General features: G+C 70.8%; 53 protein-coding genes and 1 tRNA gene (2 of these 54 running past the window's edge). 30 read left to right on the top strand and 24 right to left on the bottom strand.

Annotated elements, in window-relative coordinates; genetic code table 11:
• Both ACJ9NR_RS18370 and ACJ9NR_RS18365 read left to right on the top strand, forming a co-directional pair.
• Positions 1-84, top strand: the 3' portion of a protein-coding gene (locus tag ACJ9NR_RS18370) for an RsiG family protein (protein ID WP_412488659.1). 525 nt of this gene lie to the left of the window's left edge; 84 of the gene's 609 nt are visible here — the last part of the coding sequence; the start codon falls outside the window, past its left edge; it ends in the stop codon at positions 82-84.
• Between the two features lie 261 nt (positions 85-345).
• The gene (locus tag ACJ9NR_RS18365; protein WP_412488658.1) at positions 346-1,602 is read left to right on the top strand and encodes a GNAT family N-acetyltransferase; all 1,257 of its coding nucleotides are present in this window, start codon (positions 346-348) and stop codon (positions 1,600-1,602) included.
• Between the two features lie 237 nt (positions 1,603-1,839).
• On the opposite strand, the gene ACJ9NR_RS18360 is transcribed toward ACJ9NR_RS18365, so the two are convergent.
• Positions 1,840-2,025, bottom strand: a complete 186-nt coding sequence (locus ACJ9NR_RS18360) for a hypothetical protein (RefSeq protein ID WP_412488657.1) — start codon at positions 2,023-2,025, stop codon at positions 1,840-1,842.
• Between the two features lie 173 nt (positions 2,026-2,198).
• Between ACJ9NR_RS18360 and ACJ9NR_RS18355 the strand changes: the two genes are divergently transcribed.
• On the top strand, positions 2,199-3,122 hold the full coding sequence (locus ACJ9NR_RS18355; RefSeq protein WP_412488656.1) for a winged helix-turn-helix domain-containing protein: 924 nt from the start codon (positions 2,199-2,201) through the stop codon (positions 3,120-3,122).
• Positions 3,123-3,158: 36 nt separating this feature from the next.
• Here ACJ9NR_RS18355 and ACJ9NR_RS18350 read toward each other — a convergent pair whose 3' ends face one another.
• The gene (locus ACJ9NR_RS18350) at positions 3,159-3,347 is read right to left on the bottom strand and encodes a hypothetical protein (RefSeq protein ID WP_412488655.1); all 189 of its coding nucleotides are present in this window, start codon (positions 3,345-3,347) and stop codon (positions 3,159-3,161) included.
• Positions 3,348-3,584: 237 nt separating this feature from the next.
• Between ACJ9NR_RS18350 and ACJ9NR_RS18345 the strand changes: the two genes are divergently transcribed.
• Entirely contained in the window at positions 3,585-4,466 is an 882-nt protein-coding gene (locus ACJ9NR_RS18345; RefSeq protein WP_412488654.1) for a GntR family transcriptional regulator, read from the top strand.
• 29 nt (positions 4,467-4,495) lie between these two features.
• Positions 4,496-5,218, top strand: coding sequence for an HAD family hydrolase (locus ACJ9NR_RS18340; protein WP_412488653.1), 723 nt, complete (start codon positions 4,496-4,498; stop codon positions 5,216-5,218).
• Between the two features lie 60 nt (positions 5,219-5,278).
• Here the strand turns inward: ACJ9NR_RS18340 and ACJ9NR_RS18335 are convergent, their stop codons facing one another.
• The gene (locus ACJ9NR_RS18335; RefSeq protein ID WP_412488652.1) at positions 5,279-5,461 is read right to left on the bottom strand and encodes a hypothetical protein; all 183 of its coding nucleotides are present in this window, start codon (positions 5,459-5,461) and stop codon (positions 5,279-5,281) included.
• A 175-nt stretch (positions 5,462-5,636) separates the two neighbouring features.
• Here ACJ9NR_RS18335 and ACJ9NR_RS18330 point away from each other — a divergent pair, with 175 nt between their 5' ends.
• The gene (locus ACJ9NR_RS18330) at positions 5,637-6,539 is read left to right on the top strand and encodes a winged helix-turn-helix domain-containing protein (RefSeq protein ID WP_412488651.1); all 903 of its coding nucleotides are present in this window, start codon (positions 5,637-5,639) and stop codon (positions 6,537-6,539) included.
• Here ACJ9NR_RS18330 and ACJ9NR_RS18325 read toward each other — a convergent pair.
• On the bottom strand, positions 6,514-7,272 hold the full coding sequence (locus ACJ9NR_RS18325) for an HAD family hydrolase (protein ID WP_412488650.1): 759 nt from the start codon (positions 7,270-7,272) through the stop codon (positions 6,514-6,516). The genes ACJ9NR_RS18330 and ACJ9NR_RS18325 overlap by 26 nt on opposite strands.
• Positions 7,273-7,489: 217 nt before the next feature.
• On the opposite strand from ACJ9NR_RS18325, the gene ACJ9NR_RS18320 reads away from it, so the two are divergent.
• On the top strand, positions 7,490-8,614 hold the full coding sequence (locus ACJ9NR_RS18320) for a phosphotransferase (protein ID WP_412488649.1): 1,125 nt from the start codon (positions 7,490-7,492) through the stop codon (positions 8,612-8,614).
• 118 nt (positions 8,615-8,732) lie between these two features.
• On the opposite strand, the gene ACJ9NR_RS18315 is transcribed toward ACJ9NR_RS18320, so the two are convergent.
• Positions 8,733-9,695 carry a zinc-binding dehydrogenase gene (locus ACJ9NR_RS18315; protein WP_412488648.1) on the bottom strand — a complete coding sequence of 321 codons (963 nt, stop codon included), beginning with the start codon at positions 9,693-9,695 and terminating at the stop codon, positions 8,733-8,735.
• A 93-nt stretch (positions 9,696-9,788) separates the two neighbouring features.
• On the opposite strand from ACJ9NR_RS18315, the gene ACJ9NR_RS18310 reads away from it, so the two are divergent.
• The 9 genes from ACJ9NR_RS18310 (at position 9,789) to ACJ9NR_RS18270 (ending at position 18,524) form a co-directional block, all read left to right on the top strand.
• Entirely contained in the window at positions 9,789-10,394 is a 606-nt protein-coding gene (locus tag ACJ9NR_RS18310; RefSeq protein WP_412488647.1) for a TetR/AcrR family transcriptional regulator, read from the top strand.
• A gap of 90 nt (positions 10,395-10,484) precedes the next feature.
• On the top strand, positions 10,485-12,647 hold the full coding sequence (locus ACJ9NR_RS18305; protein ID WP_412488646.1) for a HelD family protein: 2,163 nt from the start codon (positions 10,485-10,487) through the stop codon (positions 12,645-12,647).
• 295 nt (positions 12,648-12,942) lie between these two features.
• A complete protein-coding gene (locus ACJ9NR_RS18300; protein WP_412488645.1) occupies positions 12,943-13,461 on the top strand; it encodes a hypothetical protein in 519 nt (172 codons plus the stop codon).
• A gap of 89 nt (positions 13,462-13,550) precedes the next feature.
• Complete coding sequence (locus ACJ9NR_RS18295; RefSeq protein WP_412488644.1) at positions 13,551-14,399, top strand: DUF4097 family beta strand repeat-containing protein; 849 nt, start codon at positions 13,551-13,553, stop codon at positions 14,397-14,399.
• Positions 14,400-14,650: 251 nt separating this feature from the next.
• Positions 14,651-15,682: an ATP-binding cassette domain-containing protein gene (locus ACJ9NR_RS18290; protein WP_412488643.1), complete on the top strand. Its 1,032-nt coding sequence runs from the start codon at positions 14,651-14,653 to the stop codon at positions 15,680-15,682.
• Positions 15,679-16,518 carry an ABC transporter permease gene (locus ACJ9NR_RS18285; RefSeq protein WP_412488642.1) on the top strand — a complete coding sequence of 280 codons (840 nt, stop codon included), beginning with the start codon at positions 15,679-15,681 and terminating at the stop codon, positions 16,516-16,518. Before ACJ9NR_RS18290 ends, ACJ9NR_RS18285 begins: the two co-directional genes overlap by 4 nt.
• A 128-nt stretch (positions 16,519-16,646) precedes the next feature.
• Positions 16,647-17,324 (top strand): helix-turn-helix domain-containing protein, encoded by a 678-nt coding sequence (locus tag ACJ9NR_RS18280; protein WP_412488641.1) that lies wholly within the window; start codon positions 16,647-16,649, stop codon positions 17,322-17,324.
• Between the two features lie 67 nt (positions 17,325-17,391).
• A complete protein-coding gene (locus tag ACJ9NR_RS18275; protein ID WP_412488640.1) occupies positions 17,392-18,060 on the top strand; it encodes a hypothetical protein in 669 nt (222 codons plus the stop codon).
• Between the two features lie 131 nt (positions 18,061-18,191).
• Positions 18,192-18,524, top strand: a complete 333-nt coding sequence (locus tag ACJ9NR_RS18270; protein WP_412488639.1) for a DUF2516 family protein — start codon at positions 18,192-18,194, stop codon at positions 18,522-18,524.
• A 123-nt stretch (positions 18,525-18,647) separates the two neighbouring features.
• Here the strand turns inward: ACJ9NR_RS18270 and ACJ9NR_RS18265 are convergent, their stop codons facing one another.
• From ACJ9NR_RS18265 to ACJ9NR_RS18255, 3 genes are all read right to left on the bottom strand, one after another.
• Entirely contained in the window at positions 18,648-19,952 is a 1,305-nt protein-coding gene (locus ACJ9NR_RS18265; protein ID WP_412488638.1) for a PP2C family protein-serine/threonine phosphatase, read from the bottom strand.
• 251 nt (positions 19,953-20,203) lie between these two features.
• Positions 20,204-21,277 carry a C40 family peptidase gene (locus ACJ9NR_RS18260; RefSeq protein WP_412488637.1) on the bottom strand — a complete coding sequence of 358 codons (1,074 nt, stop codon included), beginning with the start codon at positions 21,275-21,277 and terminating at the stop codon, positions 20,204-20,206.
• Between the two features lie 274 nt (positions 21,278-21,551).
• Positions 21,552-22,346, bottom strand: coding sequence for a class I SAM-dependent methyltransferase (locus ACJ9NR_RS18255; protein ID WP_412488636.1), 795 nt, complete (start codon positions 22,344-22,346; stop codon positions 21,552-21,554).
• Positions 22,347-22,796: 450 nt separating this feature from the next.
• Here ACJ9NR_RS18255 and mshA point away from each other — a divergent pair, with 450 nt between their 5' ends.
• Together mshA and ACJ9NR_RS18245 are read left to right on the top strand one after the other, a co-directional pair.
• Positions 22,797-24,134: a D-inositol-3-phosphate glycosyltransferase gene (gene mshA, locus ACJ9NR_RS18250; RefSeq protein ID WP_412488635.1), complete on the top strand. Its 1,338-nt coding sequence runs from the start codon at positions 22,797-22,799 to the stop codon at positions 24,132-24,134.
• On the top strand, positions 24,127-24,627 hold the full coding sequence (locus ACJ9NR_RS18245) for a type III secretion system chaperone family protein (protein ID WP_412488634.1): 501 nt from the start codon (positions 24,127-24,129) through the stop codon (positions 24,625-24,627). The genes mshA and ACJ9NR_RS18245 overlap by 8 nt, the downstream gene beginning before the upstream one ends.
• 16 nt (positions 24,628-24,643) lie before the next feature.
• On the opposite strand, the gene ACJ9NR_RS18240 is transcribed toward ACJ9NR_RS18245, so the two are convergent.
• Positions 24,644-25,444, bottom strand: a complete 801-nt coding sequence (locus ACJ9NR_RS18240) for a helix-turn-helix transcriptional regulator (protein ID WP_412488633.1) — start codon at positions 25,442-25,444, stop codon at positions 24,644-24,646.
• Positions 25,445-25,493: 49 nt separating this feature from the next.
• Between ACJ9NR_RS18240 and ACJ9NR_RS18235 the strand changes: the two genes are divergently transcribed.
• The gene (locus ACJ9NR_RS18235) at positions 25,494-25,922 is read left to right on the top strand and encodes a DUF2000 family protein (protein WP_412488632.1); all 429 of its coding nucleotides are present in this window, start codon (positions 25,494-25,496) and stop codon (positions 25,920-25,922) included.
• 370 nt (positions 25,923-26,292) lie between these two features.
• Here ACJ9NR_RS18235 and ACJ9NR_RS18230 read toward each other — a convergent pair whose 3' ends face one another.
• Positions 26,293-27,558, bottom strand: a complete 1,266-nt coding sequence (locus ACJ9NR_RS18230) for an MDR family MFS transporter (RefSeq protein WP_412488631.1) — start codon at positions 27,556-27,558, stop codon at positions 26,293-26,295.
• 165 nt (positions 27,559-27,723) lie between these two features.
• Between ACJ9NR_RS18230 and ACJ9NR_RS18225 the strand changes: the two genes are divergently transcribed.
• Positions 27,724-28,485 (top strand): phosphoglyceromutase, encoded by a 762-nt coding sequence (locus ACJ9NR_RS18225; RefSeq protein ID WP_412488630.1) that lies wholly within the window; start codon positions 27,724-27,726, stop codon positions 28,483-28,485.
• Positions 28,486-28,769: 284 nt separating this feature from the next.
• Positions 28,770-31,625, top strand: a complete 2,856-nt coding sequence (locus ACJ9NR_RS18220) for a PKD domain-containing protein (RefSeq protein ID WP_412488629.1) — start codon at positions 28,770-28,772, stop codon at positions 31,623-31,625.
• Between the two features lie 123 nt (positions 31,626-31,748).
• Here ACJ9NR_RS18220 and ACJ9NR_RS18215 read toward each other — a convergent pair whose 3' ends face one another.
• Entirely contained in the window at positions 31,749-31,901 is a 153-nt protein-coding gene (locus ACJ9NR_RS18215) for a hypothetical protein (protein WP_412488628.1), read from the bottom strand.
• A gap of 130 nt (positions 31,902-32,031) precedes the next feature.
• Positions 32,032-32,733 (bottom strand): phosphate signaling complex protein PhoU, encoded by a 702-nt coding sequence (gene phoU / locus ACJ9NR_RS18210; RefSeq protein ID WP_412488627.1) that lies wholly within the window; start codon positions 32,731-32,733, stop codon positions 32,032-32,034.
• 236 nt (positions 32,734-32,969) lie between these two features.
• Here phoU and phoR point away from each other — a divergent pair, with 236 nt between their 5' ends.
• Positions 32,970-34,286 carry a two-component system sensor histidine kinase PhoR gene (gene phoR, locus ACJ9NR_RS18205; RefSeq protein WP_412488626.1) on the top strand — a complete coding sequence of 439 codons (1,317 nt, stop codon included), beginning with the start codon at positions 32,970-32,972 and terminating at the stop codon, positions 34,284-34,286.
• 5 nt (positions 34,287-34,291) lie between these two features.
• Complete coding sequence (gene phoP / locus ACJ9NR_RS18200) at positions 34,292-34,963, top strand: two-component system response regulator PhoP (RefSeq protein ID WP_004000192.1); 672 nt, start codon at positions 34,292-34,294, stop codon at positions 34,961-34,963.
• A 162-nt stretch (positions 34,964-35,125) separates the two neighbouring features.
• Here the strand turns inward: phoP and ACJ9NR_RS18195 are convergent, their stop codons facing one another.
• Positions 35,126-35,806, bottom strand: coding sequence for a copper chaperone PCu(A)C domain-containing protein (locus tag ACJ9NR_RS18195; protein WP_412488625.1), 681 nt, complete (start codon positions 35,804-35,806; stop codon positions 35,126-35,128).
• Between the two features lie 642 nt (positions 35,807-36,448).
• On the opposite strand from ACJ9NR_RS18195, the gene ACJ9NR_RS18190 reads away from it, so the two are divergent.
• The 6 genes from ACJ9NR_RS18190 to ACJ9NR_RS18165 all read left to right on the top strand — a co-directional run bounded on the left by ACJ9NR_RS18190 (position 36,449) and on the right by ACJ9NR_RS18165 (position 43,071).
• Positions 36,449-36,931 carry a CarD family transcriptional regulator gene (locus ACJ9NR_RS18190; protein ID WP_003953493.1) on the top strand — a complete coding sequence of 161 codons (483 nt, stop codon included), beginning with the start codon at positions 36,449-36,451 and terminating at the stop codon, positions 36,929-36,931.
• Positions 36,932-37,245: 314 nt separating this feature from the next.
• On the top strand, positions 37,246-37,998 hold the full coding sequence (gene ispD, locus ACJ9NR_RS18185) for a 2-C-methyl-D-erythritol 4-phosphate cytidylyltransferase (RefSeq protein ID WP_412488624.1): 753 nt from the start codon (positions 37,246-37,248) through the stop codon (positions 37,996-37,998).
• On the top strand, positions 37,988-38,512 hold the full coding sequence (ispF, locus tag ACJ9NR_RS18180) for a 2-C-methyl-D-erythritol 2,4-cyclodiphosphate synthase (protein ID WP_412488623.1): 525 nt from the start codon (positions 37,988-37,990) through the stop codon (positions 38,510-38,512). Before ispD ends, ispF begins: the two co-directional genes overlap by 11 nt.
• A 202-nt stretch (positions 38,513-38,714) precedes the next feature.
• Positions 38,715-40,121, top strand: a complete 1,407-nt coding sequence (gene cysS / locus ACJ9NR_RS18175) for a cysteine--tRNA ligase (RefSeq protein WP_412488622.1) — start codon at positions 38,715-38,717, stop codon at positions 40,119-40,121.
• A 247-nt stretch (positions 40,122-40,368) separates the two neighbouring features.
• Positions 40,369-41,310: a 23S rRNA (guanosine(2251)-2'-O)-methyltransferase RlmB gene (gene rlmB, locus ACJ9NR_RS18170; RefSeq protein WP_412488621.1), complete on the top strand. Its 942-nt coding sequence runs from the start codon at positions 40,369-40,371 to the stop codon at positions 41,308-41,310.
• A gap of 120 nt (positions 41,311-41,430) precedes the next feature.
• Complete coding sequence (locus ACJ9NR_RS18165; RefSeq protein ID WP_412488620.1) at positions 41,431-43,071, top strand: DoxX family membrane protein; 1,641 nt, start codon at positions 41,431-41,433, stop codon at positions 43,069-43,071.
• A 184-nt stretch (positions 43,072-43,255) separates the two neighbouring features.
• Here the strand turns inward: ACJ9NR_RS18165 and ACJ9NR_RS18160 are convergent, their stop codons facing one another.
• The 3 genes from ACJ9NR_RS18160 to ACJ9NR_RS18150 all read right to left on the bottom strand — a co-directional run bounded on the left by ACJ9NR_RS18160 (position 43,256) and on the right by ACJ9NR_RS18150 (position 45,945).
• Positions 43,256-43,987, bottom strand: a complete 732-nt coding sequence (locus ACJ9NR_RS18160) for a nucleotidyltransferase family protein (RefSeq protein ID WP_412488619.1) — start codon at positions 43,985-43,987, stop codon at positions 43,256-43,258.
• A 122-nt stretch (positions 43,988-44,109) separates the two neighbouring features.
• The gene (locus ACJ9NR_RS18155; protein ID WP_412488618.1) at positions 44,110-44,565 is read right to left on the bottom strand and encodes a hypothetical protein; all 456 of its coding nucleotides are present in this window, start codon (positions 44,563-44,565) and stop codon (positions 44,110-44,112) included.
• A gap of 243 nt (positions 44,566-44,808) precedes the next feature.
• Positions 44,809-45,945, bottom strand: coding sequence for an ABC transporter ATP-binding protein (locus tag ACJ9NR_RS18150; protein ID WP_412488617.1), 1,137 nt, complete (start codon positions 45,943-45,945; stop codon positions 44,809-44,811).
• Between the two features lie 217 nt (positions 45,946-46,162).
• Here ACJ9NR_RS18150 and ACJ9NR_RS18145 point away from each other — a divergent pair.
• Positions 46,163-46,236 (top strand) — tRNA-Thr (locus ACJ9NR_RS18145).
• Between the two features lie 923 nt (positions 46,237-47,159).
• Here ACJ9NR_RS18145 and ACJ9NR_RS18140 read toward each other — a convergent pair.
• The 8 genes from ACJ9NR_RS18140 to ACJ9NR_RS18105 all read right to left on the bottom strand — a co-directional run.
• On the bottom strand, positions 47,160-48,308 hold the full coding sequence (locus ACJ9NR_RS18140; RefSeq protein WP_412488616.1) for a site-specific integrase: 1,149 nt from the start codon (positions 48,306-48,308) through the stop codon (positions 47,160-47,162).
• Positions 48,308-48,508 (bottom strand): helix-turn-helix domain-containing protein, encoded by a 201-nt coding sequence (locus ACJ9NR_RS18135; RefSeq protein WP_133045813.1) that lies wholly within the window; start codon positions 48,506-48,508, stop codon positions 48,308-48,310. The genes ACJ9NR_RS18140 and ACJ9NR_RS18135 overlap by 1 nt, the downstream gene beginning before the upstream one ends.
• Positions 48,509-49,027: 519 nt before the next feature.
• Positions 49,028-50,500, bottom strand: coding sequence for an AICE element replication initiation protein (locus ACJ9NR_RS18130; RefSeq protein WP_412488615.1), 1,473 nt, complete (start codon positions 50,498-50,500; stop codon positions 49,028-49,030).
• A 2-nt stretch (positions 50,501-50,502) separates the two neighbouring features.
• Complete coding sequence (locus ACJ9NR_RS18125) at positions 50,503-51,357, bottom strand: bifunctional DNA primase/polymerase (RefSeq protein ID WP_412488614.1); 855 nt, start codon at positions 51,355-51,357, stop codon at positions 50,503-50,505.
• A 103-nt stretch (positions 51,358-51,460) separates the two neighbouring features.
• On the bottom strand, positions 51,461-53,362 hold the full coding sequence (locus ACJ9NR_RS18120; RefSeq protein WP_412488613.1) for an FtsK/SpoIIIE domain-containing protein: 1,902 nt from the start codon (positions 53,360-53,362) through the stop codon (positions 51,461-51,463).
• A gap of 304 nt (positions 53,363-53,666) precedes the next feature.
• Positions 53,667-53,981, bottom strand: a complete 315-nt coding sequence (locus ACJ9NR_RS18115) for a hypothetical protein (RefSeq protein WP_412488612.1) — start codon at positions 53,979-53,981, stop codon at positions 53,667-53,669.
• A gap of 18 nt (positions 53,982-53,999) precedes the next feature.
• Positions 54,000-54,341, bottom strand: a complete 342-nt coding sequence (locus tag ACJ9NR_RS18110) for an RRQRL motif-containing zinc-binding protein (RefSeq protein ID WP_412488611.1) — start codon at positions 54,339-54,341, stop codon at positions 54,000-54,002.
• Positions 54,341-55,201 carry the 3' portion of a DUF2637 domain-containing protein gene (locus tag ACJ9NR_RS18105; RefSeq protein ID WP_412488610.1) on the bottom strand. The gene runs 117 nt beyond the window's last position, so the window shows 861 of its 978 coding nt (coding positions 118-978); its start codon lies off the right edge, out of view; it ends in the stop codon at positions 54,341-54,343. The genes ACJ9NR_RS18110 and ACJ9NR_RS18105 overlap by 1 nt, the downstream gene beginning before the upstream one ends.

Below are 55,201 nucleotides of genomic sequence, written 5' to 3'. Positions count from 1 at the left end.
CAGCGAACGGCGGACGACTGCAGCTCGGAGATCGCACGCCGGTACCGGGAGGGGGAGGCGCAGATCGACGATCTGCTGACGTGAGCATGAGGTGAGGGGGACGGTGCGGTCCGTGGCGGTGGGGTCCGTGGCGGTGCGGTCCGCGGCGGAGCGGTTCGTAGTTGTGCGGTTCGTGGTGGCGGGGTTCCTGGTTGTGGGACTCGTCGTTGTGGGATTCGTGGCGGTGGGGTTCTGGGTGGTGGGGTTCTGGGTGGTGGGGTTCGTGGTGGTGGGGCGCGGGGCAGTCGGGCGCGGCCGCCGGGAAATCCGGGCGACACTCCACCGCCGTACACCTACCGTGATCCCATGACCCGCGCGCATTCCGACATAGACGTCCGTCCGATCACCGAGGCCGAACTGCCCGAGTGGCTCCGCGCAGTGAACACCGGGTTCCTGCGCGCGACGACCGTCACCGAGAAGGAACTCGAGGCGCGACGCGAACGCTTCGAGGCGAGCCGTTACATCGGAGCGTTCGACGGGGGGCGCTGTGTGGCGACCTTCCGCTCGTTCGCGCAGGAGGTCACCGCGGTCGGCGGCACTCCGGTGGCCGCCGACGCCATCTCCGCCGTCACGGTCACCGCGACCCACCGCCGCCGCGGCCTGCTGACCCGGATGATGAGCCAGGACCTGGCGGCCGCCAAGGACCGGGGCGACACCGTGGCCACCCTGATCGCCGCCGAGTACCCGATCTACGGCCGCTACGGCTTCGGGCCCGCCACCTCCGCCACGGAGTGGACCGTCGACGTGCCGCGCACGGGCCTCGACCGCCACCGGGCCGGGCCGGACGGCGGCGGCCGTATCGACCTCGTGGACGCCGAGGAGGTGCGCAAGCTCGGCCCCGAACTGCACGACCGCGTCCGCGGCGCCGTGCCCGGCGTCGTCAGCCGCGGCGAGTGGTGGTGGCGGCTGAACACCGGCGCGGTGCGGGTGGACCCGAAGTGGACGGAACCGTTCTACGCCGTCTACCGCGCTGCGGACGGCGAGGTCGAGGGACTGGTCGTGTACGAGGTCGACGACAAGTGGGGCGACGCCAAGCAGCCGCAGGACACGGCGACCGTACGGGACCTGCTCGCGGCGACACCGGCCGCGGAGCGCGCCCTGTGGGGCTACCTCTGCTCCATCGACTGGGTCACCCGGGTCAAGAGCGGCCAGCGGGCCCCCGACGACCTGCTCCCGCTCCTGCTGCCGGACGCGAGGGCCGCCCGCATCACCTCGACCGCGGACTGGCTGTGGGTGCGGATCCTGGACGTCGTACGGGCGCTGGAGGTGCGCGCCTACGAGGGCGCGGGCTCCCTGGTGCTCCAGGTCGCGGACCGCGCCGGACTGGCGGGCGGCCGCTACCGGCTGGAGGCGTCGGAGCAGGGGGCGTCCTGCACGCCGACCACCGAGAGCGCCGAACTGGCCCTGGACGTCGGTGACCTGGCGCGGCTGTGGCTGGGCGACGAGTCCGTCGCGCGGCTGGTGGCGCTCGGCCGGGTGCGGGAAGAACGAGCGGGCGCCGCCCTGGTGGCCGACGCCCTGCTGCGTACGTCCAGGCGCCCTTGGTGCCCGGACATGTTCTGAACCCCCTTCCCGGTGACGGTCGATGACTCATCCGTAGCTGTTCGGTTGTGACCGTGCTGTTCGGTTGTGACCGTGCTGTTGAGTTGTGGCTGTGCTGTTGAGTTGTGGCTGTGCCGGTGGGGCTCTTCAGTTGTCGTTGTTCGGTTGTGGCTGTGCCGGTGCGGCTGGCGGAGCTCCCGGCTCCCCTCCGGAAGGGAGCCCGGCCAGCCGGTTCGTGGGCCGGCGAACCGGTCGGGCTCAGCCGGACTGGGCGAGCAGCATCACGAGGACGGCCGCGCCGAGGCCGCTGATCGCGGTGTTCCTGGCCTTGAGCCCCACGGAGAGCGCGACAAAGGCGATGATGCCCAGGGGCCCGTACTTCCACTGGATGAGCTGCTCGAATCCGATGGCGAGGGCGGCGGCGGCAAGGGCGACGAGCGGCATGACGGTCCCTCCTTCGAGACGGGGAGGCGGACCCTGTGGTTGCGGCCAACCCTCCTGAAGCTTGACCATGTTCATGAAGTTGGTGACCAACTTCACTGTACTTATCTCCGCTTGGAGTCGTCCTATAACCACCTGCCCAGGAACTGCCGGAAGATGGCGAGAAGTTGTAGGGTTTGGTCGTGGACCCGAAAAATGCCGCCGTCAACGGGCGGAAGAGGTCACAGCGGTCACCGACGTCACCGGCGTCCCATCTGGAGGTGGCCGACGCGCTGCGTGCCCGCATCAGGTCGGGTCAGCTGCGACCGGGGCAACGTATGCCCACACAGGCCACTCTGGCCGACGAGTTCGGCGTCGAGCGCGGCGCCGTCCGCCAGGCGCTGCGCATTCTGCAGTCGGAGCACCTGCTGACCAACGTATCCAAGGGAAGCCCGGCGACCGTGGCACCTGACCTGGGGCTCGGCAACGCGCTGAGTGGTCCGGGGGCGCCGCCGCTGCCGACGATGGTGGCTCTTGCCCCGCGCATAGCGGACGCCTTCGCGGCTCCGCACGTGGAGATAGACGCCCTCTGCCTGACCTCGGTCTCCCTGACGCTCGCCATCGGTGAGCCCCTGCGCCGCATCCACGAGGGGCGACTGAAACCGGCCAAGGTCGACGTCCGCGTGCTGCTGCCCAGCCGCGACATCGACCTCGCCTTCCCGACGCCGGTCGACTCCTCGGCGGACGGGCGGCTGCAGCGCCGGTGGCTGGCCCACCGCAACGCCCAGGGCCAGGTGCTGCGGCACAACCTGCAGGCCCTGCGCGCCACGCACGGCATCGACGTGAGCGTCGCCTTCCGCGCGCTGCCCTTCACCCCGCCCGTGAAGCTGTACCTGCTCAACGGCGTCGAGGCGCTGTTCGCGTACTACACCCTCACGCGGCGCGAGGAGGAGATCGACCACGAACACCTGGAGATGTACGACGCCGAGGGCACCCGGTCGATGCTGTTCGCCTTCGCGCAGGGCGCCGGCCTGCGCGACACCACCTTCGTCGAGCAGTCCCACCTGTGGTTCAACGCACTGTGGGAGACGATCAGTTCGGAGCTGGTGCTCACGAGCTGACGTCTCCCACAGAGACTGACGGGGCCGGCCTCACGCTCACAGGGCGGGCCCGGCGACCAGGAGGGCGAGCACGACGGCCCCCATGGAGCTGACGGTGGGGTTCTTGGCCTTGATGCCGATGGTGAGCAGGAGCAGGCCGATGATGCCGGTGGCGCCGTACTTCCAACTGACGATCTGCTCCGCGCCGACGACGAACACGGCGGAGAGGAGGGCGAGAGCAGGCACGATGGTTCCCCCTTCAGGCTGCGCGGGCGGGACGGTGCGGTGGGGGGTTGTGCGAGGGGAGCAGAGGCGGACTCGAAGCGGACTCGGGGCCGGCCCGGAGCGGGCTCGGACAGGAAGCAAACCTTCCGCCAACTCCTAGAAGTTGGCAGCCAACTCTGATGTAGTTGTCCCCACTTGGCACCCACTCGTAAACCAAGCTCTAAACAACTCCCTGTAGATGGATCGGAGTTGTAGCGTTTGGTTGTGACCCAGGAGAACGTGGCAGTGAACGGCAGCAGAAGGTTCTCGCCGCAGGAGATCGCCGACATCCTGCGGGAACGGATCCGCAGCGGTGACCTCAAGGCAGGAGACCGCCTGCCCACCCAGGCCGAACTCGCCGACGAGTTCGGGGTGGAACGAGGTACCGTACGCCAGGCCCTGCGCGCTCTCCAGGAAGACGGCCTGCTGAGCAATGTGAGCAAGGGGAGCCCCCCGCGGATCGCGGAGCCGCCGGCACCGGCGCTGGAGGAACCTCAGCCGACGATGGTGGGCCTGGCACCACGGCTCACGGAGGCGTTCGCGGCACCGCATGTGCGTGTCGACGCCGCCTGCCTCACCGCCGAGACCCTGATGCTGGCCCTGGGAGAGCCGATCCGCCTGATCCACGAGGGCCGCATCCGCCCCAAGTCGATCGACGTCCGCATTCTCCTTCCCTCGCGCGACATACCCCTCGCCTTCCCGGTGCCGGTCGAGGGGCGCACCGACGACGACCCGGTCCACGAGCGCTGGCTCGCCATGCGCAACTCACAGGGACACGTGCTGCGCCACAACCTCCGCTCCCTGCGCTTCTCCCACCGCATCGACGTGAGCGTCGCCTTCCGCGCGCTGCCCTTCACCCCGCCCGTGAAGCTGTACCTGCTCAACGAGGCGGAAGCACTGGTCGCGTACTACATGATCACGCGCCGTGAGGAGCCCACGGACACGGGCACGATGGACATGTACGACGTCCTGGGCACCGAATCGCTCCTGTTCTCGTTCGAGAAGCGGGCAGGTCAGCGCGACGAGGCATTCGTGGAGGAATCCCAGAAGTGGTTCGACGCCCTCTGGGAAACCATCACGACGGACCTGACACTCTCCTAGTGACTCCTGATACGACGCAGACTGAGCCGGTGGCAGCAGAGACGGAGTACGACATTGAGAAAATTCGGGCCCTGATCACTCGAGCCAGGGTCGTCCTGTGGGACTTCGACGGCCCGATCTGCATGCTGTTCGCAGGGCACCCGTCCGACCGCGTGGCCGCCGGGTTCGTCCGATGGCTGGACCAGCTCGGCCTGAGCGATCTGCTGACGGATGAGGAGCGGACGTACACGGACCCGCAGGCGGTGCTGCGCGCGATCGACGGCCGGCACCCGGGCAGCGACCTGGTGATGGCGATGGAGAAACGTCTCACTCAGGAGGAGTTCAAGGCGGTGACCAGCGCGATGCCGACGCCGTTCGCCGATCCGCTGATCCGAACCTGGAAGGCGTTGGGTTCTCGTCTCGCCATCACGACGAACAACTCGCCCGAGGTGGTGCACCGCTACCTGGGCACCCGAGGCCTGCTCTCGTGCTTCGCCCCGCACATCTACGGCCGCACCCAGGACCTCGGCCTCCTCAAGCCGGATCCGCACTGCCTCAACCGGGCGCTGAGCGCCACCGGGGCTGACCCGTCCGACGCCCTGATGATCGGTGACGCCCCGTCGGACTTCGACGCGGCTCAAGAGGCCGGCGTCGCCTTCCTCGGCTACGCGCGTAACCCGAAGAAGGAAGAGGACCTGAAACAGGCCGGAGTCGAGAGCGTCGTCGGGTCCCTCGAGCCCTTGCTGACCCTGTTGTGGGAGCGCTCGACCTGACGGGCTGACCGATGGAGGCTGCGCGGGGGCCTGACTTCGGGGGAGGGGTGTCCCTCCTGCTCACGTCTGCGTCATGAGCAGGAGGAGCACGACCGCCCCGAAGCTCGCGCAGGTCGAGTTGCGTGCTCTGATCCCCACGCCCAGCAGCAGCAGACCGAGCAGACCCAGTCCGCCGAGCCGTGACTGAACCAGCTGGTCGAGGCCCAACGTGAAGACGGTGAACACGAGTTGCAGCGCGATCATCGGGTCCCCCTTGTTCATGCCGCCGTGGAGCGACCAACTTCCAGTCCAATTGGACTGGTTAACGTACTGGGGTTCTGCCCTGGCCTGTTGATCCCTTAACTAGCAGTCATATTGGGTCCGTCCAAATTGACTGAATGTGGGTTTGCTCCGCCGTGAGGAGAGGTACGGTCGCAGTGTGGGTGGCGTGTACGGCAGTGATGGTGGCGGCAGGGAGCTCGACCGTGTCGCCGATGCGTTGCGGGCTCGAATGGCCGACGGAGAGTACGCGCTGAACTCTCTGCTTCCGACACAGCGCGAGCTGGCCGAGGAGTTCGGCGTCTCGCGCGACACCGTGCAGCGCGTGCTCAGGGAGCTGAAGGACGAGGGTTGGATCTCGTCGCGCCAGGGGAGCGGCTCCCGGGTGGTCAGGACCCAGCGGGTGCACTCCCCCAAGAGCAGCGAACGGCCCGATCGTACGGTCACGTTGGGTCCGCTCATCAGCGAGGCCTTCGAGCAGGACCAAGTGGCCCTCGACGTCTTCACGTTGTCGTCCGAGTCGCTGGACACACACATCCGGGTGCAGGCGGAACGTATCCAGAACAAGTTGATCTCACCCCAGCGCATCGCGCTGCGCATCCTGCTTCCCGAGGAGTCCCTCCCGTTCCCCTACTGGCGGACCGAGGACGGCCTGCACGACCAGGAACTCACGGACCGGTTCCTCGCGATCATGCGTCGGCACACCGAATCGCTGCGCGACAAGCTGGGCGAGCTGAGAGCCATGAACCACGTGCCCGCGGTGGATTTCGAGGTCCGCCGTATCCGGCTGGTGCCGCCCTTCAAGCTCTACCTGGTGAATGAGGTGGCCGCGCTGCTTGGTCCCTACAAGATCTTCAAGCGGCCCATACTCCTCGGCGGCGAACAGATCGAGGCCACCGATGTGTTCGGCCGGGACGCCGGGCTGACTCATCACGTCAAGGACGACGATCCCCACTCCCAGGAGACCGTTTTCGTCGAGCAGTGGCGAGCCTGGTTCGATTCCGCCTGGGATTTCCTCGCCGTCATCGACGAATCGCTCACAAAGCCTGTCGATCGGCCCTGAGTTTCCGAGCAACGGCGATCACTCGGTCGTGGGAGGCCACGACGACCTCGGCACCGCTCGTCTTCATTTCCTCGATACGGTGCGCGTCCTGGGCGTATCCGAGGAAACGAGTTCCAGCTTTCCTGGCGGCCTCGAAATCGGAGATTTTGTCGCCGACGAGCAGGCATTCGGAAGCCGTGAGGGACAGATCCTCCACGGCGCGCTCCACACAATCCGGGTGCGGTTTCATGAGTCGTGCGTCGTCGGGATTCCTGCCGAACACGCCACTGAATTCAGCATCGAGCCGGACGTCGGACCGCTTGAGAAAAACTCTGATCGGGCCCGCGGCGTTGTTGCTGACGATGGCAAGTCGCTTGCCGAGGCCTGCCAGCAGGGGGAGGAGAACGTCGATGTGCGGTGCCGGCTCGGCGGTCTCGACGGCCTCGGCCTCCGCGTCCGCCACTTTGGCCTCGGCAGCCTTGAGCGGCAGCGGGCTGAGCTTGTCCGGAGCGGATTCGTACATGCCCCTGAGGAGCCGGAGGATGTCGTGCGAGTCGTCGCACAACTCGACCTCCGGGCTGAGGAAGTCGCACTCCCAGACCTCGCGTGCCGTCCGCTTGATGGCATCCGCCACGCTCGTCGTGGGTCGGCCGGCGAAGAGTGCGCAAATCGGCCCGTCGAAGTCGAAGAGAACAGCCTTCACCTGACCGAGGAGGCTGAACAGGGCATCCTGGTCGTCGGTCGCGTCACCCAATGGGCCTCCTCGAGGTCAAGGCGACAGTCTGACCCACGATCCGGGTCGGCCGCCAGCGCTTCCCGAGGGTTCACACTGAGGTGTCGATATGTCTCGCATGGGCGTACGCCAGTTAGACCAACGAGGCGACAGTGAACAGTGAATACTGGTGTTTACCGACGATGCTGGACTCAGGGGTAGTAGGGTGCGGCCCCATCTCCCCATCGGCTCGACTCGAATGGCCGGCACCCAGCGCATGACAACCCACTCGGCCCCCGACAGCCGGCCGCGACCTGACCAGGTGAGCGTCGACGCCAGTCTGGTCATGCCTCGCCCACTCGAGGGATATCACCACGTGACGCATGTCTGGTCGCTGGCCGACAGGAGCCGTACGTGGATCAAGATCCGGGAGCCACGCGACCGAATCCTGTGGTTCGACCGGCGCTGCTTCCAGTCGGAAGAAGATCTGCTCCGGGCCCTCAAGAAGCTCGACGTCGCCTGTGTCCCGGAGGTCGTGGAGGTCGGTGACACGGGCTTTCAGGGGTTCATCGAGGGGCGGACCGTGGGCACGTGGCGTTGGTGGGCGAGCCGCCGCGTGCCGGATGCGGTCTTCGATCAGCTCGTCGAACTGTTCCGCGAGACGGCGCGTATCAAGCCGGACATGCTGACGGCTGAACGAAGGTGCACGGCCGACGATCGCCCCAAGGACGGTGACAGCGGCGGTTTCCTGGAACGGCTGATCTTTTTTATGAGGAGCCAGGTCTACGAGGCGAACAAGCTAGCTTTCGGGGAGTTGTTCCGAAAGCTCGGCGTGACTGATGAATCGTTCAGTCGGCTCGAAGAACACGTGTCCGGCCTGACGGGGCGGCCTTTCTGTCTGCTGCACGCGGATCTGCACCGCAAGAATCTCATCGTGGATCCGAACGGTCGGCTCTGGGTGATCGACTGGGAGCTGGCAATGGTGGGTGACCCTCTCTACGACCTGGCCACCCATCTCTATCTGATGCGGTATCCGAAGACTCAGGCAGACCGCATGGCGCAGGAATGGTGCCGGGTTGTCGAGCGTGTCAGTCCGGGAAGCTCGTTCGGCTGGGAACAGGATCTGCCGCGCTATCTGGCGTTCAAAAGGGCGCAGTCGGTATTCACCGACGTCATTCGCGAGTCCTTGAAACTGCGTGAGAGGAACCGGTTCAACTGGCCGGCCCTTCCCGGAACCACCCGCAAACTGCACCGGATCCTGGCCGCGGCCGCCGAACCGCTGGGCCTGGCGACCGTCGCGACCCAGGCGCAGATCATGAGCGCCCTCATCCAGTGGCACCGGACGACGCCCACGCACCTGCGCAAGACCCCTGACCCGTCATAGGTGCCCCACCCCGGCCGACCCGGCCCGGTACACGCACGGCCCGGTACACGCACCTGGCCCGGGCCGGGCAGTGTCCGTCCGCCGGGCGGCGACCGTCGTCCGAGTGCCCCCGCGTTCCTCACATCTGCAGGACGACCTTCCCCACCACCCGGCGCCCCTCGATGAGCGCATGCGCCTCGCTCGCCCGCTCCAGCGGCACCACCTCTCCTACTGTCGTCCGCAGCCGCCCGGCCGCCGCCTCCTCATGGACGTACGACGTCAGGCGGGCGAGGTCGCCCGCAGCGAACTGCACGTCCTGGATGCCGAACAGTCTGATGCCGCGCCGCTTCGCCTCCTCGGCGTCCACCGTCGCGAAGCCTCCCGACGGCGCCCCGTGCGCCGAGAACCGCCCGTGGTCGGCCGTCAGGGCGAACGCCGCGGTGCCCAGCTCACCGCCCACCCCGTCCAGCACCACGTCGGCCGCCTCGCCCAGTGCCCGCCGAGCTTCCTGCAGCCAGTCCCCGGGCGTGAGGTCCACGGCCGAGGCCGCTCCCAACTGCCCGACCAGGGAGAGTTTCCCGGCTCCGCGGGCAGGCGCCACCACGTGGGCGCCCCGTGCGGTGGCCAGCTGGATCAGCAGCGTTCCCATGCCCCCGGATGCCCCGAGGATCAGCACCCGGTCGCCCTTCGAGACGCCCGTCATGTCGATCAGCCCGGCCGCCGTCACCCCGTCGTGCACCAGGGCTGCCGCCGTCAGCAGGTCCAGGGTGTCCGGTACGGCGGTCAGGCCCGAGACCGGTGACAGGGCCCGGCTGGCGTAGCTTCCCTGGACGAGGGACGTGACGCGGCGGCCGAGCCACTCGGATGCGACGCTCTCTCCGAGCGCGGTCACAGTTCCGGAGACACCGCCTCCGGGGACATAGGGGGGCGTCACGGGAAAGAACTCCCGCCCCCATCCCGACCGCACCTGCGTCTCCACGAAGATCGTATCGGCGTATGCGACGTCGATCAGCACCTCGTCCGGGCCGGGGACAGGATCCGCCAGATCCACCGGGACCAGGACCTCCGGGCCGCCGTACTCCATCACCTGTGCCGCTCGCATCGCATACCCCGATTCGCCGTTCGGACTCCCGGGCAGTCTTCGACCTCAACCGTGCTTGAGGTCAAGCGGCGGCCTGCGCGTAGGCTCACCGGCATGACCGAGCCCGGCCTGCGTGAGCGCAAGAAGCAGCGGATGTACGAGCACGTGTCCGAGGTCGCCGTCCGGCTCTTCCTCGCGCGGGGGTTCGACGCGGTCTCCGTCGCGGAGGTGGCGGCCGAGGCCGGGATCTCCAAACCGACCCTTTTCCGGTACTTTCCGGCCAAGGAGGACCTCGTTCTCCACCGCATCGTCGACCACGAGGACGAGGCCGCGCGCATCGCCGGCGGGCAGGCGCATCCCCTCGCCGCCCTGCGCCGGCACTTCCTCGACGGGCTGGAGCAGGGTGACCCGGTCACCGGGCTGAGTGATCACCCGGAGGTGCTCGCCTTTCACCGGCTGCTGTACGGGTCGCCCTCGCTGGTCGCCCGGGCGCACGCCCACCTCGAGCGGTCCGAGGCCGCTCTCGCCGACGCCCTCGGCGGTGGGCTGGAGGCGCGGCTCGCGGCAGGGCAGATCCTCGCCGTGCAGCGGATTCTCGCGATGGAGAACTGGCGGCGCGTCGCCGCGGGGGAGCGGGTGGCGGCGGTGCGGCCCGATGCCGTCGTCTCCGCCGAGCGGGCGTTCGCGCAGCTCGCGGCCGGGTTGCCGCATCTGGCGTAGGTGCCGTCGGAGGCTGACCTCCGCCACTGCAGAACGTGAAACTCGGTAAAAAATGTTACTCGGTTACGTTATTTCGGTACGCTCGCTGGAATGACATCACCCGACCCCGCCCTCAAGGACTCGCTCCGCCGCGAACGCGCACACCACGACCGCTGCCGTGCCGCCCTCGACGCCATGGTCGACGGGGCGCGGGAGCACGTCGTCACCGGCCAGGACGTCTCCGCCTCCGGAGCCGACGCCGAGGTGCTCGGCTTCGAGCTGCGCAGTCGGGCCAAGGCGATGGGGGAGCTGCCCCCGGGGCCGCTGTTCTTCGGGCGGCTGGACTTCGCGGACGGCCCCGGCCAGCACGCCGGGCAGGGTCGTCACGCCCCGCAGGGTCGTCACGCCGAGCAGGATCGTCACGCCGAGCAGGGTCGTCGTCACGCCGAGCAGGGTCGTCGTCACGCCGAGCAGGGTCGTCATGCCGGGCAGAGTTATCACATCGGGCGGTTGCGGATCAGTGAGCAGCCCACCGCTCCGCCCCTCGTCGTCGACTGGCGCGCTCCCGTCTCGCGCGCCTTCTACCAGGCGAGCGCCGGCGATCCGCAAGGCGTCGCCGTGCGGCGGCGGTTCGGGTGGGCGCCCGGGAGCCAGGGGGACTCCCATGACCTGACCGGCCTCGAGGACGAGCTGCTGGAGAAGCAGCCCGGCAGTGGGGAACCGCCCGTCAGCGGCATCGTCACCCGCGAGATCGAGCGGCCCCGCGTCGGTCCCATGCGGGACATCGCCGCCACCATCCAGCCCGAACAGGACGACCTCGTACGGGGGGATCTCGGCCTGTCGGTGTGTGTCCAGGGCGCTCCCGGCACCGGCAAGACCGCCGTCGGGCTGCACCGTGCCGCTTATCTCCTCTACACCCACCCGCAGCGCATCCGGCGCGGCGGTCTGCTCATCCTCGGACCCAACCGGACGTTCCTGTCGTACATCTGCGAGGTGCTGCCCGCGCTCGGCGAGACGGGCGTACGGCAGTCCACGCTTCAGGAGGAGATCGCCCGGCACCCGGCCACGGGGACCGACGACGAGCGCGCCGCCGCCGTCAAGCACGACGCCCGGATGGCCGAGGTGCTGCGCCGGGCGCTGTACGCGCGGGTGTCGAGCCGGAACGCCGGCTCCCTCGCCGTCAAGGACGGCTCGTACCGGTGGCGGGTGCGGGACGGCGAGCTCGTGCGGATCGTCGAGGACGTGCTGGCCGAGCAGCCGCCGTACGGCGTCGGGCGCGAGCGGGTGCGCGGCCGGGTCGTGCGGTGCCTGCAACTGCGGGCGGAGCGACGGGCCGGGCCGCGGAGCAGCGCCTGGGTGCAGAAGATCTCGCGGGCGAGCGCGGTCAAGGAGTATGTGGACGCCGTATGGCCGCGCGTGCGGCCCGAGGAGGTCGTGGCCGAACTCCTCACCGAAAGCCATGCGTTGAAGGAGGCCGCCGAGGGGCTGCTGGACTCCGCCGAGCAGCGGGCACTGCTCTGGACCAAGGCGCCCCGGTCCTGGAAGTCGGCCCGCTGGTCGGCCGCCGACCTGGTGCTGCTCGACGAGGTCGCCGGGCTCATCGGCCATCCGGAGGGCTACGGTCACGTCGTCGTCGACGAGGCGCAGGACCTCTCCCCGATGGAGTGCCGGGCCATCGCCCGCCGGGCGCCCTTCGGATCGCTCACCGTCCTCGGTGATCTGGCGCAGGCGACCACGCCGTGGGGCGCACGGTCGTGGGACACGGTCCTGCGGCACCTGGGCAAGCCGGACGCGGCCGTCGTGCCGCTGACCACCGGGTTCCGGGTTCCGGAGGCCGTCGTCTCGCTCGCCAACCGGCTGCTGCGGCGCCTCGACGTGGATGTCCCCGCCGGCCGATCCCTGCGCCGGGACGGGGAACTGAGGGTGCGGGCGGTGCCGGTGGTCGATGTCCCGGGTGCGGTCGTGGACGCCGTACGCGACGCCCTGGAGGGGGAGGGTTCGGTCGGGGTCGTCGCCGCCGACGCCCATGTGGGACGGGTGGCCGAGGCGCTCGCGGCGGCCGGGATCCCCGCCGCCGGGCCCGCCGAGCTGCGCGCCCGCGTGGCCGTGGTGCCGGCGACGCTGGTCAAGGGGCTCGAGTACGACAACGTCGTCGCCGTCGAGCCCGCGGCCATCGCCGAGGAGGGGACACGGGGCCTGCACCGGCTGTACATCGTGCTGACCCGGGCGGTGTCGCGGCTGGAGGTGGTGCACGGGCGGCCGTTGCCGTTCTAGGGCCAAGGGGCGCCGAGTGGTGTTGAGTGACAACGGATGGCGTCGAGTGGCACCGGATGGCGCCGGATGGCGCCGCGTGGTGCCGCATGGTGTCGCATGGTGTCGAGTGGTGCCACTCGGTGCCTGTTGGTGTCACAGTGGTGGCACTCAAGACTCGGAAGTGGTCGCGGCACTGCGAAGGCGAGGCCGTCTTTTCTCGCGTTGCTGCAGGTAGAGGCGTTAATCGTAGATGGCTGGCCCCTCTCGGTGCCATCTGGGCTTGCGGATGGTGTCATCGTGGTGCCATTATGACGTCATGGATCTCACCCCGTATGTCGACTCCCTCCGCCGCGAACTCGCGGTGGCCGCCGAAGCCGGTGGCGACGAAGCTCGCGAGCTGGCCGATCGGCTCACCGCTCCGCTGGAGTCGGCGACCCGGCTGACCATGCTCAACGTGCTCTCCGCCGCGATGGACGAGATCACCCGTGAACTCGCCCCCGGCTCGGTCGACGTACGGCTGCGCGGGCTGGACCCCGACTTCGTGGTGACGCCGCCGCCCACCTACGGCGCCGCGCCCGCGGAGCCGTCCCCGCCCGCCGAACCCCTCGCGGCCCCGGCTCCCGCCGAGGGCGACGAGGGCGGCACCGCCCGGGTCAACCTGCGTCTGCCGGCCCACCTCAAGGCGCGCGCCGAGGAGGCCGCCAACCGTGAGGGCCTGTCGGTCAACGCGTGGCTGGTGCGGGCCGTGTCGGCCGCGGTCGACGGCGGCACGCGGCCGCGTACGACGGAGAGGACCCGCACCGTCGGACAGAGCTTCACGGGCTGGGTGCGCTAACCGCACCCGCGCCCGGGAGAAGAAGCACAGCACCCACATCACGTCCCACCAGCGGGGACGCCCCGAAGACTCAAGAGGACGGGACAGCCATGCCTATTTTCGACACTCCCGAACCGATCGCGGTCACCGCCCACGTGCCCGCCGGTTCCATCCGGTTCGCCACCGGCGACCGCATCGACACGGTCGTCGAGGTGCGCCCTCGCGACCCGAAGCGGGACAAGGACGTGCGGGCCGCCGAACAGGCCGAGGTCACGTACGCGAGCGGCGTCCTGACCATCAGGACGGTGCCCAGGCGCCGCAGCCTCGTCGGACCGAGCGGTCTCGTCGATGTGACGGTCGACCTGCCCACGGGCTCGGGCGTCGACGTGACGGGTTCCTGGACCGAGGTGCTCGGTGAGGGCCGGCTCGGCGAGACGCAGGTGAAGACCACGACCGGCTCCGTCCGCCTCGACACCACCGGCCCGCTGAAGCTGACCGTGTCGCACGGCCCGGTCACCGTGGAGCGGGTCGAGGGCCCGGCCGAGATCACGAGCAACACCGGCAACCTGCGCGTCGGTCTCGTCGACGGCCCCGCCGTCCTGAAGAACTCGCACGGTGCCACGACCCTCGGCGCCGTGACCGGCGAGCTGCGGGTGAGCGGTGCCAACGGCGACATCGACGTCGCGCGCGCCGAGGCGTCGGTCACCGGCACCACCACCAACGGCGCCCTGCGCGTCGCCGAGGTCGCCCGTGGGAGCGTGCGGTTGGAGACCTCCAACGGGCTCATCGAGGTCGGCGTCCGCGAGGGCACCGCCGCCTGGCTCGACGTGAGTTCCAACCGGGGGCAGGTGCGCAACTCGCTCGCCACCGCCGAGGCTCCGGAGGAGACCGCGGACACGGTCGAGGTCCGCGCCCGTACCAACTGGGGCAACATCGACATCCTCCGCGCCAAGGCCTGAGCGCCGGACCCCGACCGGGCCCGCCCATCACCTTCGTCGTAGAGCCCGGGTCCGGGGCCCGGCCACTTGGGGCTCTCCGCCACTGCGGGCTCTCCGCCACTGCGGGCTCCCGGCCGCCGGCTCGCGTCACGTCGGCCCCTCGCCTGCTTCCCGCTTCCCGCTCCCCGCTCCCCGCTTCCCTCCCGGGCCACGCACTCTTCACCCCGCCCGCTTCAGCCTTCGATCGGAAGGGCACCATGCCTTCATCTGTCATGCCCACATCCAGGCGGGCCGACGGTCCGCAGTCGCCCGCCGCCGTCTCCGCCGCCGGTCTGCGCAAGTCGTACGGCGACAAGACCGTGCTCGACGGCATCGATCTGCACATCCCGGCCGGGAGCGTGTTCGCCCTGCTCGGACCCAACGGCGCCGGCAAGACCACCACCGTGCAGATCCTGTCCACGCTCATCGCCGCCGACGGCGGCCGGGCCCAGGTGGCCGGGCACGATGTCGCCACCTCACCGGACGGCGTACGATCCGCGATCGGCGTCACCGGGCAGTTCTCCGCCGTCGACGGACTGATCACCGGCGAGGAGAACATGCTCCTCATGGCGGACCTGCACCACCTCTCCAGGCGCGAGGGGCGGCGGGTCACCGGCGAGCTGCTGGAGCGGTTCGAGCTCACGGAGGCCGCGAAAAGGCCGGCCTCCACCTACTCCGGCGGCATGAAGCGCCGCCTCGACATCGCCATGACGCTGGTCGGCGACCCGCGGATCATCTTCCTCGACGAACCGACCACCGGCCTGGACCCGCGTGCCCGCCACAACATGTGGCAGATCATCCGCGACCTCGTCACGGGCGGCGTCACCGTCTTCCTCACCACCCAGTACCTGGACGAGGCCGACGAACTCGCCGACCGCATCGCGGTGCTCCACGACGGCAGGATCGCCGCCGAGGGCAGCGCCGAGGAACTGAAGCGGCTGATCCCCGGCGGACACGTCCGGCTCCGCTTCACCGACCCGGCCGCCTACCAGCGCGCGGCGGCCGGGCTGCGCGAGGGCATCACCCTCCCCCGTGCCCGGCTCCGTTCGAGCGGGGGGACGCCCGTCGACGAGGCCCTGGCCCTGCACATCCCCAGCGACGGCAGCCAGCGCGAGCTGCGCTCCCTCCTCGACTGGCTCGACTCGCTCGGCATCGAGGCGGACGAGCTGACCGTGCACACCCCCGACCTCGACGACGTGTTCTTCGCCCTGACCGCCGCGGCCGCGCCCGGCCGGCCCGACCAGCCCAAGGAGACCGCCCGATGAGCACCCCCCTGGCGCCTGCCCGCGCGACCCGCCTCCCCCTCGCCGTACGCGACAGCGCCACGATGCTGCGGCGCAACCTCCTGCACGCCCGGCGCTACCCGTCCATGACGCTGAACCTGCTGCTCACGCCGGTCATGCTGCTGCTCCTCTTCGTCTACATCTTCGGCGACACCATGAGCGCGGGCATGAGCGCGGGCATGAGCGCGGGCGCGGGCGGCGCCGACCGCTCCGCGTACATCGCCTATCTGGTCCCCGGCCTGCTGCTGATGACCGTCGGCAGCACCACGATCGGCACCGCGGTCTCCGTCGCCACGGACATGACCGAGGGCATCATCGCCCGCTTCCGTACGATGCCGATCCACCGCGGGTCGGTGCTCGTCGGACACGTCGTCGGCAGTGTGCTGCAGTGCGTGCTCAGCGTCGTCCTCGTAGGAGCCGTCGCGGTGGCCATCGGCTTCCGCTCCACGAACGCCACCGCCCTGGAGTGGCTCGCGGCGTTCGGGCTGCTCGTGCTCTTCGCCACGGCGCTGACCTGGGTCGCGGTCGGCATGGGCCTGTCCAGCCCGAACGCCGAGGCGGCCAGCAACAGCGCGATGCCGCTGATCTTCCTGCCGCTCATCTCCAGCACCTTCGTGCCGGTCGACGCGATGCCGGGCTGGTTCCGGCCGATCGCCGAGTACCAGCCGTTCACCCCGGCCATCGAGACCCTCCGGGGACTGCTGCTGGGGACCGGGATCGGGCACAACGGCTGGCTGGCCCTCACCTGGTGCCTGGGCCTGGCCGTGCTCGGCTACTTCTGGTCCAAGTCCCTGTTCGACCGGACCACCAAGCGCTGAGGCCCGGCCCGGCAACCGACAGCGCCGCGCCACTCGTACGGGTCGCACCACGCGGCCGTACGAGTGGTGTGGCGCACTATTGCAAGCATCTGCTTGCAATAGTTAGCGAGCGGGTGCAAGGTGGAGGTATGGCATCGCTCAACGTCGGCAACCTCGGCGAATACCTCCGCGAGCAGCGGCGCTCCGCGCAGCTGTCGCTCAGGCAGCTCGCCGATGCCGCCGGGGTGTCCAATCCGTATCTGAGCCAGATCGAGCGCGGGCTGCGCAAGCCGAGCGCGGAGGTGCTGCAGCAGGTCGCCAAGGCGCTGCGGATCTCCGCCGAGACGCTGTACGTGCGCGCCGGCATCCTCGACGCCGAGCGGGGCGGGGAGGAGCGCCTCCGGGAAGGCGCGACGCGCGCCGTCATCCTGGCCGATCCCACGCTGAACGAGCGGCAGAAGCAGGTGCTGCTCCAGATCTACGAGTCCTTCCGCAAGGAGAACGGATTCGGGAGCGGCCCGGGCGACGCGGAGAGCGATCAGGCCCCGGTGGACGGCGCGGTGGTCCTGACCGCCGAGCCCGGCCCGGATCCGACCGCGGACCAGGACGCCGGGGAGGCCGACGGGAAGGGTGCCGGGACGGACGCCCGGGAGAGCGGCACCGCCATACGCCGCACCCGCAAGACCCGTACGGCCGGCGGGCGAAAGCCCGCCACGCGCCGCACCCGCCCGTCCGACGGCAGCGACGCCGAACCGCAGGAACCGCACGAATCGCAGGCACCGCAGGACCCGCAAGAACCGCACGACCCGCAGCGGCCCGCCGGCTGACCACCGGCCCCGGCTGCCGCGGGAACCCAAAACCCTCAGCTGCAAGTGAACCGGGAGGACCATCACCATGGCCATCACCGAAGACCTCCGCAAGACCCTCAGCGACCCGACGCCGCTCTACTTCGCCGCCGGCACCGCCGACCTGGCCCTTCAGCAGGCCAAGAAGGTGCCCGGCCTGGTGGAGCAGCTGCGCACCGAGGCCCCGGCCCGCTTCGAGGCCGTCCGCAACACCGACCCCAAGGCCGTCCAGGAGAAGGCACAGGCCCGCGTCAAGGAGACGCAGGCGCGCGTCCGGGAGACGCAGGAGTCCCTCCAGACCAAGGTCACCGAGTTCTTCGCGACCCTCGACGGCGACATCAAGAAGCTCGGCACCACCATCGACACCGACCTCAAGAAGCTGGGTGAGTCCGCGCAGGACATCGCGCTGCGCGGTGTCGGCGTCGCAGCCGAGTACGCCGTCAAGGCCCGGGAGACCTACGAGAAGGTCGCCGAGCACGGCGAGCAGGCCGTGAAGTCCTGGCGCGGCGAGGCCGCCGAGGGCATCGAGTCCGTGGCCGAGGAGGTCGAGGAGCTCGCCGTCGCCGTCGAGCCCAAGGCCGAGCCGGTCGAGGACAAGGGCGGGGCCAGGCCCGCCGAGGCGAAGGCCGAGCCCGCCGCGAAGAAGCCGGCCGCCGCCAAGAAGGCGCCGGCGCGCAAGACCACCACCGCGAAGAAGACCACGCCGCCCGCGAAGTGACACGGACGGGTGATCGGTGACGGGTCGGGCACTCCTGGAGGGCCCGGCCCGTTCCCCATACAGCGGCGCCACCGGAACGGGTACGGTGACCGCGTAGGAACAAGCCGAGTCTGGTGGTGGACGTAGTGCTGATGCAGGGGTTCGCAGGCTTCATGTGGCTGCTGAGCATGGCCCTGATCGTTTTCAGCGGCTTCGCGCTGATCGACGCCGCCACGCGCCGTGAGGACGGCTACCGCGCGGCCGGCAAGCAGAGCAAGCCGTTCTGGCTGATCGTCCTCGGGATCGCCTTCGCGGTGAACCTGATCTTCAACATCCTGTCGTTCCTGCCGGTGATAGGACTCATCGCGACGATCGTGTACATGGTCGACGTCCGTCCCGCCCTGCGCGGCCTGCCGGGCGGCGGCCGCAACCGCCGGGGCTCCAGCAGCGACGGCCCGTACGGCCCGTACAACGGCGGCCGCTGAAGCGTCCGGGCCCGCCGGTTCGGCATCGGGTCTCGGCCGTCTCCGCGTCCGCGTCCGGGCCCGCCGGTTCGGCATCGGGTCTCGGCCGTCTCCGCGTCCGCGTCCGGGCCCGCCCGGTTCCGCTCAGGCTTCCCGGTCCAGCAGCAGCACCGCCACGTCGTCCGTCAGCTCGCCGCCGTTGAGTTCGCGCACCTCGTTCACGGCCGCCCGCAGCAGCTCCTCGCCGCGCAGGCCGTCGGCGAGCTGGCGTCGCACCATCTCCACCATGCCGTCCTGACCGAGCCGCTCCCTGCCCACGCCGATCCGGCCCTCGATCAGGCCGTCGGTGTAGAGCATCAGGGTCCACTCACGCCCGAGATCCACCTGCATGCGCGGCCACCGTGCGCCCGGCAGCAGGCCGAGCGCGGGCCCGTTGTTGTCGTACGGCAGCAGCTGCGCGGGCCGTCCCGGACGGGCGATCAGCGGGGACGGGTGCCCGGCCAGACACAGGCCGGCGCTGCGGCCGTCCGGCGAGATGTCCACCGTGCACAGTGTCGCGAAGATCTCCTCGTCGGCGCGTTCGTGCTCCAGGACCTGCTGCAGGGTTCCCAGCAGCTGGTCGCCGCACAGGCCCGCCAGCGTCAGCGCGCGCCAGGCGATGCGCAGTTCCACGCCGAGCGCCGCCTCGTCCGGACCGTGCCCGCAGACGTCGCCGATCATGGCGTGCACGGTCCCGTCCGGGGTGCGTACGACGTCGTAGAAGTCACCGCCGAGCAGCGCACGGGAGCGCCCCGGGCGGTAGCGGGCGGCGAACCGCAGGGTGGAGCCCTCCAGCAGCGGCGTCGGCAGCAGTCCGCGCTCCAGGCGGCGGTTCTCCTGCGCGCGCACCCGGCCCTCGGCGAGCCGCCGTTCGGCCGAGTCGGAACGTTTCCTCTCCACGGCGTAACGAATGGCCCGGCTCAGCAGCCGGGCGTCCAGCTCGTCGCGGAAGAGGTAGTCCTGGGCGCCGACGCGGACCGCCTCGGCGCCGCGCTCGGCGTCGCCGGAGGCGGTGAGGGCGAGGACGGCGTGCCGGGGCGCGAGTTCCAGCACGTGCCGCAGCACGGCGAGCTCGTCCTCGTCGGCGCCGCGGCCCGGGGCCGGCAGCGCCAGGTCCAGCAGGATGCAGTGGACGTCATCGGTCAGCAGCCGCTCGGCCTCCGTGAGGTTGCGGGCCGTGCGCACGCGGATGGGCCGGCCGACCGCGTCCTGCAGTTCGGGTACGACCGCTGAGCCGCCGGGATCGTCCTCGATCAGCAGCAGCGTCAGGTTGGTGTTCGCGGTGTTGTTGTCGACCGTTGCTTCCTTGCGCGGAGTCTCGTCCTTGGAGGTGCCGCCTTGCTGCACGGCTGGAGCCTGACCACTCTCCGCGGCCGGGATCGCTCTCTGCCGCGGTATGGGTGCGGGCATCGTCTTGAGTTCCTTCCCTCCCCCCGAGGGCGTGGTGGGGCGAGAGATCTCGATCCACCGACGGGGACCATAGCGGGTGCTGGTGCGGTAAAGGAATGGTGTGAGCCACGCCGCTTGGCGACGCGCCAGCGTCATATGCCGCGATCCGTACCGCAGTTGGACAGGAGAGCCCGTCGGCGGGGATGACGAACGTCACGTCCGCCGTGGGTTTGCCGGGCTGTTCGCGTGCGCTGGGTCACGTGAGCCGCCTCTCACGCGTCGGGCCGCACCACCCCGAGGATCGGCATCGACCCCGCGCCCGTGATCGTCACGGTCCGTCCGGGCCGGGGGGCGTGCACGATCGCCCCGTCGCCGATGTACATCCCGACATGGGTGGCGTCGGGGAAGTAGATGACCAGGTCGCCGGGGCGCATGTCCTTCACGGCGATGTGCTTGAGCTGCTTCCACTGCTCCTGCGACGTGCGCGGAATGGCGTGCCCGGCGTCCGCCCAGGCCTGCGAGGTGAGCCCGGAGCAGTCGTAGGTGTCCGGTCCCTCGGCACCCCATTCGTACGGCTTCCCGATCTGGGCGGTGGCGTAGGCGACCGCCTTCTTGCCCTGCGCGGACGCCTTGCCCTTGATCTCGCCGAGGATCCCGGAGCCGAGCCAGACGGTCTGGGCCTTGAGGGCGGCCTCCTCCTCCAGCTTGGCGAGGCGCTCCTTCTCCTTCTTCGCCAGCCGGGCCTGGAGCTCCTCGGCGGCCGCGATCTGCTTCTTGATCTTCTTGCGGGCGGCGTCCTTCGCCCTGCGGTTGGCCTCCAGCTCCTTCCACCGGGCGGAGGCGTCCCTGGCGTACTGCGCCAAGTCCTGCTGCGTGCGGGTCAGTTCCTCGATCAGGCCCCTGGCGGCGCGCTCGCCCTGCAGGGTGCGGTCCGCGCCGTCGAGGAACTCCTGCGGGTCGTCGCTGAGCAGCAGCCGGGCCTCGTCGGGCAGTCCGCCGGTGCGGTACTGGGCGGCGGCCGCCGCCCCCGCCCGCTTCTTCAGCCGGTCCAGCTTCTTCTGGCCCTCGACGATCTTCTTCGCCAGGTCGACGATGGCTGCGGACTGCTTGTCGGCCTTCTCCTGGGCGGCGTTGTAGGAGTCCGTGGCGAGCGCGGCGTCGTGGTAGAGCTTGTCGAGTTTCTTCCGGACGGCCTCAAGGTGCTTGTCCGGCGGGGGAGTGGCGGAAGCCGACGGGGTGGGGGTCGGCCGGGGTGCGGCGAAGGCCGTGCCCGGCACGGCCAGCACGGTGACCGCGCAGACCACGGTCACGGCCGTCGCGATCAGGCCGCGCTTGCCCGAACCCATACCGCTACCCCCGAACTGATTTACCGTCAGTAACTTACGGATGCCTGGGGGATCGTGCCACGACCGGGCGCAAAACGACAGAGTGCGTCACCCTCCGGATTCCCCTCTCCCTCCTCGCGGCGACGATCTCCCTGTCCACGCGGCGACGATCTTCCCGTCCGTAAGGTGACGATCACCCCGTCCACGCGGCGGCGATTTTCCCGCACGATCTCCTCGCCTCTGTGACGAACGGCTCATCAGGAACGTTCCCCGCAGGCCAGCCTGGCTCCGCTGGTCAGCCGCGAGGCGCCAAGGCGCCCCACCGCACCGTCACTTCACCCTGCCGCCACCGCACCGGCCCGTCGGTCAGCGGCCAGTCGCCCGCGAGGTCCCCGGCGGCCCGCACCCAGCGCTGCCGTGCGCCGTAGGCGGCGTAGGGCGCGGCGGCGGCCCACGCGCGGTCGAAGTCACGCAGGAAGGCGTGCACGGCTTCACCGGGCACATTGCGGTGGATGAGAGCCTTGGGCAGCCGTTCCGCGAGATCGGACGGCCGCTGGAGAGAGCCCAGCCGGGTGGCGAAGGTGACGGTCCGCGGACCCTCCGGTCCGAGCGCGACCCACACGTGCCGCCGCCCGATCTCGTCACAGGTCCCCTCGACCAGCAGCCCCCGGGGTGCGAGCCGCGCGCACAGCCGCTCCCAGACGCCGGCGACCTCGGCCTCGTCGTACTGCCGGAGCACGTTGGCGGCCCGGATCAGCGAGGGCCGCCCGGCGAGCGGGATCTCGAACCCGCCGTGCACGAACACGAGCCCGTCCCGTTCGTAGGACCTGGCCGCGGCCACCCGCGCGGGGTCGATCTCCACCCCCGCCACGCGAACCCGGGGCGCGACCGCCCTGAGGCGCTGCAGGAGTTCCACGGCGGTCCAGGGAGCGGCCCCGTACCCGAGGTCGACGGCGACGGGGTCATCGGCCCGCCGCAACGCCGCGCCCTGCACGGCGGCGATCCACCGGTCCATCCGCCGCAGCCGATTGGGGTTGGTGGTCCCGCGCGTGACCGTGCCCACGGGGCGGCGGGTGGCGCGGGATGTCATGCGTACGAGGGTATGCGGCGCCGAGGAACCGCAGGCACCGACCGTACGCGGGCTCACGGCCACCCGCCGCGCCCGCATCAGCCACCACATACGGCATCAGCCACCACGCATGACATCAGCCACCACGCATGGCGTCAGCCACCACGTATGGCATCAGCCATCACGCGTCAGCATCAGCCATCACGTTCGCATCAGTCGCCACGTTTACACCAATTATCACACTTGCATCAGCCGTCACGCTTACATCAGCCGTACTGCTTCCATCAGCCGCCACACTTGCATCAGCCACCCCCCCCACGCACCCAGCCACCGAACAGTTGAGCGACACCCGGTAATGCCTGGGCAAAATTAGCCGCGGCCGGAATGGGAACCCGCTCCTCCGCTGTTGCCCTCCTCGGAGGGAGCCCCACACCCCCCTGCCCGGCATGCCCGCACAAGGAGGAACGCCACGTGAGCCAGTACGTCAGCAGGCTCGGGCGTCGCTCGCAGGCAACGCCCCCGCGGCTCAGGCTCCACCGCCGCCCCCGCCGCGTGGCGATGCTCAGCGTGCACACCTCTCCCCTGCACCAGCCCGGCACCGGCGACGCGGGCGGCATGAACGTCTACATCGTCGAGCTCGCGCAGCGTCTCGCCGCGATCAACATCGAGGTCGAGATCTTCACGCGCGCGACCGCCGCCGTCCTCCCCCCGACCGTGGAACTCGCCCCCGGCGTCCTCGTCAGGCACGTCGACGCCGGCCCCTACGAGGGCCTGGCCAAGGAGGAGCTCCCCGCCCAGCTCTGCGCCTTCACGCACGGCGTGATGCAGGCGTGGGCCGGCCACCGCCCCGGCCACTACGACCTCGTCCACTCCCACTACTGGCTCTCCGGCCACGTCGGCTGGCTCGCGGCCCAGCGCTGGGGCGCCCCCCTCGTCCACGCCATGCACACCATGGCCAAGGTCAAGAACGCCAACCTCGCCGACGGCGACACCCCCGAGCCCGCCGCCCGCGTCATCGGCGAGACCCAGATCGTGGGAGCGGCGGACCGCCTCATCGCCAACACCGACGAAGAGGCCGACGAACTCGTACGCCACTACTGCGCCGACCCCGCCAAGGTCGCCGTCGTCCACCCCGGCGTGAACCTCGACCGCTTCCGCCCCGCCGACGGCCGTGCCGCCGCACGCGCCCGCCTCGGCCTGCCGCAGGACGCCCTGATCCCGCTCTTCGCGGGCCGCATCCAGCCGCTCAAGGCACCCGACATCCTGCTGCGCGCGGTCGCCGCCCTGCTCGACCGGCGCCCCGAGCTGCGCTCCCGCGTCCTGGTCCCCGTGGTCGGCGGTCCCAGCGGCAGCGGTCTCGCCAAGCCCGAGGGCCTGCAGAAGCTCGCCGCCCGCCTCGGCATCGCGGACGTCGTACGCTTCCACCCGCCCGTCGGCCAGGAGCAGCTCGCGGACTGGTTCCGGGCGGCCTCCGTCCTGGTCATGCCCTCGTACAGCGAGTCCTTCGGACTGGTCGCCATCGAGGCGCAGGCGGCCGGCACCCCCGTGCTCGCGGCCGCGGTCGGCGGGCTCCCGGTCGCGGTCCACGACCGGCGGACCGGCTTCCTCGTACGTGGCCACAACCCCGCCGACTACGCGCGCGTGCTCGGCGACTTCGCCGACGACCCGTCCCTGCCCGCCCGTATGGGCGCGGCGGCCGCCCACCACGCGCAGTCCTTCGGCTGGGACACGGCGGCCGCCGCGACGGCGGACGCCTACACGGCCGCGATCCAGGCACACCGCCGTCGCGTACCCTCCCACCATGGCTGATGCACAGAACGCGGCCCAGGTGATCGAAGGCGTGCTGAAGGACGCCGAACTGGAGTGGGAGAGCCCGGCGGACGGCAACTACGTCGTGCAGCTCCCCGGCACCCGCAAGCTGAAGACGACCGTCTCCCTCCTCGTGGGCCGCCACTCCCTCTCCCTCAACGCCTTCGTCATCCGCCACCCCGACGAGAACGAACCCGGCGTCCACCGCTGGCTCCTGGAGCGCAACCTCAAGCTGTACGGCGTCAGTTACGCGGTCGACCGCCTCGGCGACATCTACGTCACCGCCCGCCTCCCCCTGTCCTCCGTCACCCCGGACGAGATCGACCGTCTGCTCGGCCAGGTCCTGGAGGCGGCGGACGGCAGCTTCAACACCCTCCTGGAACTCGGCTTCGCCTCCGCGATCCGCAAGGAGTACGCGTGGCGGGTGGCCCGCGGCGAATCGACCCGCAACCTCGAGGCGTTCACTCACCTGACCCAACGCCCGGCCGACTGAACCCCGGGATGGCGGGTCAGCCGCGTGCCGTGCGCGAGTAGTGCCCCGGCGTGACCCCCACCAGCTTCCGGAAGTGCCGGGTGAGGTGGGACTGGTCGAAGAACCCCGTGGCGGAGGCCACCTCACCCGCCGGACGCCCTTCGAGGAGAAGCCGGCGGGCACGCTCGACGCGCCGTGAGTTCAGGTACTGGTGCGGCGCGATGCCGTAGGCGGTGCTGAACGCCCGTACCAGATGGGCGGGATGGGCGTGGACGAGCGCCGCGGCCTGCTCCAGCGTGAGCCCGTCGACGACGTGCTCGTCGAGGAGTTCGCGCAACCGGCGCGCGAGCGCGGGGTCGGCCCGGGACAGGCCGGAGACCTCACGCGGCCGCAGATGCGTGCGCAGCCGCTCGCCGATGAGCGTCAGCCTGCTCTCGGCCTCCAGTTCGTCCCCGGCCCGCGCGAGCGCGGCGTGCAACTGGCCCACACGCGTCCGCAGCACCGGGTCGCGCAGGTCGGGCCGGTCCACGGCGGCCCCGATCAGGTCGTCGGAGACGCGCGTGGCGTCGAGGTACAGGACCCGCTTGCGGAAGCCGTACGGCGTGGCGGGGGAGCCGTTGTGCGGGACGTGCGGCGGCAGCAGCGTGACCGTGTCGTGCGGAGTGCCGTGCTCGTGCCGCTCGAGGTCGTACCGTACGGCTCCGTCGTCCACGATGAGCAGCGTCCACGCGTCGTGGACGTGCATCGGGTAGGCGTACTCGGTGAAGTGGGCGTGGAAGACCTCGACGACGCCGGACACGCGGGGCCGCCAGGCGGACACTTCCGGCTGCGGGGCCATGCAAAGAACGTACAAGACGGGGCCGCGGGCCGGTCGGCAGTCTCGGAGTATGAGCGACGACGCACCCATCCGTTTCGACACCAAGATCGCCGTCCTGCTGCGCGAGGACCTGGAGACCTGGCAGCGTCTCAACGTCACCGCGTTCCTGGTCAGCGGCCTGGGCAGCCAGGTCCCCGAGGTGGTCGGCGATCCCTACGAGGACGCGGACGGCGTCCGGTACCTGCCGATGTTCCGCCAGCCCGTGCTGGTCTTCGAGGGTACGAAGGAGACGCTGAGGTCCGCCCACACCAAGGCCCTCTCCCGCGCCCTCCCGCGCTCCCTGTTCACCTCCGACCTGTTCAGCACCGGCAACGACCGCGACAACCGGGCGGCGGTACGGGCCGTGGGGACGGACGGGCTCGACCTGGTGGGGCTGGCGGTGTACGGACCGAAGAACGCGGTGGACAAGGTGATCAAGGGCGCACGGATGCACCCGTGAGACGGGCACCACGGCACCGGCCCCGGCGGGCCGGACGGGGAACGGGTGCCGGCGGCATCGGGGGCGCCTCCGTGCCACGGCGCCGCGGTCCGCTTCCGTGCCATGGCGCCGCGGTCTGCTTCCGTGCCATGGCGCCGCGGTCCGCTTCCGTGCCACGGCGTGGTCGGCTGCTCCATGCCACCACGCCGCTGGCGGGCCCGTGCCGCCCGTACCGCCGGCTTGGACCAGCCGGCGGACCCGTGCCGCCCACGCCGTCGGCGGACCCCTGCCGCCCGCGCCACCCGCGGCGCCGGGCGGACCCTTACCGCCTACGCACCCGCGACGCCGGCGCGAATCCGCACAGGGCTCAGTTGGCGGAGACCTCCGCGTCTCAGTTCGCGGAGACCTCCGCCGCGTCGGCGGTGGCGGCCGGCACCGCGGTCGACGTCCCCGTCGGCGGGAGCCGTCGCATCAGCGCCCCGTATCCGGCGGCCGCCACCATGCCGACGGCCGCGCACAGCCCCCACAGCCACTCGGCCCCGAACCGGTCGATGACCAGGCCGGACATGAGCGGAGCGACCAGCGCGGCGAGGGACCAGGAAAGGGTGTACACGCCCTGGTAGCGGCCGCGGCCTTGCACCGGCGAGAGCCGGACGACCAGACTGGTCTGCGTCGGCGCGTTGACGATCTCGGCGAGGGTCCACAGGCAGACGGTGAGCGCGAAGACCCCGACCGACCCGGCGAAGGCGGTGAGCCCGAAGCCGTACCCGGCGAGCAGCGAGGAGACCACGAGCAGCCGACGCGGGTCCCGGCGTTCGATGAGCCGTGTGACGGGGATCTGCAGGACGACGATGATGACGCCGTTGAGGGCGATCGCCATGCCGTAGTCGGCGGGCGTGAACCCGGCCTCGCCCATCGCGACCGGCAGACCGAGCGACCCCTGCTGGAAGACGAGCGCGACGAGGAAGGACAGGCCGACGACGCCCATGTAGCGCCCGTCGCGCAGGACCGTCCCGAGCCCGACCTCCTCCTCCTCCGTGGCCTTCCCGGTCGCCGTCCGCTGCGGCCGTGACTCGGGCAGCTTGAGGAAGACCAGGACCGCGCAGACGGCCGTCATGCCTGCCTCGAGCAGGAACCCGGCGCGATAGCTGAACTCGGCGATGAAGCCCGCGGACATGGAGGAGACGGCGAAGCCGAGGTTGATGGCCCAGTAGTTCAGGGAGAAGGCCCGCACCCGGTCCTCGGGCCGCACGATGTCGGCCAGCATCGCCTGCACGGCGGGCCGTGAGGCGTTGCCGGCCATGCCCACCAGGAACGCGACCGCGGCGATGGCGACCGGGTCCTGCATGAAGCCGAGCAGGGCGACCGAGGCGGCGGTGGCGGACTGGGCGATCAGCAGGGTGGGCCGGCGGCCGAGCCGGTCGGTCATCACGCCGGCGCCCAGGGAGGAGGCGACGCCGCCGAGCCCGTGCAGGGAGGCGACGAGCCCGGCGTACGAGGCGGAGTAGCCCCGGTCGATCGTCAGGTACAGCGCCATGAAGGTGGCGACGAACGCCCCGAGCCGGTTGACCAGCGTGCTGGTCCACAGCCACCAGAACTCGCGGGGGAGCCCGGAGACGCTCTCCCGGGCGGCACGTCTCAGACTGGCGACGGACATCAGGATCCCCCACGGCACGGCAAGACGGTGTGTAAGTGCCCCACTTGGCAGGCACAACTTACAAAGCCGCCGTCCTCACCGGCCAGTCAATTAACGAGTCCCGCGATCTGTCCGGCTGATGGGCGGGCCTGCTGCGGCCCGAATGCGTGGATTACGCTCTGGGGCATGGCCGACGCACCGTACAAGCTGATCCTCCTCCGCCACGGCGAGAGCGAGTGGAACGCGAAGAACCTGTTCACCGGCTGGGTGGACGTCAATCTCAACGAGAAGGGCGAGAAGGAGGCGGTCCGCGGCGGTGAGCTGCTGAAGGACGCCGGCCTGCTCCCCGACGTGGTGCACACGTCCTTGCAGAAGCGCGCCATCCGCACCGCGCAGCTCGCGCTGGAGGCCGCCGACCGCCACTGGATCCCGGTCCATCGCAGCTGGCGCCTGAACGAGCGCCACTACGGCGCCCTCCAGGGCAAGGACAAGGCGCAGACCCTCGCCGAGTTCGGCGAGGAGCAGTTCATGCTGTGGCGTCGTTCCTACGACACCCCGCCGCCCCCGCTGGCCGACGGCGCCGAGTTCTCCCAGTCGGACGACCCGCGCTACGCCTCCGTCCCCCCGGAGCTGCGTCCCCGCACGGAGTGCCTGAAGGACGTCGTCATCCGCATGCTGCCGTACTGGTACGACGGCATCGTCCCCGACCTCCTCACCGGCCGCACGGTCCTCGTCGCCGCCCACGGCAACAGCCTGCGCGCCCTGGTCAAGCACCTGGACGGCATCTCGGACGCGGACATCGCGGGCCTGAACATCCCGACGGGCATCCCCCTCGTCTACGAACTCGACGCGGACTTCAAGCCGGTCACCCCGGGCGGCAAGTACCTCGACCCCGAGGCGGCGGCAGCAGCGATCGAGGCGGTCAAGAACCAGGGCAAGAAGAAGTAAGCCGGAACGATCAAGCCCCCTGCCTGCGGACTCCCCGCGAGTAGGGGGCTCGTTGCCGTTCTGGGGCCGTCTGTGGCCTGTTGCTTTTCCGCGTGCGTTCGGATGGCCGGAGATGAGTACGGCCCGGGGGTGGCCAAGATCGGGTAAAGGGGCATCCGCGCAACTGTTCGCCTTTCTGCAGTTGATCTAGCCTCGCTTCAGCTCCAGCGGACAGCCGACTGGATGTGACAGGCCGTGCTCGTCGGCGATCCCGTGCCCTCGGCGGCCAGGGGGGAGCGCACCCGATGGGCCGCAGACAACCGGTCGTGGCGTCCGCCGTCCTGGCGGTCCTGCTCGGCAGCCTCGGCACCGGCACGGCTCACGCGGACACCGGTACCGCGCTGTACGTCGACGATCTCGCCGCCGACTGCAGTGACACCGGCCCCGGTTCGCAGACGGAGCCCTTCTGCCAGATCCAGCCGGCCGCGCGGGCCGCGACCCCCGGCGAGACCGTTCACATCGCGGGCAACACGACCGCCTACGCGCCGGTGACCATAGCGGCCTCGGGTACCGCGGACGCGCCCATCACGTTCGTCGCCGCACCCGGCACCGGCACCGCCGTCACCGTGCTGGGCAAGCAGACGGCGGCCGTCACCTTCTCCGGCGCCCAGTACGTCGACATGGCCGGGATCCACGCCTCGGCGAGCGGGGCCAGCGCCCTTGCCGTCACGGATTCGCGGCACATCACCTACCGCGTCGCCACGGCCAGGACCGGTGCCACCACCGCGACCACTCCGGTGATCGCGGTCGACGGTGCCTCCTCCGGCATCACGCTCACCCGTGACCTGGTCCTCACCTCGTCGGGTCTCGGCTTCGCCAGCTCGGCCGGAACGCGGGACATCACCCTCGCCGACGACCGTTTCAGCGCGGACATGGGCGGCGGCATCTCGGCCGTCGGCACCACGGGCATCCACCTCGCCGGCGACACCGTCTCGACGCTCTGCGGAAACGCCATCAGGCTGACCGGCGGCAGCTCCGGGTCGGTGGAGAACACCGTCGCGATGCCCGGCGGGCCCACCACCTGCTCCGACACCGGCACACCGGCCGAGATCACGGTGGACGCCGCCTCCGCCGGCCAGGTCACCGAGGACTACAACGCGGTCAACCCGCTGTCGACCGGCACCGACTACGACTGGGCCGGCACCGCGTACGGAACCAGGCAGGCACTCCGGGCAGGCACCGGGCAGGGCGCCCACGACCTCGACCAGACAGATGTGACCATCCCCGTGGGCGGGGAGCCGGCAGAGCACTCACCGCTCATCGACTCCGCCGACGCGGGCGCCCCCGGAGAACTCTCCACGGACTACTACGGCCGCCCCAGGGTCGACGACCCCCTGGTCGCCGGCACCGGCACGGGTGACAGCTCCTACGACCGGGGGGCCCAGGAGTTCCAGGACCCGTTCGCGGTGAGCGGGGTCGAGATGAGTCCCTACCGCACGACCGGCTACGTCGGTGTTCCCACCACCGCCACGGCACAGATCAGCAATCCGTGGTCGGACTCGCTCGACGGCTTCACGTACACCTTCGACTTCGGAGACGGCACCGCCACCGCCACCTCCACCAGCGGCTCGGCCACGCACACCTACACCCAGGCCACCGGAAGCAGCTACGACCAGGTCCTGGTGCTGGCGGACAAGGCCGACGGCACGCGGGCCGGCGCCGCCGACGTACCGTACCGGGTCGAGCCGCCACCGGCCCTCACCTCGACCGTCCGCTGTGCGAGCAGCCCCTCGGCTCCGGACACCGCCCACTGCTCCTACGAAATCGGCTTCGATCCCTACCCGATCACGAGTGACCGGATCACTTTCGGTGACGGGTCGTCGGCCGTCTCCCCCAGCGCCCTCAGCGACACGGTCAAGCACACCTACGCGGCCCCCGGCACGTACACCGTGACGCAGAAGATCACCGACGCCGGCGGGCGGACCGCCACCACGACCGGCCGGGCCAGGGTCGGCGCGGCCTTCGTCACCATGAGCTCCGAGCGTCTGCTGGACACCCGGTACGGGACGGGCGCGCCCAGGCGGCCCGTGGGCCCCGGCGGTGTGGTCCGGCTGAAGGTCCTCGGTGTGGGCGGCGTCCCGGCGTCCGGGGTGACGGCGGTGGCGCTGAACGTCACGGACACCGACGCCACCTCCACCAGCTATGTGACGGCCTATCCGGACGGCACCACCCGCCCGAACGCCTCGAACCTCAACTTCCACGCCGGGCAGGACAATCCGAACCTGGTCACCGTCCCGGTGGGCGCCGACGGCTACGTCGACCTCTACAACGCGCACGGCGATGTGAACCTCATCGCCGACCTGGTGGGCTACTACACCATCACACCCAGCAGTAACGACCCGTACCCCTCCGACCTGGCCACGGTGACCCCGACCCGGGTGCTGGACACCCGCTACGGCATCGGCGCGCCCAAGGGCAAGGCCGGGCCCGGCAGCACCACAACGGTGACCCTGCCGAAGTACGCCCGGGGTGAGGCGACCGTCGGCGCCGTGCTCAACGTCACCGTGACCGGCGAGACCAGCAGCGGCTACGTCACCGTCGACTGTGCCGGTACCACTCCGCCGAAGACCTCCACCCTCAACTACCGGACCGGGCAGACCGCGTCGAACCTGGCCGTCCCCTGTGTCGGCGCCGGCATGTTCCACATCTACAACAGCTCCGGGCACGTGCACCTGATCGCCGATCTCCAAGGGGTGTTCACCAACGGCGACTCGCTCGACGACCCCGTCGCCCCGTCCGGCAGTCCGTTCGTGGGGACCAGGCCCACCCGTTTCCTCGACACCCGCGTCGGTCTGGGCGCGGCCGACAAGCCCCTGGGCGCGGGCGGCACCCTCACCGTGAAGGTCGCCGGTGTCGACGGTGTCCCGGTCGGTGCCGACGCGGTGCTGGTCAACCTCACGGGCGTCGCCCCGACCGTCAACACCCACCTGACCGCCTACGGCGACGGCAGCCTGCCGAACGTGTCCAACGACAATCTGATCGCCGGCCGGACCCGCCCGGTTCTGGCCGTGGTCCCGGTCGGCGCCGACGGCTGCGTCCGCATCCACAACGCGCTCGGATCGGTCGACGTCATCGCCGACCTGGAGGGGTACTACGGCTGACCGGCCCGGTCCTGTGAGTTCGACGCGAGCGAAGGCGTAGGGCCCCGGTGATCGCACCGGGGCCCTACGCCGACGTACACGGTCGTCACACGGTCGTCGGGCAGCGGTCGCGGCCGGCTGCCGTCAACCGCACTGACAGGGACTTCCCGACTGGCACCCGCAGCCGCAGCCCGAGCCGCAGCCGCACGCGCCGAAGAGCGGGAGGCTCTTGATCTCGGCGGGCTGTTCCGTCTCGCGCTCCTGCGTCGGGTCGGGCGGGGTGGGGGCTTCGGCCATGCGTCCTCCTGGAGACCTGGCGACCTGGTGACCTGGCGGCCCAGAGGCTGGTGCCTCTGTTCATTGCATGCCCGCTTCGCCGGGCGCATCAACGGCGCACAGTGGCGCCCACACGCCCTGCCCCTCCGGCTCACGCCCCCTCGGCGCCCGCGACCGGCTGGATCTCCGGCTGGATGTCGCCCTGGAGGTCGTCCGCGTGCTCGCCCGTCACCAGGAACACCACACGCTTGGCGACGGCCACCGCGTGGTCGGCGTACCGCTCGTAGTAACGGCCGAGGAGGGTGACGTCCACCGCCGTCTCGATGCCGTGCTTCCAGCGGTCGTCCAGCAGGTGCTGGAAGAGGGTGCGGTGCAGCTGGTCCATCTCGTCGTCGTCCTGCTCCAGCTGCATCGCCAGGTCGACGTCCTTGGTGACGATCACCTCGGCGGCCTTCGCCATCAGGCGCTGCGCGAGCTGGCCCATCTCCAGGATGGTGGCGTGCAGGTCGTGCGGGATCGCGCGCTCCGGGAAACGGAGGCGGGCGAGCTTCGCGACGTGCTGGGCCAGGTCGCCGGAGCGCTCCAGGTCGGCCGACATACGGAGCGAGGTGACGACGATGCGCAGGTCCGTGGCCACCGGCTGCTGGCGGGCGAGCAGGGCTATCGCCCTCGCCTCCAGGTCGTGCTGGAGCTCGTCGACCTTCTTGTCGCCCTCGATCACGCTCTCGGCCAGCTTGAGGTCGGAGTCGAGGATGGCGGTCGTGGCGCGCCCGATCGCCGACCCGACGAGCCGGGCCATGTCCACCAGACCGTCGCCGATCGAGTCAAGTTCCTCGTGGTACGCGTCCCGCATCAGGGATCCCTCTCTCACGTGTTCTTCGGGGCTGCCGGGGCAGGGGCGGGGGCCCGCGTCCGTCGTCCAACAACCGGCGCTTCGCCCCCACGCTCCCACGTTCCGGCTCGTACGCGTCGTTTTCCGCCACCCCAAATGAACCGGTACTGGCTCCAAGGTGAACTCTGGGCGACGAGTGTTCGAGGTCGCACCCGGACGGCTGTGGGGATGTCCGACGCCATGCCTAACCTGGACGCATGGACGTGAACGCGGCGGTCGCCGCAGCGGCGGCGATCGCCGGGGTGCTCACCGGTGTGATCGCCATGCTGGCGTTCCGCTGGAGCGAGCGGGAGCAGAAGCGTCCCACGCGTACCTCCCTGCACACCGACCCGGTCCTTCCCCCGGGTGTGGACACCGTCCTCTCCGTGCTCCGGTCGTCGGCCGTCGTCCTCGACGAGGCCGACGCCGTCGTCAAGGCCAGCTCCGCGGCGTACGCCCTGGGACTGGTCCGCGGTGGCCGGCTCTCGGTCGAGCCGATGCTCCAGATGGCCAGGGACACCCGGCGGGACGGGGAGATACGCCAGGTCGAGCTGGATCTGCCGCGCCGGGGGACCGGGCGCGGCGAGGCACTCGCCGTCTCCGCGCGCGTGGCGCCCCTCGGCTCCCGGCTGGTGCTCCTGCTGGTCGAGGACCTCACCGAGGCCCGCCGCATCGAGGCGGTACGGCGCGACTTCGTCGCGAACGTCAGCCATGAGCTGAAGACCCCGGTCGGCGCGCTGTCCCTGCTGTCCGAGGCCGTCATGGACGCCGCCGACGACCCCGAGGCGGTCGAGCGCTTCGCCGGCCGTATGCAGATCGAGGCCACGCGGCTCACCAACCTGGTGCAGGAGCTGATCGACCTCTCCCGGGTGCAGAACGACGACCCTCTGGAGGACGCCGAGCCCGTCCGCGTGGACGAACTGGTCGCCGAGGCGATCGACCGCTGCCGGCACCAGGCCGGCGCCAAGCAGATCACCATGGCCGCCTCGATAGGAGGGCCCGCGGGGCCTTCGAACGAGGGGGGCGGCGGGCGCCGGGCGGTCACCGCCGACCTGCACGTCTGGGGCAACCGGGGCCAGCTGGCCGCCGCCCTCGGCAACCTGGTCGAGAACGCCGTCAACTACAGCCCGGCCCGCACCCGGGTGGGCATAGCCGCCCGCCGGGTGACGGCGCCCGGCGGAGACCACATCGAGGTCGCCGTGACCGACCAGGGCATCGGCATCTCGGACAAGGACAAGGAGCGCATCTTCGAGCGCTTCTACCGCGTCGACCCCGCTCGCTCCCGTGCCACCGGCGGTACGGGCCTGGGGCTGGCGATCGTCAAGCACGTGGCCGCCTCGCACGGCGGGGAGGTCACGGTGTGGAGCTCGGAGGGTCAGGGCTCCACGTTCACCCTGAGGCTGCCGGAGGCGGGGGTCGCCCGCGACCGCGCGCACCAACACCCAGACCCGGACGATCTCGACGACGAGGCCGGCCGCATCACCCCCCAGTCATCCCCGTACGAACCGCTTCCCGCCCCGGAGGTCCTTCCGTGACCCGAGTGCTTGTCGTCGAGGACGAGGAGTCCTTCTCCGACGCCCTGTCGTACATGCTCCGCAAGGAGGGCTTCGAGGTCGCCGTCGCGACCACGGGCCCCGACGGACTCGACGAGTTCGAGCGCAACGGCGCCGACCTCGTCCTCCTCGACCTGATGCTGCCGGGACTGCCCGGCACGGAGGTGTGCCGCCAGCTGCGCGGCCGCTCCAACGTTCCCGTGATCATGGTGACCGCCAAGGACAGCGAGATCGACAAGGTCGTCGGTCTCGAGATAGGAGCCGACGACTACGTCACCAAGCCGTTCTCCTCGCGTGAGCTGGTCGCCCGTATCCGGGCCGTCCTGCGCCGCCGCGGGGAGCCGGAGGAGGTGACCCCGGCGGCCCTGGAGGCCGGCCCGGTCCGCATGGACGTCGACCGCCACGTGGTCACGGTCTCCGGTTCCAAGGTCGACCTCCCGCTCAAGGAGTTCGACCTGCTGGAGATGCTGCTGCGCAACGCCGGCCGTGTGCTGACCCGTATGCAGCTCATCGACCGGGTCTGGGGCGCCGACTACGTCGGGGACACCAAGACCCTCGACGTCCACGTCAAGCGTCTGCGCGCCAAGATCGAGCCGGACCCGGGCGCCCCGCGCTACCTGGTCACGGTCCGCGGCCTCGGCTACAAGTTCGAACCGTAGACAGCCGCGGGCGCACCGCGGCCCGGCCCGTACGAACGCCGAAGGGCGGGACCTCCCCGGGAGGACCCGCCCTTCTCGGCCACGGCTGCCGTCACATCATCACGGCCACATCACCACGGCCACATCACCACGGCACAGGGGCCGCGGCAGCCGTGGAACCGCTCACTGGCCGGAGGCCGTCGCGCTCGCGGAGGCCGAGTCCGTCGGGGTGGCCGAGGAGTTCGGGGTGTTCGCGGGGGAGGCGGCCGAGCCGGTCGGGCTGGGGGAGCCCTTCGGGGTCTTGCCCGGCTTCGGGGTGTTGGAGGTGGTGGGGGCGGTGGCCGACGGGATGCTGCTCGGGCCCCACTTCTGGAAGTAGCTCTTGGCCGGTACCACGAAGGCCCGCAGGCTCACGTCACCGGTCTTGCTGAAGGTGAAGGTGACCTTGCGGACGCTGCCGTCCTGGACGGCCTGGCTTCCGTTGGGCAGCACGGCGCTGGCGTTGCCCTTGCCGCCGATCACCACGGAGCCGTGCGCCGGGACGACGAGCTTGCCGCTGCCCTTGGCCGGCTTGACCTGGGCGGTCGCGTGGGTGTTCGGCAGGGTGATCGAGTCCACGGTCTGCGGGGTGTCACCGTTGTTGAAGACGGTCGCCGAGATCACGGCCGGTCCGGTCGCGTTGAGGTCCGGCTGGGTGACCACCAGCGCGTTCTGCACCTGCATGTCGCCGACCTTCACGGCGGCGTTGTCCGGCTTGACCTGCAGCGTCTGGGCGTCGTTGCCGGCACCGCACGCGGCGAGCGAGGCGATCGAGAACGCGATGGCGGCGGCGGCGAGGGCGCCGCGTCGAAGGCTGCTGCTCACGGCGGCGGCAACTCCTTGACTTGAGCGTGGCGACCGTTGAAGCCGCCCCAAGTGTCTGTGTGTCTGTCAGTGGCCCATAGGCTACCGAGCCGTTCGCGGCGCACCGCACCCGACCCTCCCTCGGGGCGCCGGGATCGCCCATGAGGGGCGGACCACTCACCCGTCCGCCATTCACATAAGCCGCTTCGGCATACGCCGGACGGCGGAGGCGCAAAATTTCCGCGAAGGAACGCGAAGGAACGCGAAGGAATAGGCGGGTGTCCCCGGAATTGATCACGCCGGGGGAACGGGGAACCGGGAACCGGGAACAACGGGCGACGTGGACAAGGCCCCGTGATCAATTCCGGAATCGGCGCGGAAGCGACTCCCGGCACCGAACGGAGTAGCGGAAGTCGCACATCTGGAACCGGACATATGTGGATGTTCATCCTCTTCGGAGGGCTCCCGGACGTGTGTGACGTACGTGTTTCCCCTCCCCCGGAGAGCCGCTCCGACCTGCGAATACCTTCTTCCGCCGGCATCGCGAAGCACGTTCCTGTTGCTGTTGTCAAGCCCCGAGATATGCCCTGACCTGCGAAAACGCCATTCAGAACCCGCGGTTTCCGTGTTACCCTGGATAGCCACGGAAGGGGTACCTGTCACATGACGTTCAAGGTTGGCGACACCGTGGTCTATCCCCATCACGGGGCCGCGCTGATCGAGGCCATCGAAACTCGCCAGATCAAAGGCGTGGACAAGACCTACTTGGTGCTGAAGGTCGCCCAGGGTGACCTGACGGTGCGTGTGCCAGCGGACAATGCGGAGTTCGTCGGCGTACGTGATGTGGTCGGTCAGGACGGGCTGGACCGGGTCTTCGAGGTGCTGCGCGCGCCGTACGCCGAGGAGCCCACGAACTGGTCGCGTCGATACAAGGCAAACCTGGAGAAGCTCGCCTCGGGCGATGTCATCAAGGTCGCGGAAGTGGTGCGTGACCTGTGGCGTCGTGAGCGCGAGCGTGGACTGTCCGCCGGTGAGAAGCGCATGCTCGCCAAGGCCCGCCAGATCCTGGTGAGCGAGCTCGCCCTCGCGGAGAACACGAACGAGGACAAGGCCGAGGCCCTGCTCGACGAGGTTCTCGCGTCCTGAACCTGACGCAGGCGCAAGCCCGCTTCAGCACTCAGTACATCGACACTCAGTACATCGACGTACATCGAAATGCCGCAGTGCCCGATGACGTATTTTCTGTCGCCGGGCCCTGCGGCATGTCCGCACTCTGACGCCTTGCCTGCAGCTACGTTCGACCACAGCTACGTTCGAACAGGGCGGGGAGCCCTTGCTGGCGTGCCGGGCCCGGGCTGCAGGCTCGACCAGGGTCACGGAAGGGTCCGGTCAAGGCGTCGCGCCCGGCACTTCCCAGGCCATACCCACGCCTGGACGGCACACAAACCTGACAGGAACCGATGTCTGACGATTCGCGTCCTTCACCCGCGGAACCCCGTACGGCCGCGGTGATTCCGGCCGCCGGACGGGGTGTACGCCTCGGTCCGGGCGCCCCCAAAGCGCTCCGCGCGCTGGGCGGCACCCCCATGCTCATCCACGCGGTGCGCGCGATGGCCGCCTCCCGCGCGGTCTCCCTGGTCGTCGTCGTGGCGCCGCCCGACGGAGCCGCCGAGGTCAAGTCGCTCCTCGACGCGCACGCCCTGCCCGAGCGGACCGACTTCCTCGTCGTCCCCGGCGGCGAGAGCCGCCAGGAGTCCGTGCGGCTCGGCCTCGACGCGCTGCCGCCCGACTACGGCATCGTGCTGGTGCACGACGCCGCGCGGCCCCTGGTGCCGGTGGACACGGTGGACGGGGTGATCGAGGCCGTGCGCGGGGGCGCGCCGGCCGTCGTGCCCGCGCTGCCGCTCGCCGACACCGTGAAGGAGGTCGAGCCGGCGGCGACGCCGGGCGAACCGGAGCCGGTGGTGGCCACCCCGGTGCGCTCCCGCCTGCGCGCGGTGCAGACACCCCAGGGCTTCCACCGGGCCACGCTGGTGCGCGCCCACGAAGAGGTCACCGAGGACGTCACCGACGACGCGAGCATGGTCGAAAGACTCGGCGAGACGGTCCTGCTGGTGCCCGGCCACGAGGAGGCCTTCAAGGTCACGCGCCCGCTGGACCTGGTCCTGGCCGAGGCGGTCCTGGCCCGCAGGAGGCTGAACGATGGCTTCTGAGGCACCTGGTCCGCGGCTGCCGCCGGGCGAGCCGGTCCCCCTGCCCCAGGTCGGCATCGGCACCGACATCCACGCCTTCGAGGAGGGCCGCGCCCTGTGGTGCGCGGGCCTGAAGTGGGAGGGCGAGGGGCCGGGGCTGGCCGGCCACTCCGACGCGGACGTCGTCGCGCACGCCGCGTGCAACGCGCTGTTCTCGGCCGCCGGCCTCGGCGACCTGGGACAGCACTTCGGCACCGGGCGCCCCGAGTGGTCCGGCGCCTCCGGCGTCACACTGCTCACGGAGGCGGCCCGTGTCGTCCGCGCGGCCGGCTTCCGGATCGGCAACGTCGCCGTACAGGTCGTAGGACCCCGTCCGAAGATCGGCAAGCGCCGCGACGAGGCGCAGCAGCTGCTGTCGGAGGCGGCGGGCGCGCCGGTCTCCGTCTCCGGCGCCACGACCGACGGCCTGGGGTTCCCGGGCCGCGGCGAGGGGCTGATGGCGATCGCGACGGCACTCGTGGTGCGCGCGGGCTGATCGGGCGCGGGGGTGCCGCCCGGGGCCCGCGCTCCGGGCAGGACGCCGAACGGGTTCTCGTGCGCATCACCCGCAGGAGGGCCGTCAGGAGCGTCCGGACCCGTCCCGGACGGGCCCGGCGGGGCCGCGGGGGACGTCACGAAAGCGTCCGGCTTGACGTGAGGGGCGCGAGGCACTACCCCGCGCCCACTACCCTGGAGTCGTGACTATTCGCCTGTACGACACCAGCGCCCGGCAGATCCGTGACTTCACCCCGATCAAGCCGGGTTGTGTCTCGATCTACCTGTGTGGCGCCACCGTGCAGGCGGCCCCGCACATCGGGCACATCCGCTCCGGGCTCAACTTCGACATCATGCGCCGCTGGTTCGAGTACCGCGGCCACGAGGTGACGTTCATCCGGAACGTCACCGACATCGACGACAAGATCATCGCCAAGGCGGCCGAGCAGAACCGCCCGTGGTGGTCGATCGGGTACGGCAACGAGCGCGCCTTCGACGAGGGTTACACCGCGCTCGGCTGCCTCCCGCCGACGTACGAGCCGCGGGCCACCGGTCACGTGACCGAGATGGTCGAGATGATGCAGGGCCTGATCGAGCGCGGACACGCCTACGAGGCGGACGGCAACGTCTACTTCGACGTGCGCTCCTTCCCCGGCTACCTGGAGCTGTCCCGGCAGGAGCTCGACAACCTCCAGCAGCCCGCCGGCACCGGCGAGACCGGCAAGCGCGACCCGCGCGACTTCGCCATGTGGAAGGCCGCCAAGCCCGGCGAGCCGACCTGGGCGACCCCGTGGGGCCGCGGCCGTCCCGGCTGGCACCTGGAGTGCTCGGCGATGGCGCACAAGTACCTCGGCACCGCCTTCGACATCCACGGCGGCGGCCTGGACCTGATCTTCCCGCACCACGAGAACGAGATCGCCCAGGCCAAGGCCTACGGCGACGACTTCGCCCGGTACTGGGTGCACAACGCCTGGGTCACCATGGCCGGCGACAAGATGTCCAAGTCGCTGGGCAACAGCGTCCTCGTGAGCGAGATGGTCAAGCGGTGGCGCCCGATCGTGCTGCGCTACTACCTCGGCACCCCGCACTACCGCTCGATGATCGAGTACAGCGAGGAGTCGCTGCGCGAGGCCGAGTCGGCGTTCGCGCGCATCGAGGGCTTCGTGCAGCGGGTGGGCGAGCTGACGGGGAAGGCCGGCGTCGTCGAGCCGTCCCCCGAGGTGCCGCCCGCCTTCGCCGAGGCGATGGACGACGACCTGGGCGTGCCCCAGGCGCTGGCGATCGTGCACAACACCGTCCGGCAGGGCAACAGCGCGCTGGCCGCCGACGACAAGGAAGCCGCCGTGGCCCGCCTCGCCGAGGTGCGCGCCATGCTCGGCGTCCTCGGCCTGGACCCCCTCGACCCGCACTGGGCGGGGGAGACCGGCCGCGGCGAGGATCTGCACGGCGTCGTCGACAGCCTCGTACGCCTGGTCCTGGACCAGCGTGAGGCGGCCCGCGCCCGCAAGGACTGGGCGACCGCGGACGCCATCCGCGACCAGCTGGGCCAGTCCGGTCTCGCCATCGAGGACAGCCCGCAGGGCCCGCGCTGGAGCCTCGGCCCGCGCTGAGCCCGGCCGCTGAACGGAAGACCGGAACGGAACCGAGCCCGGAAGACCGAGCCCGGAAGACCGGGTCCGGAAGACCGGGTCCGGAAGACCGGGTCCGGAAGACCGGGTCCGGAAGACCGGGTCCGGAAGACGGGTCCGGAAGACCGGGTCCGGAAGACCGGAACAGAAGATCGATTGTGCCGCCCGGCCCCCCGGGCGGCACACTTCACAGACGTACGCACACACACTCACGACAGACGGGTAGGTCATGGCCACCAACAACCGCCGCATGTCCGGCAAGAAGGGCGCGCAGGTCGGCAGTGGCGGCCAGCGGCGCAAGGGCCTGGAGGGCAAGGGCCCGACCCCGCCCGCCGAGATGCGCAAGGGCCACAAGAAGAACCGCATCGCGGGCGCCAAAGCGAAGCAGACCGCGCGCCGTCCCGCACCGCGCGGCCGCGGCGGCAGGTCGTCGTCCGAACTGGTCGTGGGCCGCAACCCGGTGGTCGAGGCGCTGCGCGAGGGCGTACCGGCCACCACCCTCTACGTGCAGCAGTTCATCGACAACGACGAGCGGGTGCGCGAGGCGCTCCAGCTCGCGGCCGACCGCGGCGGCATCAACCTCATGGAGGCCCCCCGCCCCGAGCTCGACCGCATGACGAACGGGCTCAACCACCAGGGGCTGGTCCTCCAGGTCCCGCCGTACGAGTACGCCCACCCCGAGGACCTGGCGAACGCGGCGTACGACGCGGGCGAGGACCCGCTGATCGTCGCCCTCGACGGCGTGACCGACCCGCGCAACCTCGGCGCCGTCGTCCGCTCCGTCTCCGCCTTCGGCGGTCACGGTGTGGTCGTGCCCGAGCGGCGCGCGGCCGGGATGACCGCCGGGGCCTGGAAGACCTCCGCCGGCACGGCCGCCCGTACGCCCGTCGCCCGCGCCACCAACCTGACGCGCGCGCTGGAGGCGTACAGGAAGCAGGGCATCGCGGTCGTCGGTCTCGCCGCCGACGGGGAGGCCGAGATCGGCGAGCTGCAGGCCCTGGAGGGCCCGGTCGTCATCGTCGTCGGCAGCGAGGGCAAGGGCCTGTCCCGGCTCGTCGGCGAGACCTGCGACTTCCGGGTGCGGATCCCGATGCCGGGCGGCGCGGAGTCGCTGAACGCGGGCGTCGCCGCGGGCGTCGTTCTGTACGAGGCGGCCCGGCGCCGCGGCTGAACACGTGTCCGCGCCGTCACCCGTGCGGGTCGATCTGGGCGTCTCGGGACAAGGTTGACGCGGTCCGGACACATCCGGCACGGGTCACGGCAGTGTCCTAAACGACCGTCACTCGGTTAGATGAGTGTGGACACCAGAACACCCCGCACACCCACGGGGGACGGCCCGTCGGGAATCGATGACGCTCCCGCGCTGAGCATGGTGAAGGTGCCGAGCGATCCGGCGCAGGTGATCGTCAACCATGCGAGCTTCCGCGTGATGCTGGGCGCCTCGACGCGAGCCCAGTCGCCGCGGATCGCCCGTCACTTGAGCGCCACCCAGGAGGGCGCCCGCCAGCCGCTCGCCGGCACCGCGGCGGGCAGAGCGGGGGCCGCCGCGGGCGCCCGGCGCCGGCCCGTCGTGTGGAGCGGCCGGTCCGCCCCCGACGACACCGGGGCGCACCGCCTGCTGCAGGCCGTACGCGGCGGCAGCGTCCGGCACGGCGAGGAGCCGTCCGCCGACGCCGGAGCCACCCAGGTCATCCCGCGCGTCGACGCCGGCGGCTACGACGAGGTCTACGACGAGCTCGACGCCACCGTCGAGACCCCGCTCGTCGGCGCCCAGCGCAGGCATCACGACGACCCCGGCGGCACCCGCCTCCTGCCCGCGATGCGCACCGTCGGCAGTGCCTACGACGAGGAACCGCCCTACGGCGCCGAGGAGTCCGAGGACTTCGACGAGTCCGGCGAGGCCGACGGCGCCGACCGGCCGGCCAGGCGGCACGGCGACGACCCGGCCCGGCACGCCTACTACCCGGGCCGCCGGATGAACCTCGGCGTCGTCCTGCTCCCGCTGCGCATCTTCCTCGGCTTCATCTCCGTCTACGCCGGCATGGGCAAGCTGTGCGACCCCGTCTACTTCGACGGCGGCAAGCGCGGCTCCATGGTCAAGTGGCTCAACACGCTGCACCCCTGGGAGGTCGCCGAGCCGCTGCGCCAGTTCGCCCTGCACCACCCGGTCGGCTCGGGCCTGGTCATCGCCTTCGCGCAGGTCGTCGTGGGCGTCCTGACGGTCCTGGGCTGCTGGCAGCGCGTGGCCGCCGTCTTCGGCGGCCTGCTCTCCGCCGCGCTGATCGTCACGGTCAGCTGGAAGACGGTCCCCGCTTACGACGCCCCCGACATCATCTATCTCGCCGCCTGGTCCCCGCTGATCATCGCCGGCGCCCCCGTCTACTCCGTCGACGGCCGGCTCGCGGGCAGCGCCTGGCGGCGCCTGGGCCCCGCCTCCGACATCTGGGAGCTGCGCCGCTACGTCCTGCGCCGCGGTGCCCTCGTCACGGCGGTCGTCACCGGCGTCACGCTGCTCGTCGGGTCGCTGCTCGGCGGCGCGGTGCGCGACGCCGACCGGGTGACCGTCCCGGGCCCGGGCGAGGCCCCGCGCAACGAGCTGCCCGGCTCCCCGCTCCCGCACACGCCGGGCGCGCGGCACAGCCGGTCGCCGTCGGCCTCCAGCGCGCCCAGCCAGGGCACGACCGCCGGATCCACCCCCTCGCACGCGGCGACCACGCCGGGCGCCACCGCGACGGGCGGCGCGCCCAGCCAGGCCCAGAGCACGGCGGGCCAGGCACCGCCGCAGCGGTCGTCGCCGACCGGGGGCGCCCCCAGCACCAGCTCCGGACCCACCTCCGGCGGCAGCGCGGGCGGCACCGGCTCGACCGGCGGCACCGGCTCGGGGGGCTCATCCTCCGGCGAGCCGGGCCTGGTGGGCGGCCTGTTGGGGTAGCCGGGCCGGTGGGCGGAATCCTGGGCACCCCCACCGGCTGACTCACCGGGTCCATACGAAGGGGCCCCGCACGCGGTGTGCGGGGCCCCTTTCGACCTGCGCCCCACAAGGGGTGCGGGGAACTGCGCGACCAGCCCCCACCGACCCGCGGCCGAAGGACGACCGAATCGCCCAAGGCGCGACGTCACCGCCCCTGAGCGGCCAGCTCCTTCGCGGCCTCGGTCAGATCCTTCGCCGTGTCGATGGCACGCCAGTAGGCGCCCTGCGGGATCGGGAACCCGGCCAGCCGGCGCTCACGCGCCAGATGCGGGAAGGTCGTCCGCTCGTGGTCGCCCCGCTCCGGGAGCAGTGCGGCGAACCCGGGGGAGAAGACGTACACGCCGGCGTTGATCTCGAACGTCGAGGGCGGCGCCTCGATGAAGTCCGTGATGTGCCCGAAGCCGTCCGTCTTCACCGCGCCCCAGGGCAGGCGCGGGCGGGCCAGGGCGAGCGTCGCGGTCGCGTCGCGCTCGGTGTGGAAGTCCGCCATGTCGCGCAGCGAGAAGCGGGTCCAGATGTCGCCGTTGGTGGCGTACCAGGGCAGGTCGGGGTGCGGGAGCCGGGCGGCGGCGTACTTCAGCCCGCCACCGCGGCCGAGCGGCTCGGTCTCCACGACCGTCGTCACCCTCACCGGCAGGTCGGCCGAGGCGAGCCAGTCCTGCAGGACCTCGGCGAGATGGCCGCAGCTGATCACCACGTCGGTCACGCCCTCTTCGGCCAGCCAGGCAAGCTGATGGCCGATGATCGGAGTCCCGGTGCCGGGTATCTCGACCATCGGCTTGGGCCGGTCGTCGGTGTAGGGGCGCAGCCGGGATCCCTGGCCGCCGGCCAGGACGACGGCTTGAACGGGGCGGGAGGCGGCGTTCGGATCGGTCATGACCGAACTGTACGGCGCGTCCCGCCCGGGTCCGGACCAGGAAGCCCTTCCTTAATCAGCCGTTACCCTCCTCGATCAGCCGTTGCCCTCCTCCCGGCCCACCGCGGGGAGGAGGGCCGGGATCAGACGTGCGCGGCGGCGACGCCGGAGGCGAACGAGGTGTCGCAGACGGGGCGGGCGTAGGACTGGGCGCGGGTGGGGCCGTAGACGCGGACCGCGGCGCGGCCCACGGCGCGGGCGATGGACGCGCAGTGCTTGGCGAGCGACGGGCGCTCCGCCACGGCCTGCTGCAGGTGCGTGAGCACCACGCCCGGATCGTCCTGCTGGAGCTCGGCCAGGAGCTTGTCGCGCAGCACGTCCTGGGGGGCGCGGTGGGCCGCCTTGGCGTCCTTGCCGATGTCGGACGCGTCGGAGGCGGTGAGGACCGAGTCGGACCGGGATCCCGTCCAGTTGACTCGGGTGACCGCGAGGGTCCCGGAAAGCACCAGGACGACGGGCAGGACGAGGGCGAGCGTACGGCCGATACGGCGGGCGGGGCCCCGGCCGCATCGCGTCTGTCGGTTAGTGGAGTGCTTCACGCGAGTGAGAGTAGCGCCCGGTGATGATTTGGCGACATTTGGTCACCACTTCGGGGGATGGGCAATGGCCTCGTGCGGGGTACGGGGTTGACGCACGCTGCTCGAAATGACCGGTGTGCCGGGGTATTTGTCGACAAGAAAGAGGGCCCCGCAGGCGTCTGCGGGGCCCTCTTCGTCAACTTGGGTGAATTTTCCCGGATGGGCGCTTGGGCGGTTGCCGTCCGGGCCCGCCGCCTCGCCGCCTCAGTCGGAGAGGCGCTCGCCCGTGGAGGTCGAGAACACGTGGGCCTCGCCCGGACGCGGCACGACGTGCAGCGTGGAGCCCTTCTCCGGCACCCGGCGGCCCTCGACGCGGACGACGAGGTCCTTGGTCTCGCCGCCGACCTCGGCGGTGCCGTAGACGTAGCCGTCGGCGCCGAGCTCCTCGACGACGTTGACGGAGACCGCGAGACCGGCCGGGGCGTCGTCGGCGTCCTTGGACAGGGAGGCCGCGGCGCCGCCGTTCTGCTCGACGATGTCGAAGTGCTCGGGGCGGACGCCGACGGTGACCGTGCGGTCGCCCTTGTCGCCGGCGGCCTTCAGGGCCTCGCGGTTGACCGGGAGGACGCTGTTGCCGAACTTCACGCCGCCGTCGGTGATCGGCACCTCGACCAGGTTCATGGCGGGGGAGCCGATGAAGCCGGCGACGAAGAGGTTGGCCGGGCGGTCGTACATGTGGCGCGGCGAGTCGACCTGCTGCAGCAGCCCGTCCTTGAGCACCGCCACGCGGTCGCCCATCGTCATGGCCTCGACCTGGTCGTGGGTGACGTAGACGGTGGTGATGCCGAGGCGGCGCTGCAGCGAGGCGATCTGCGTGCGGGTGGAGACGCGGAGCTTGGCGTCGAGGTTGGACAGCGGCTCGTCCATGAGGAAGACCTGCGGCTCACGCACGATGGCGCGGCCCATGGCGACACGCTGACGCTGACCACCGGAGAGCGCCTTCGGCTTGCGGTCCAGGTACTCGGTGAGGTCGAGGATCTTCGCCGCCTCCTCGACCTTCTTGCGGATCTCCGCCTTGTTGACGCCGGCGATCTTGAGCGCGAAGCCCATGTTGTCGGCGACGGTCATGTGCGGGTACAGCGCGTAGTTCTGGAACACCATGGCGATGTCCCGGTCCTTCGGCGGCAGGTGGGTGACGTCGCGCTCACCGATGCGGATGGCGCCGGCGTTCACGTCCTCGAGCCCCGCCAGCATGCGGAGCGAGGTGGACTTGCCGCAGCCGGACGGGCCGACCAGGACGAGGAACTCGCCGTCCTCGATCTCGATGTCCAGGCCGTCAACGGCGGGCTTCTCGGAACCCGGGTAGATCCGGGTCGCTTTGTCGAACGAGACAGTGGCCATGGTGAATGGGCCCCCTTCTACCGGCAGGAACGTGCCGGACGATCCGTTGTAGGAAGGTGGTGGTGTAGTCCACGAGGGTGAACTGGCTCAGGACGCTACCTGGCGTACGGCTGATCTGTCAGTACCTGCGGGGCAGTGAACTTCGCGGAAATTTTCGACAGGGGGCCACGGGGACCTGGGTACACTGCACGGGCACGCACCCGAAGCGGACGTGCGCGCCTCCTTAGCTCAGCTGGTCAGAGCGCCGCTCTTGTAAAGCGAAGGTCGTCGGTTCGAATCCGACAGGGGGCTCCTTCCCTGCCAGGGACAACGCCCCCACGATTCATGATCGCGGGGGCGTTGACGGCAGTTTTTGACGGCAGTCCCCTCGGAGGCTCGGGCTGGCGGTGCTCCGGTATTGGTGGGTGTGGAGCTCTCCAGAGCCTCCTTCACCATGCCGGTCAGGGATACCAGGCGTCCCGCCAGGCGGGGTGCAATTCGAACCGTAGAGCGAGGGCCTTCATCGTCCCGAAGGCGAGGGCGGAATCCAGTGGCCAACACACCCCCGCTCTCCGTTCCTCTTCGATGCGCTGCTCGCAGCGCTCCAGGATTCTGCGGTGGGTGGCGATACGAGTCCGTATCTGGGTAGGGAAGGGGCAATGGCAGGCGCAGGGGCTGGCGCAAGTACCCTCCTGGGCGGCGGGGCAGTCCAGTTCGTGGAAGAGCGCGCAGTCCAGTTCCTCTTCGTCCCATCGCTCCCTGAGGAAAGCAGCTAGGTACTTCGGCATGCTGTCTCCCAGACGTCCGCTCAGGCGCGTACGGCTGTCACGCTCCCCGGACTGGTCGGCGCGCGGTCGCAGCGCTCCAGCGGGGGCACCAGGCAAGGCCTCGCGTCGTCTGGTGCGCTCCGTGTCGGACCAGGCGAATACGGCGGACCGCTTCCCCGGATGGGCCGCTCGCTCCGAGAACTGGGACTGAGCAGCCTGACCGTTGCGGGGGCCAACTGACCTTCCATCAGGCTAGTAGGCCTATGGCTCTATCCTACTGCTCCTCGCGGCTCTGTCCTGATGCGTCACCGGCGCTCATCCATGTGCGAATAACAGGCCTCGCAGGTCGCTGTCGCCGGTCCTGGGAATGGCCCGCTTGACCGAGTCCCCGCCGCGCGCTCCCCTGCCTGCCGAAATGCGTCGACTTGATACGGCAGGCGGGGAGCCGCGCAGGAACGAGCGCGGTTGTCACCGAGCGTGGCTGCGGCGCCTGAGCAGGCGGTCCATGTGGCCCATGGCCTCCCGTCGGTCGCCGTCGCTCACGTGCGTGTAGACGTTCATCGTCACCGCGATCTGTGAGTGTCCAAGGATCTCCATCACGGTCCGGGGTGCCACGCCGGCCGCGAACAGGAGCGAGGCGCATCCGTGGCGGGTGTCGTGCAAGCGGACCTGCGGCAGCCCTGCGGAAGACGAGATCCGGAGGAACGAGCGGTAGAGGTTCCGAGGCTCGATGGGCCGACCGCTCCGCGTGGTGAACACGAGGTCGCTTCGCTGCCAGTCCTTCCCGGCAGTGGCGCGCTGCTCCGCCTGCCGCAGACGCTGCCACCGGAGCGGCGCCACACACATCAGCGGAATCGGGATCACGCGCGCCCGCCGGTTCTTCGTCGTGTCGAGGTACAGCAGCTTGCCACCACGGTGCAGCGTGGTCCGGACGGTCAGCGTGCGCCGGTCAAGGTCCACGTCCTTCCACTGCAATCCCAGGATCTCGCCACGCCTCAGACCGAGCGCGACGGCGAGAACGAACGCCGCGTAAAGCGGGTCGGTCCGTGCTGCTTCCAGGAACGTCAGCGTCTCGTCCAGCGACCACGGGCGCAGCTCGCGCGGCTCCACTCGGGGAGCGGGAACCAACTGGACCACGTTGCGGCTGATCAGTTCCTCACGGCACGCGGCGGCCATGGCGGTCCGTAGCACGCGGTGCGCTTCCTTCGCGGTCGCCGCAGACGACTGTTTGGTGACCTCCGAGAGCATCCGCCGGACGTTCGCCGTTGTCAGCGACTCCAGCCGTCGACTGCCGAGGAGCGGCACCAGGTAGAGCCGCACGTGCATCTCGTACTTGATGTACGTCGTGCGCTTCCGGTTGGGCTTGATGTGCTCGTCCAGCCAGTACGGCAGCCACTCGGAGAGCTTCGCGGACCGGGACGGCGTCGGGATGCCCTGACGGTCGCGGCGCACGAGTTCCTGACGCTTCTCGTCGCACTCCTCCCACGTGTTGCCGTACACCGTCTTGCGCTTGCGCGTGCCGTCCGGCTGAGGGACGTAGACGCGGGCCTCGAAGCGTCCGTCCTTCCGCTGCCAGATGCTGCCGGCGCCGTTGGGGTTCCTCTTTCGCTGAGCCATCAGGCTGCGTTCTCCTCAAGTCGGTTGTGCATGTAGTGGCGTACGGCGTCGACCGGGATGCGGCGTGCACGGCCGGACGTGTAGCTCGGGAGCTGCTTGGAGCGAATGAGGTCGTAGACCTTGCTGCGGCTGAGCCGCAGAGCGGTCATGACCTCTGGGACGGTGAGTGCTTGCGGGTCGCTCGGGACGACGGTCAGCACGGTGAGACCTCCGAGAGAGGGCGGGGCCTACGAAGGGGACTCGTTCAGGGGCTCGTCACGAGCCCGCGTGTGTCCGAGGTACGGATTTCTGCGTCACGGCGTCACCAGCGTCACTTGAGCTTCTGACCTGCGGCTTTGTGTGACGCGCTGTCGAGAGGCTGCGTCATCGGCGCGTCACGGGCTGCGTCATCGCGTGACGCAGGTGACGCAGGATGACGCAGAGGATGCCGTCTGCGTCACGCCTGTTGCCGCAGGTCAGGTGCCGTTTTTCGGCGTGCGTGACGCACGTGACGCAGCGTCTTCCTCTTAAGACAAAAGAGGGGGTGTCTGTTGTAGTAGCGGTGGCGCCTCAAAGCGTGAAGAAGGAGCCGCTTCGCGGCGCGACCTTGGGGCGGCGGCGGTGCCGCCGGAAGAGCAGTGACGGGCCGCTGCGCGGCGCGCCCTTTGGGCGGCGCGCGGCGCCGAACAGCAAGAGGAGCACGCGCCGCCTGGTGCTCTTCTTGCTTGTCCGGGCGCGGGTCAGAACGCCTGCTGCTCGTGTGGCGGTGGTGCGGCCGGGCGGGTCATTTCGAGGTAGCGGCCCGTCCTGGTGCGGCCCGAGTCGACGAGCACGCCGCGTGCGGCCAGGGTCGGCTGGAGGCGCTTGAGCCGGTCGGAGAGCACCTTTCCGGTGGTCGGCCAGCCCTTGGGCAGGGGACGCGGATCGTCGTTGCTGTAGAGGCCGCTGAGGAGGTGCAGCCACTCGGTGGACGTCATCCGCTGCGCCCCGCCCGGCTCGATGGTCTCGGCATGCCTGAGGACGGTCTGCGCCAGGAGGTCACCCTCGATTACGTCGTCGTTGAGGTCGTCCAGGCTGGCCCGGTACGCGGCGAGCGCCCCGAGACCGGTCGCTGCATCGAGCTGCGCGCACAGGTGGGCGAAGTCCGCCATGCGCAGGTCGGTGGGGGTCTCCGCCTCAACGGCGCGGACCTTGACGGTGAGGTCGAGCAGGGACCCGAGGACGACGGGCAGCGCCTCCGCGTACTCCGCCCACAGTTCGGCCTCGGTACGCCGGACCTTGGGCCGCTCCAGCCGCAGCGGCAGAAGCCGTTCCGCGAGGTCACCGCGAATGACGCCCACGTCGATGCCGGTCAGCAGCAGCGGGCGGCGGTAGCCGACGCGGAAGACGTCCCCGTCGGTGAACAGGGCGCGCTTGACGCTCTCGGCTCCGGTGACGACGCAGCACACGGCGTCGGACAGTTCCGGGGTGAGGTGGGAGAGGTTGTCCAGCGCGGTGACCCAGCCCGCCGCCACGGCCGCGATCAGGTTCTCCTCGTCCCTGGGAGCCCGGCGCAGGTCCCCGCCCATGCCCTCGATGATCCGCACGAGCATCCGCCCGCCGGTGGACTTGCCCGCACCCTGCGGCCCGGTCAGGAACGGGGCGGGCACCGGAACGGATGGCCCGAGGCATCCGATCAGCCACGCGATGGCCAGGCATTCGGTCTCGGCGGTAGCGAAGTTGCACAGCCGGAGCAACAGGTCGATGCCCTTGCCGTCGGTGTCCTTGGCGGGCAGGGGCAGTTCCCCGGTGAGCTGGGTGCGCCGCCAGCACACCTCACGCGGGTCCGGGACGGCGATATCCCAGCCGGTGGGGTGGATGCGGACGGACTGCCCGTCGCTGCGGCCCAGGTCCAGCCAAGTCGCCCCGTCGAATCCCGGGGCCACGCGGATGTGCACGGGCTGTACGTCCTCGGACAGGGCGAGTGCTTCGATCAGGTCCAACGCCTCCTTGAGGGCGGTGCCGTTGAAGACGCCGCGTCCGTCCCTGAACAGGCCGACCATGAGTTCCTGGCGGTGGCTGCCGGTGGTGCCCTGGGAACGGATCGGGCGGGCCACGGGGTGGCCGTTCTTCTGTGCGTAGACAGTGCCGTCGGCGGTGCGGAAGTAGCGGAAGTGTTCTTGGGCGTAGGCGGCGATGACCTCGCGGGCCGGGGTCTTGTCGTCCTCGGACATGGTCACAGTCCCAACTTCGTACGGGCGTTGGTCCACGCGTCGGTGCAGTGCCGGGCCGTCTCGCCCTTGGCCTGCGCGGCGGCGAACAGCCGCGCGATGTACGCCTCGGTGAGGCAGCCGCACCGGCCGTGCGTGGACAGCACCGCGAGGAACGTGCGGTAGACGGTGGCGTGCACCGCGCTGCGGGCCTCGGCGATGCGCTGCTCCGCCATGGCGATGCCACGGGCCAGGTAGGCGGGCGTGCGGTGCGGGCACGCCCCGCCCCCGACCGGCGTGGGCACGGCGGTGGCCACCGGTCGGACGGCGGCGGGCGCCTTCACGGTCAGCGCGCGCACGACGTTCGGGAGGGCGGTGAGGGTGCCGGTGCCGGGCCCAAGCCAGCGGGCGTAGGCCATGGTGGATTTGATGTCGACGCCGGGGCGGACGGCGTTGGCGGAGGGCATGACGCCCTGGTAGAGCCAGTGTTCGCCCCGGGTGGTGGGCACGGTCTGTGTGGCGGGCAGGTTGGCGCGGGCCCACGCGATGGCGTCGGCGTGGTCGAGGTCCACGACCGTCAGTCCCGCGCCGCCCGGGTGGTAGGCGACGGCTTCGGCGTGCCGCCAGGCGCGGCGCCAGGGGGCGGAGGTGATGAGGTGCGGGTCGGTGGTCGCGGCGGCCCACGCGTGGCAGGGCCCGGGGCAGGCGCACGGCCCCGGAATCTTCATGTTGGGTCGGCCGCCACAGGCGTTGTCGGCGCAGCGGCGGCAGTTGCCGAACGGCACCTTCCCGGCCCGTAACGGCAGCACCGGCACGCCGGAGGCGGCCAGGGCGAGAGCGGCTTGCAGGTGCTCTGCCCGGATGTCGGTCGGTTGGGTCATGCTGGAGGTCTCCAGTTCGTGAGTGTGCTGGATTGGCGGCGGCCCCGGTCATTGGCGTGAGGGGGCCGCCGCTGTCGTGCGGCGAGTGGTCAAGCGCGGGTGCTCAGGCCGCTTCCTTGCCGGGCAGGAGCATTCCGTCGTCGCTCTTGCGGAGGTCTCCCGTAGTGGTGAGCGCCTTGATTTCGCGGGAGACGGTGCCCTTGTTGATGCCGGTCCGGTCGGTGACGTCCCGCAGGGTGCGGGCCCCGTCGTGCACGGCCCGCAGCACCCGGTCCCGGTTCGTCTCCGGCACCGGCGTCGTGCTCACGTCCGGGGCGGTGGCCTGCTCCTTGACCAGCCGGAGCGTGCTTCCGGTCGGCTTGGACGAACCGCGGTGCCAGACGGGCCGGTCGGGCAGGGCGATGACGTCGGCCGGGGAGAACGCGCGGGTGCTGATCGGGTTCGGCTTGGCCTTCGGCCCCGAGCGCAGCATCGCCACGCCGGGCATGGGCAGTTCGTGCGCGTGCCAGCCCTTCTCGGTGGCGTCCTCACCGAATACCACCCGGGACTCCCCGGACGTGCTCAGGGCGAGCGCGGCCCGGTAGGTGATCTGCGCGCTGACCTGCGGGTCAATGCCACCGTTGCGGTCCATGGTCGGCTTCTGCGTGGCCCAGATCAGGATGATCTCGGCCGCGCGCGCCATGCGGGCCAGGGTTCGCAGGTTCTCCATGATCCGGCCCCAGTCCGGGTCACCCGGGTCGTCCTTCGTGGCACGGGCCCGGGGGGTTGCGGCCATGGAGATGACCTCCGCGCCTTCGTCCACGAAGACCGTGATGCGGGGCCGTTCGGGGCTGATGGAGATGACGTCCTGGCCGCGCGGGATGAGCGCCAGGCGCTCGTGCATCTCGGCAACCAGGTCGTCGGTGACCTCCAGCACCTCGTTCGGGGTGATGGCGGTGCGGGCGCGGTGCTGCCAGTTCATGGCCTCCACCCGCTTGGGATCGATGACGACCAGGCGGTGATCCTCCGCCTCGGAGCCCTCCGCCAGCAGCGCGCGGGTGGACCAGGACTTGCCCGACCCGGAGGTGCCCGCGACCAGCATCCGGCGCCCGAGCGGCACCATGACCGGCTCGCCGGTGACGGTGTCGACGCCCCACGGGGCGCCGGGAGTCCAGCCGGTCAGGTCGATGCCGTCGGCCGCGCTGCGGGTCCGCAGCGTGATCGTGGCGCGGTCGCCGTGACTGCCGGAGGCGATCTCCATGCGCAGGTCGGTGCGCGCCCCGAGCAGGGCCCGGATCTCATCCGCCTTCACTCGGAACGTCTTCGGCGTCCACCGGCCGTCCAGCCGGACGTGGGAGACGAGACCGGCCGGGGTGAGCTTGGCCGGGGCGGGCACGGTGCCCGACAGACCGCGCGCGTCGGCATTGGTCACCCAGAACGACGGATCCAACCGCGCGGCCAGGCGCCGCTCCTCAGCGGTCATCCCGTCATCGAGGTGCACCGACGGCTGACGACGCCCCAGCCACAACCCGGCGACATTCAGGCCGATGAGTCCGGCGGAGATGGACGCCGGCCACAGCGTGAGCGCGTGCGTGGCCTCCGTCATCAGCCACGTTGCCAGCCCGCCCGGGACCGCGTGCGCCGCGTGCGTCTGCACCGCGCGGGCCGCGAGGGTGGCCGGGTAGTTCTTCCGCGCCTCCTTCAACACCGACCGTGCCTGGCTGTGATGCTGCCGGGCGGCCTTGTGAGCGGTGCGCGCGGCCCGACGGGTCGCAGACAGCGGGTTGTTCGACGCCTTGCGCGCCGCGCTGCGCTGATTGCGCGCCATCGCGTGTGTGGAGCGCGCAGAGTTGTGCTCGCGCTGCGCCGCCATGAGCGCCTTCAGATTCTCCGAGGTGCGGAGCTGCGCGCGTCGCTCCGCCTCGCGGTCCCACCGTGCCGCGAACGGCGCGCACATCGGCGCGAGCGCATCCAACGCGCTGTTGGTCGTAGCGGCGGTGGTCGACCATGCTTGTTTCCAGTCCACGAAAGGGTCCTCCAAGACCGTGGATGAGGGCCGGTGCGCCGTTGCGTGGCGTCACCGGCCCGCCCGATTTGGGATGGTTGGCGCTGCCGGTTGCGTCGGCAACGCCGGTTGAACCTCCGCAACCGCCCCTGACCTGCGGAGTTGCGGAGTTGCGCCGTTCCGGGGAGAGGGCCTCTACGCGCACGCGCGCGTAGAGGCTCGGAAAATGCGGTCACGCAGCGTCTTCGTGGGGGCGTGGGCGGCCGTTCACGGCCCGGGGGTCTTGCCCCCTCACGCGAGGGGGCTCGGGCGCCTCACGGGCCGTCTACGACTTCCGCCCGCCCCGGGCGAATTTGAAGGTGATGCCACCGGCCCCGATCGGTCCGGCGGTCTGCGTGATGACGGTGAAGGTGTGCGCGGCAGCGTCGAGCAAGGCGCACAGGGCGGCGACCAATCCCCAGCAGCCCATGGCGGCGGCGCCCGCGATGACGAGCGGAACCAGGTAGTGACGCATCGGGCGTCCGGCCGGGTCGGTCGTGTGGACGACGATGACGACGGGATGTCCGGTGGCTTCCGCACGCCGGTAGGCGTCGGCGGGAATGTGCGGGGCGATGATCCCCGGCGGGTCACGGTGGTCCATCAGGGCTCTCCCTCCCGATCAGGTAGGGCTCGCGCAAGGCACGCAGGCACCGAGCGCGGCGGGGATGACGTATCCGGCATCGCGCCGGCACGCGGGGCAGATGCGCCGCGCCCGGTTGGCGCGGGCGAGCGCGGCCCACCGACCCGGCGTCATCGGCCGGACGGGCTTGGCTGCCTCGATGCGGTAGAGGTAGGCGACCAGCGGGCCCCGCCGTCGGCGGGGACGCCGGAGTTCGGCGACCACGTCCTGACCCCCCGGGCGCAGTCCCATCGCGCGGAGCTGGCGGCGGGTGGCCAGCCCGTCGGGGGCGAGCCGCCACCGGTACACCGGCAGTGCGCCACCGGCCGGGGCGGTGGCCATCAGCGGGCCGTGCCCGTCAGGTCGACGGGCACGCCGTTGACCGGACCGCGCAGCTCGGCGTAGCGGGTGGACACCCAGCCGACCGACCAGCCGCACAGCTCGGCCGCCTGCCGCACCGGCAGGCCCTCGGCATGCGCGGCGGCCACGACGGCGCGGGCGTCGTCCTCGGGCAGCTTGTCCGTGGCCGGACCGGCGGACAGCAGCGCGGCGCGTTCACGGCGCTCCTGCTCGGCACGCTCGCGCCGCTCGTGTTCGGCGCGTTCGGCGGTCTCGCGTTCACGGCGTTCACGCTCCCGCTCACGCTGTTCACGCTCACGCTCCAGACGTTCACGCTCGGCTTGCTCAGCCCGCTCCCGGGCCTGTTCCCGCTCGCGTTCCTCGCGCCGTGCGCGCTCTTCCCGCTCGGCCTGTTCACGGGCCATGCGGGCTTCGTGCTCGCGCTGTTCACGCGCCAGCGCCGCCGCGTGCTCGCGCTCCTCCCGGGCCCGCCGCACGGCCTCCTCACGCCGCTCGATCGCGGCGCGTTCACGGGCATCCCGCTCGGCCTGCTGCCTGGTCTCCAGCGCCACCACGGCGGCGCTGATCGCGCGCCGGTAGGCAAGCCCGGTCTCGGCGGTGACGATCAGCAGCAGCGGGGCGACCGCGTGCACCGCCACGCCCACCAGGTCGTTCTTGAGGGCGGAGTCGGCGACGTTGAGGGCGAGCGTCATGCAGCCGGTCATCCACCGCAGCGCGATCGGCCAGCGCCCGCCGTGCCCCCCGAGTCGGGCGAGCACGGCATCGAGGCGGACCACGATGACCACGGCCGCATCCACCACCAGCGGCAGGATGGGAGCCGTCCAGGCCCACCGGTCGGGGGT

The sequence above is a fragment of the Streptomyces sediminimaris genome (genome assembly GCF_047049295.1).
Lineage (GTDB): Bacteria > Actinomycetota > Actinomycetes > Streptomycetales > Streptomycetaceae > Streptomyces > Streptomyces sediminimaris.
This window is presented reverse-complemented; position numbering and strand designations above follow the sequence as displayed.

Excerpts from the sequence above, each read along its gene's own strand:
- ACJ9NR_RS18315 (WP_412488648.1), bottom strand. The coding sequence starts at position 9,695 with ATGCGAGCGGCACAGGTGATGGAGTACGGCGGCCCGGAGGTCCTGGTC.
- ACJ9NR_RS18280 (WP_412488641.1), top strand. The coding sequence starts at position 16,647 with ATGGCATCGCTCAACGTCGGCAACCTCGGCGAATACCTCCGCGAGCAG.
- ACJ9NR_RS18365 (WP_412488658.1), top strand. The coding sequence starts at position 346 with ATGACCCGCGCGCATTCCGACATAGACGTCCGTCCGATCACCGAGGCC.
- ACJ9NR_RS18220 (WP_412488629.1), top strand. The coding sequence starts at position 28,770 with ATGGGCCGCAGACAACCGGTCGTGGCGTCCGCCGTCCTGGCGGTCCTG.
- ACJ9NR_RS18360 (WP_412488657.1), bottom strand. The coding sequence starts at position 2,025 with ATGCCGCTCGTCGCCCTTGCCGCCGCCGCCCTCGCCATCGGATTCGAG.
- ACJ9NR_RS18255 (WP_412488636.1), bottom strand. The coding sequence starts at position 22,346 with ATGACATCCCGCGCCACCCGCCGCCCCGTGGGCACGGTCACGCGCGGG.
- ACJ9NR_RS18285 (WP_412488642.1), top strand. The coding sequence starts at position 15,679 with ATGAGCACCCCCCTGGCGCCTGCCCGCGCGACCCGCCTCCCCCTCGCC.
- ACJ9NR_RS18125 (WP_412488614.1), bottom strand. The coding sequence starts at position 51,357 with ATGACCCAACCGACCGACATCCGGGCAGAGCACCTGCAAGCCGCTCTC.
- ACJ9NR_RS18140 (WP_412488616.1), bottom strand. The coding sequence starts at position 48,308 with ATGGCTCAGCGAAAGAGGAACCCCAACGGCGCCGGCAGCATCTGGCAG.
- ACJ9NR_RS18225 (WP_412488630.1), top strand. The coding sequence starts at position 27,724 with ATGGCCGACGCACCGTACAAGCTGATCCTCCTCCGCCACGGCGAGAGC.
- ACJ9NR_RS18165 (WP_412488620.1), top strand. The coding sequence starts at position 41,431 with ATGAGTGTGGACACCAGAACACCCCGCACACCCACGGGGGACGGCCCG.
- ACJ9NR_RS18150 (WP_412488617.1), bottom strand. The coding sequence starts at position 45,945 with ATGGCCACTGTCTCGTTCGACAAAGCGACCCGGATCTACCCGGGTTCC.
- ACJ9NR_RS18240 (WP_412488633.1), bottom strand. The coding sequence starts at position 25,444 with ATGGCCCCGCAGCCGGAAGTGTCCGCCTGGCGGCCCCGCGTGTCCGGC.
- ispD (WP_412488624.1), top strand. The coding sequence starts at position 37,246 with ATGTCTGACGATTCGCGTCCTTCACCCGCGGAACCCCGTACGGCCGCG.
- ACJ9NR_RS18270 (WP_412488639.1), top strand. The coding sequence starts at position 18,192 with ATGCAGGGGTTCGCAGGCTTCATGTGGCTGCTGAGCATGGCCCTGATC.
- ACJ9NR_RS18190 (WP_003953493.1), top strand. The coding sequence starts at position 36,449 with ATGACGTTCAAGGTTGGCGACACCGTGGTCTATCCCCATCACGGGGCC.
- ACJ9NR_RS18275 (WP_412488640.1), top strand. The coding sequence starts at position 17,392 with ATGGCCATCACCGAAGACCTCCGCAAGACCCTCAGCGACCCGACGCCG.
- ACJ9NR_RS18305 (WP_412488646.1), top strand. The coding sequence starts at position 10,485 with ATGACATCACCCGACCCCGCCCTCAAGGACTCGCTCCGCCGCGAACGC.
- ACJ9NR_RS18215 (WP_412488628.1), bottom strand. The coding sequence starts at position 31,901 with ATGGCCGAAGCCCCCACCCCGCCCGACCCGACGCAGGAGCGCGAGACG.
- ACJ9NR_RS18130 (WP_412488615.1), bottom strand. The coding sequence starts at position 50,500 with ATGTCCGAGGACGACAAGACCCCGGCCCGCGAGGTCATCGCCGCCTAC.
- ACJ9NR_RS18230 (WP_412488631.1), bottom strand. The coding sequence starts at position 27,558 with ATGTCCGTCGCCAGTCTGAGACGTGCCGCCCGGGAGAGCGTCTCCGGG.
- ACJ9NR_RS18295 (WP_412488644.1), top strand. The coding sequence starts at position 13,551 with ATGCCTATTTTCGACACTCCCGAACCGATCGCGGTCACCGCCCACGTG.
- ACJ9NR_RS18245 (WP_412488634.1), top strand. The coding sequence starts at position 24,127 with ATGGCTGATGCACAGAACGCGGCCCAGGTGATCGAAGGCGTGCTGAAG.
- ACJ9NR_RS18110 (WP_412488611.1), bottom strand. The coding sequence starts at position 54,341 with ATGGCCACCGCCCCGGCCGGTGGCGCACTGCCGGTGTACCGGTGGCGG.
- ispF (WP_412488623.1), top strand. The coding sequence starts at position 37,988 with ATGGCTTCTGAGGCACCTGGTCCGCGGCTGCCGCCGGGCGAGCCGGTC.
- phoU (WP_412488627.1), bottom strand. The coding sequence starts at position 32,733 with ATGCGGGACGCGTACCACGAGGAACTTGACTCGATCGGCGACGGTCTG.
- ACJ9NR_RS18115 (WP_412488612.1), bottom strand. The coding sequence starts at position 53,981 with ATGGACCACCGTGACCCGCCGGGGATCATCGCCCCGCACATTCCCGCC.
- ACJ9NR_RS18265 (WP_412488638.1), bottom strand. The coding sequence starts at position 19,952 with ATGCCCGCACCCATACCGCGGCAGAGAGCGATCCCGGCCGCGGAGAGT.
- rlmB (WP_412488621.1), top strand. The coding sequence starts at position 40,369 with ATGGCCACCAACAACCGCCGCATGTCCGGCAAGAAGGGCGCGCAGGTC.
- ACJ9NR_RS18160 (WP_412488619.1), bottom strand. The coding sequence starts at position 43,987 with ATGACCGATCCGAACGCCGCCTCCCGCCCCGTTCAAGCCGTCGTCCTG.
- ACJ9NR_RS18260 (WP_412488637.1), bottom strand. The coding sequence starts at position 21,277 with ATGGGTTCGGGCAAGCGCGGCCTGATCGCGACGGCCGTGACCGTGGTC.
- ACJ9NR_RS18300 (WP_412488645.1), top strand. The coding sequence starts at position 12,943 with ATGGATCTCACCCCGTATGTCGACTCCCTCCGCCGCGAACTCGCGGTG.
- ACJ9NR_RS18310 (WP_412488647.1), top strand. The coding sequence starts at position 9,789 with ATGACCGAGCCCGGCCTGCGTGAGCGCAAGAAGCAGCGGATGTACGAG.
- ACJ9NR_RS18290 (WP_412488643.1), top strand. The coding sequence starts at position 14,651 with ATGCCCACATCCAGGCGGGCCGACGGTCCGCAGTCGCCCGCCGCCGTC.
- ACJ9NR_RS18335 (WP_412488652.1), bottom strand. The coding sequence starts at position 5,461 with ATGATCGCGCTGCAACTCGTGTTCACCGTCTTCACGTTGGGCCTCGAC.
- ACJ9NR_RS18235 (WP_412488632.1), top strand. The coding sequence starts at position 25,494 with ATGAGCGACGACGCACCCATCCGTTTCGACACCAAGATCGCCGTCCTG.
- phoR (WP_412488626.1), top strand. The coding sequence starts at position 32,970 with ATGGACGTGAACGCGGCGGTCGCCGCAGCGGCGGCGATCGCCGGGGTG.
- ACJ9NR_RS18320 (WP_412488649.1), top strand. The coding sequence starts at position 7,490 with ATGGCCGGCACCCAGCGCATGACAACCCACTCGGCCCCCGACAGCCGG.